This window comes from Albirhodobacter sp. R86504, assembly GCF_042466415.1.
In the GTDB taxonomy this organism is placed as follows: domain Bacteria; phylum Pseudomonadota; class Alphaproteobacteria; order Rhodobacterales; family Rhodobacteraceae; genus Albirhodobacter.
This window is the reverse complement of sequence record NZ_JAXHCH010000002.1, coordinates 344771-401873: the sequence shown is the minus strand read 5'-3', so window position 1 is coordinate 401873 and position 57103 is coordinate 344771. Positions and strand designations below refer to the sequence as shown.

53 protein-coding genes, 2 tRNA genes and 5 pseudogenes (2 of these 60 cut by a window edge) are annotated in these 57103 nt (G+C 58.5%); 33 read left to right on the top strand and 27 right to left on the bottom strand.

Going from position 1 to position 57103, the window contains the following annotated elements:
• On the bottom strand, window positions 1-660 hold the 5' portion of the coding sequence (dctP, locus tag SJY32_RS04000) for a TRAP transporter substrate-binding protein DctP (protein WP_376871864.1). Its footprint begins 348 nt before the window's first position; the window shows 660 of its 1008 coding nt (coding positions 1-660); the start codon lies at window positions 658-660; its stop codon lies beyond the left edge, outside the window.
• Between the two features lie 342 nt (window positions 661-1002).
• On the opposite strand from dctP, the gene SJY32_RS03995 reads away from it, so the two are divergent.
• Window positions 1003-2502: a phospholipase D-like domain-containing protein gene (locus SJY32_RS03995; RefSeq protein ID WP_376871862.1), complete on the top strand. Its 1500-nt coding sequence runs from the start codon at window positions 1003-1005 to the stop codon at window positions 2500-2502.
• Between the two features lie 159 nt (window positions 2503-2661).
• Here SJY32_RS03995 and SJY32_RS03990 read toward each other — a convergent pair.
• The 6 genes from SJY32_RS03990 to SJY32_RS03965 form a co-directional block, all read right to left on the bottom strand.
• Window positions 2662-2738 (bottom strand) — tRNA-Arg (locus SJY32_RS03990).
• 62 nt (window positions 2739-2800) lie between these two features.
• Entirely contained in the window at window positions 2801-3259 is a 459-nt protein-coding gene (locus SJY32_RS03985; protein ID WP_376871860.1) for a GNAT family N-acetyltransferase, read from the bottom strand.
• Between the two features lie 80 nt (window positions 3260-3339).
• Entirely contained in the window at window positions 3340-4380 is a 1041-nt protein-coding gene (locus SJY32_RS03980) for an ABC transporter ATP-binding protein (protein WP_376871858.1), read from the bottom strand.
• Window positions 4377-5162 (bottom strand): ABC transporter permease, encoded by a 786-nt coding sequence (locus tag SJY32_RS03975; RefSeq protein WP_376871856.1) that lies wholly within the window; start codon window positions 5160-5162, stop codon window positions 4377-4379. Before SJY32_RS03975 ends, SJY32_RS03980 begins: the two co-directional genes overlap by 4 nt.
• Window positions 5159-5995 carry an ABC transporter permease gene (locus SJY32_RS03970; protein ID WP_376871854.1) on the bottom strand — a complete coding sequence of 279 codons (837 nt, stop codon included), beginning with the start codon at window positions 5993-5995 and terminating at the stop codon, window positions 5159-5161. Before SJY32_RS03970 ends, SJY32_RS03975 begins: the two co-directional genes overlap by 4 nt.
• A gap of 91 nt (window positions 5996-6086) precedes the next feature.
• A complete protein-coding gene (locus SJY32_RS03965) occupies window positions 6087-7190 on the bottom strand; it encodes an ABC transporter substrate-binding protein (protein ID WP_376871852.1) in 1104 nt (367 codons plus the stop codon).
• A gap of 348 nt (window positions 7191-7538) precedes the next feature.
• On the opposite strand from SJY32_RS03965, the gene modA reads away from it, so the two are divergent.
• From modA to SJY32_RS03945, 4 genes are all read left to right on the top strand, one after another.
• On the top strand, window positions 7539-8360 hold the full coding sequence (gene modA, locus SJY32_RS03960) for a molybdate ABC transporter substrate-binding protein (RefSeq protein ID WP_376871849.1): 822 nt from the start codon (window positions 7539-7541) through the stop codon (window positions 8358-8360).
• Window positions 8357-9118, top strand: a complete 762-nt coding sequence (gene modB / locus SJY32_RS03955) for a molybdate ABC transporter permease subunit (RefSeq protein ID WP_376871847.1) — start codon at window positions 8357-8359, stop codon at window positions 9116-9118. Before modA ends, modB begins: the two co-directional genes overlap by 4 nt.
• A complete protein-coding gene (gene modC / locus SJY32_RS03950) occupies window positions 9111-10190 on the top strand; it encodes a molybdenum ABC transporter ATP-binding protein (protein ID WP_376871844.1) in 1080 nt (359 codons plus the stop codon). Before modB ends, modC begins: the two co-directional genes overlap by 8 nt.
• A gap of 338 nt (window positions 10191-10528) precedes the next feature.
• The gene (locus SJY32_RS03945) at window positions 10529-10846 is read left to right on the top strand and encodes an antibiotic biosynthesis monooxygenase family protein (protein ID WP_376871842.1); all 318 of its coding nucleotides are present in this window, start codon (window positions 10529-10531) and stop codon (window positions 10844-10846) included.
• Between the two features lie 27 nt (window positions 10847-10873).
• On the opposite strand, the gene uvrB is transcribed toward SJY32_RS03945, so the two are convergent.
• Window positions 10874-13060: an excinuclease ABC subunit UvrB gene (uvrB, locus tag SJY32_RS03940; protein WP_376871839.1), complete on the bottom strand. Its 2187-nt coding sequence runs from the start codon at window positions 13058-13060 to the stop codon at window positions 10874-10876.
• Window positions 13061-13533: 473 nt separating this feature from the next.
• Between uvrB and SJY32_RS03935 the strand changes: the two genes are divergently transcribed.
• Window positions 13534-13845, top strand: coding sequence for an ETC complex I subunit (locus tag SJY32_RS03935; RefSeq protein WP_376871837.1), 312 nt, complete (start codon window positions 13534-13536; stop codon window positions 13843-13845).
• 237 nt (window positions 13846-14082) lie between these two features.
• Window positions 14083-14418: an AAA family ATPase gene (locus SJY32_RS03930; RefSeq protein ID WP_376871835.1), complete on the top strand. Its 336-nt coding sequence runs from the start codon at window positions 14083-14085 to the stop codon at window positions 14416-14418.
• Here SJY32_RS03930 and SJY32_RS03925 read toward each other — a convergent pair.
• A pseudogene (locus tag SJY32_RS03925) lies at window positions 14375-15461 on the bottom strand (DDE-type integrase/transposase/recombinase). The gene SJY32_RS03930 and the pseudogene SJY32_RS03925 sit on opposite strands and share 44 nt — an antisense overlap.
• Before the next feature lie 192 nt (window positions 15462-15653).
• Here SJY32_RS03925 and SJY32_RS03920 point away from each other — a divergent pair.
• Window positions 15654-16807, top strand: a protein-coding gene (locus SJY32_RS03920) for an IS3 family transposase (RefSeq protein WP_376870199.1) whose coding sequence is annotated in 2 segments (ribosomal slippage) — window positions 15654-15921 and window positions 15921-16807 — 1155 coding nt in all. Because the reading frame shifts where the segments join, the coding sequence is not laid out codon by codon here.
• 478 nt (window positions 16808-17285) lie between these two features.
• Here the strand turns inward: SJY32_RS03920 and SJY32_RS03915 are convergent.
• Window positions 17286-17669: a hypothetical protein gene (locus SJY32_RS03915; protein WP_376871832.1), complete on the bottom strand. Its 384-nt coding sequence runs from the start codon at window positions 17667-17669 to the stop codon at window positions 17286-17288.
• Between the two features lie 105 nt (window positions 17670-17774).
• On the opposite strand from SJY32_RS03915, the pseudogene SJY32_RS03910 reads away from it, so the two are divergent.
• The 7 genes and pseudogenes from SJY32_RS03910 (at window position 17775) to SJY32_RS03880 (ending at window position 24225) form a co-directional block, all read left to right on the top strand.
• A pseudogene (locus SJY32_RS03910) lies at window positions 17775-18607 on the top strand (IS5 family transposase).
• A gap of 143 nt (window positions 18608-18750) precedes the next feature.
• Window positions 18751-19055, top strand: a pseudogene (locus tag SJY32_RS03905) (transposase); the annotation flags it as partial.
• Window positions 19048-19785: an IS3 family transposase gene (locus SJY32_RS03900; protein WP_376877559.1), complete on the top strand. Its 738-nt coding sequence runs from the start codon at window positions 19048-19050 to the stop codon at window positions 19783-19785. The pseudogene SJY32_RS03905 and the gene SJY32_RS03900, both read left to right, overlap by 8 nt.
• 559 nt (window positions 19786-20344) lie before the next feature.
• Complete coding sequence (locus SJY32_RS03895; protein ID WP_376871830.1) at window positions 20345-21427, top strand: PotD/PotF family extracellular solute-binding protein; 1083 nt, start codon at window positions 20345-20347, stop codon at window positions 21425-21427.
• A 60-nt stretch (window positions 21428-21487) separates the two neighbouring features.
• Window positions 21488-22306 (top strand): ABC transporter permease, encoded by an 819-nt coding sequence (locus SJY32_RS03890; protein ID WP_376871828.1) that lies wholly within the window; start codon window positions 21488-21490, stop codon window positions 22304-22306.
• Between the two features lies 1 nt (window position 22307).
• Window positions 22308-23150, top strand: coding sequence for an ABC transporter permease (locus tag SJY32_RS03885; protein WP_376871826.1), 843 nt, complete (start codon window positions 22308-22310; stop codon window positions 23148-23150).
• Between the two features lie 13 nt (window positions 23151-23163).
• Window positions 23164-24225: an ABC transporter ATP-binding protein gene (locus SJY32_RS03880; RefSeq protein ID WP_376871823.1), complete on the top strand. Its 1062-nt coding sequence runs from the start codon at window positions 23164-23166 to the stop codon at window positions 24223-24225.
• 134 nt (window positions 24226-24359) lie between these two features.
• Here the strand turns inward: SJY32_RS03880 and speB are convergent, their stop codons facing one another.
• A complete protein-coding gene (gene speB, locus SJY32_RS03875; RefSeq protein WP_376871821.1) occupies window positions 24360-25418 on the bottom strand; it encodes an agmatinase in 1059 nt (352 codons plus the stop codon).
• A gap of 118 nt (window positions 25419-25536) precedes the next feature.
• Between speB and SJY32_RS03870 the strand changes: the two genes are divergently transcribed.
• Window positions 25537-26466, top strand: coding sequence for a LysR family transcriptional regulator (locus tag SJY32_RS03870; RefSeq protein ID WP_376871818.1), 930 nt, complete (start codon window positions 25537-25539; stop codon window positions 26464-26466).
• A 53-nt stretch (window positions 26467-26519) separates the two neighbouring features.
• On the opposite strand, the pseudogene SJY32_RS03865 reads toward SJY32_RS03870, so the two are convergent.
• The 4 genes and pseudogenes from SJY32_RS03865 to SJY32_RS03850 all read right to left on the bottom strand — a co-directional run bounded on the left by SJY32_RS03865 (window position 26520) and on the right by SJY32_RS03850 (window position 31114).
• Window positions 26520-27542 (bottom strand): annotated as a pseudogene (locus SJY32_RS03865) (ATP-binding cassette domain-containing protein).
• A gap of 12 nt (window positions 27543-27554) precedes the next feature.
• Window positions 27555-28595, bottom strand: a complete 1041-nt coding sequence (locus tag SJY32_RS03860) for an ABC transporter permease (protein WP_376871816.1) — start codon at window positions 28593-28595, stop codon at window positions 27555-27557.
• Between the two features lie 117 nt (window positions 28596-28712).
• Entirely contained in the window at window positions 28713-29588 is an 876-nt protein-coding gene (locus SJY32_RS03855; protein ID WP_376871813.1) for an ABC transporter substrate-binding protein, read from the bottom strand.
• Between the two features lie 269 nt (window positions 29589-29857).
• Window positions 29858-31114 (bottom strand): annotated as a pseudogene (locus SJY32_RS03850) (M24 family metallopeptidase).
• 99 nt (window positions 31115-31213) lie between these two features.
• Here SJY32_RS03850 and SJY32_RS03845 point away from each other — a divergent pair.
• Window positions 31214-32125, top strand: coding sequence for a LysR family transcriptional regulator (locus SJY32_RS03845; protein ID WP_376871810.1), 912 nt, complete (start codon window positions 31214-31216; stop codon window positions 32123-32125).
• A 263-nt stretch (window positions 32126-32388) separates the two neighbouring features.
• On the opposite strand, the gene SJY32_RS03840 is transcribed toward SJY32_RS03845, so the two are convergent.
• The 5 genes from SJY32_RS03840 to ychF form a co-directional block, all read right to left on the bottom strand.
• A complete protein-coding gene (locus SJY32_RS03840) occupies window positions 32389-32730 on the bottom strand; it encodes an integrase core domain-containing protein (protein WP_376871808.1) in 342 nt (113 codons plus the stop codon).
• 1669 nt (window positions 32731-34399) lie between these two features.
• On the bottom strand, window positions 34400-35422 hold the full coding sequence (locus SJY32_RS03835) for an AAA family ATPase (RefSeq protein ID WP_376871805.1): 1023 nt from the start codon (window positions 35420-35422) through the stop codon (window positions 34400-34402).
• A 23-nt stretch (window positions 35423-35445) separates the two neighbouring features.
• Window positions 35446-37194 (bottom strand): helicase-related protein, encoded by a 1749-nt coding sequence (locus SJY32_RS03830; protein WP_376871802.1) that lies wholly within the window; start codon window positions 37192-37194, stop codon window positions 35446-35448.
• A 407-nt stretch (window positions 37195-37601) separates the two neighbouring features.
• Window positions 37602-37691 (bottom strand) — tRNA-Ser (locus SJY32_RS03825).
• Between the two features lie 335 nt (window positions 37692-38026).
• Entirely contained in the window at window positions 38027-39124 is a 1098-nt protein-coding gene (ychF, locus tag SJY32_RS03820; protein WP_376871800.1) for a redox-regulated ATPase YchF, read from the bottom strand.
• 165 nt (window positions 39125-39289) lie between these two features.
• Between ychF and trpA the strand changes: the two genes are divergently transcribed.
• From trpA to SJY32_RS03795, 5 genes are all read left to right on the top strand, one after another.
• Window positions 39290-40081, top strand: a complete 792-nt coding sequence (trpA, locus tag SJY32_RS03815) for a tryptophan synthase subunit alpha (protein ID WP_376871797.1) — start codon at window positions 39290-39292, stop codon at window positions 40079-40081.
• 168 nt (window positions 40082-40249) lie between these two features.
• Window positions 40250-41413 carry an L-lactate dehydrogenase gene (locus SJY32_RS03810; RefSeq protein ID WP_376871795.1) on the top strand — a complete coding sequence of 388 codons (1164 nt, stop codon included), beginning with the start codon at window positions 40250-40252 and terminating at the stop codon, window positions 41411-41413.
• Between the two features lie 161 nt (window positions 41414-41574).
• Window positions 41575-42192, top strand: coding sequence for a 50S ribosomal protein L25/general stress protein Ctc (locus tag SJY32_RS03805; protein WP_376871792.1), 618 nt, complete (start codon window positions 41575-41577; stop codon window positions 42190-42192).
• 157 nt (window positions 42193-42349) lie between these two features.
• Window positions 42350-43099 (top strand): aminoacyl-tRNA hydrolase, encoded by a 750-nt coding sequence (gene pth, locus SJY32_RS03800; RefSeq protein WP_376871790.1) that lies wholly within the window; start codon window positions 42350-42352, stop codon window positions 43097-43099.
• An 83-nt stretch (window positions 43100-43182) separates the two neighbouring features.
• Complete coding sequence (locus tag SJY32_RS03795; protein ID WP_376871788.1) at window positions 43183-43563, top strand: DUF2237 family protein; 381 nt, start codon at window positions 43183-43185, stop codon at window positions 43561-43563.
• 32 nt (window positions 43564-43595) lie between these two features.
• Here SJY32_RS03795 and irrA read toward each other — a convergent pair whose 3' ends face one another.
• A complete protein-coding gene (gene irrA, locus SJY32_RS03790) occupies window positions 43596-44042 on the bottom strand; it encodes an iron response transcriptional regulator IrrA (protein ID WP_376871787.1) in 447 nt (148 codons plus the stop codon).
• Window positions 44043-44195: 153 nt separating this feature from the next.
• Between irrA and fabA the strand changes: the two genes are divergently transcribed.
• The 4 genes from fabA to SJY32_RS03770 all read left to right on the top strand — a co-directional run bounded on the left by fabA (window position 44196) and on the right by SJY32_RS03770 (window position 47797).
• Window positions 44196-44705 carry a bifunctional 3-hydroxydecanoyl-ACP dehydratase/trans-2-decenoyl-ACP isomerase gene (gene fabA, locus SJY32_RS03785; RefSeq protein WP_376871786.1) on the top strand — a complete coding sequence of 170 codons (510 nt, stop codon included), beginning with the start codon at window positions 44196-44198 and terminating at the stop codon, window positions 44703-44705.
• A gap of 71 nt (window positions 44706-44776) precedes the next feature.
• Window positions 44777-46006: a beta-ketoacyl-ACP synthase I gene (gene fabB, locus SJY32_RS03780; protein ID WP_376871785.1), complete on the top strand. Its 1230-nt coding sequence runs from the start codon at window positions 44777-44779 to the stop codon at window positions 46004-46006.
• Window positions 46007-46014: 8 nt separating this feature from the next.
• Entirely contained in the window at window positions 46015-46803 is a 789-nt protein-coding gene (locus SJY32_RS03775) for an enoyl-ACP reductase (RefSeq protein WP_376871784.1), read from the top strand.
• A 148-nt stretch (window positions 46804-46951) separates the two neighbouring features.
• Window positions 46952-47797: an alpha/beta fold hydrolase gene (locus tag SJY32_RS03770; RefSeq protein ID WP_376871782.1), complete on the top strand. Its 846-nt coding sequence runs from the start codon at window positions 46952-46954 to the stop codon at window positions 47795-47797.
• 7 nt (window positions 47798-47804) lie between these two features.
• On the opposite strand, the gene SJY32_RS03765 is transcribed toward SJY32_RS03770, so the two are convergent.
• Both SJY32_RS03765 and SJY32_RS03760 read right to left on the bottom strand, forming a co-directional pair.
• Window positions 47805-48281, bottom strand: coding sequence for a dihydrofolate reductase (locus SJY32_RS03765; RefSeq protein ID WP_376871780.1), 477 nt, complete (start codon window positions 48279-48281; stop codon window positions 47805-47807).
• A 2-nt stretch (window positions 48282-48283) separates the two neighbouring features.
• Complete coding sequence (locus SJY32_RS03760) at window positions 48284-49117, bottom strand: thymidylate synthase (protein WP_376871778.1); 834 nt, start codon at window positions 49115-49117, stop codon at window positions 48284-48286.
• A 259-nt stretch (window positions 49118-49376) separates the two neighbouring features.
• Between SJY32_RS03760 and SJY32_RS03755 the strand changes: the two genes are divergently transcribed.
• The 3 genes from SJY32_RS03755 (at window position 49377) to SJY32_RS03745 (ending at window position 52247) form a co-directional block, all read left to right on the top strand.
• Window positions 49377-50318, top strand: a complete 942-nt coding sequence (locus tag SJY32_RS03755; RefSeq protein ID WP_376871775.1) for a thymidylate synthase — start codon at window positions 49377-49379, stop codon at window positions 50316-50318.
• 31 nt (window positions 50319-50349) lie between these two features.
• Window positions 50350-51759, top strand: coding sequence for a surface lipoprotein assembly modifier (locus tag SJY32_RS03750; RefSeq protein WP_376871773.1), 1410 nt, complete (start codon window positions 50350-50352; stop codon window positions 51757-51759).
• A gap of 65 nt (window positions 51760-51824) precedes the next feature.
• Entirely contained in the window at window positions 51825-52247 is a 423-nt protein-coding gene (locus SJY32_RS03745; RefSeq protein WP_376871771.1) for a VOC family protein, read from the top strand.
• 130 nt (window positions 52248-52377) lie between these two features.
• Here SJY32_RS03745 and SJY32_RS03740 read toward each other — a convergent pair whose 3' ends face one another.
• Window positions 52378-52875: a MarR family winged helix-turn-helix transcriptional regulator gene (locus SJY32_RS03740; protein WP_376871769.1), complete on the bottom strand. Its 498-nt coding sequence runs from the start codon at window positions 52873-52875 to the stop codon at window positions 52378-52380.
• A gap of 186 nt (window positions 52876-53061) precedes the next feature.
• Here SJY32_RS03740 and SJY32_RS03735 point away from each other — a divergent pair, with 186 nt between their 5' ends.
• Entirely contained in the window at window positions 53062-53349 is a 288-nt protein-coding gene (locus SJY32_RS03735) for a putative quinol monooxygenase (protein ID WP_376871767.1), read from the top strand.
• Window positions 53350-53397: 48 nt separating this feature from the next.
• Here SJY32_RS03735 and SJY32_RS03730 read toward each other — a convergent pair whose 3' ends face one another.
• Window positions 53398-53721: a succinate dehydrogenase assembly factor 2 gene (locus SJY32_RS03730; RefSeq protein WP_376871765.1), complete on the bottom strand. Its 324-nt coding sequence runs from the start codon at window positions 53719-53721 to the stop codon at window positions 53398-53400.
• The gene (locus SJY32_RS03725) at window positions 53722-54105 is read right to left on the bottom strand and encodes a multiprotein-bridging factor 1 family protein (protein WP_376871763.1); all 384 of its coding nucleotides are present in this window, start codon (window positions 54103-54105) and stop codon (window positions 53722-53724) included.
• A 91-nt stretch (window positions 54106-54196) separates the two neighbouring features.
• Between SJY32_RS03725 and SJY32_RS03720 the strand changes: the two genes are divergently transcribed.
• Together SJY32_RS03720 and SJY32_RS03715 are read left to right on the top strand one after the other, a co-directional pair.
• Window positions 54197-55399, top strand: coding sequence for a pyridoxal phosphate-dependent aminotransferase (locus SJY32_RS03720; protein WP_376871760.1), 1203 nt, complete (start codon window positions 54197-54199; stop codon window positions 55397-55399).
• Window positions 55400-55423: 24 nt separating this feature from the next.
• Window positions 55424-55834: a hypothetical protein gene (locus tag SJY32_RS03715; RefSeq protein WP_376871757.1), complete on the top strand. Its 411-nt coding sequence runs from the start codon at window positions 55424-55426 to the stop codon at window positions 55832-55834.
• A 49-nt stretch (window positions 55835-55883) separates the two neighbouring features.
• Here the strand turns inward: SJY32_RS03715 and SJY32_RS03710 are convergent, their stop codons facing one another.
• The gene (locus tag SJY32_RS03710) at window positions 55884-56633 is read right to left on the bottom strand and encodes a glutathione S-transferase family protein (RefSeq protein ID WP_376871755.1); all 750 of its coding nucleotides are present in this window, start codon (window positions 56631-56633) and stop codon (window positions 55884-55886) included.
• A 196-nt stretch (window positions 56634-56829) separates the two neighbouring features.
• On the opposite strand from SJY32_RS03710, the gene SJY32_RS03705 reads away from it, so the two are divergent.
• Window positions 56830-57103, top strand: partial view of an MATE family efflux transporter gene (locus SJY32_RS03705; RefSeq protein ID WP_376871752.1) — the start only. It continues 1241 nt past the right edge of the window; only the first 274 of its 1515 coding nucleotides appear in the window; it begins with the start codon at window positions 56830-56832; its stop codon lies off the right edge, out of view.

Below are 57103 nucleotides of genomic sequence, written 5' to 3'. Positions count from 1 at the left end.
CACGAAGGACGATGATGAGGTATTAAGGCCCTGCAACACGTTTTGCTGCATCGCGTTATAAGCTTCCGAGGACGGCATCGAGGCGATGGACGCGCCCGCGGCCTGCATCATCTCCTCAAAGCCCTTGCCCGCTGCGCGCACCGTCATGCCCGACACATCTTCGGGGCGCCGGATGCACTCACCTGTGCTCGCGAAACCGCCCGCCAAATAGCCATGAACCAGCGTTTTCACATCATCGCCATTCAGGATCTCCTCGATCCCCTCCATGAACGGCGAGGCTGAAAGACGCGCCGCATGGGCGTGGCTTTTTACGAGTCCCGGCATCAGCGTCAGGTTGAATTCAGGATGCTGACCCCCAGCATAGGACAGCGGCAGAACCGTCATGTCCAACTGGCCGCGGGTCAGCGGGGTATATTGCTCTGTCGCTTTGAACAAAGATCCTGACGGGAAAATCTTGATCGTCAGGTCGACATCCGCCGCGGCGACGTCATCGGCCACCATCTGCGCGATTTTGTGGCGCAGATCGCCCGGGGCGAATTGATGCGACAGCCGCAATTCCGTGGCCGACGCCGCCTGCGCGCAAAGCGCAATGCCCGCCGTCGCGAGCGCGGTGGTGAACATGCGTGTTTTCGTGAAGGTCATATTTTTCGTCAAAGTCATCGAAGTCTCCTCCCAAAGTCCTCAAGTGATCTGTGAGCAGTCTGACCGAGGGGCAATACTGTGTCAATTATATTGTATGCAAGAACTTAAAGTTTGCACTCACACGAGAATCGTATTGCCGAGATACATAATATCGTGCGGATCTTTCTCAGCGTCACCGCGTTGGGCTTTGCGATACACAGCCCAAGATGCCACAGTGCGGCGAACCGCGCCTAAAAACGGTCGTCCCGAAACGGAATGTCCGGACCTAGCTTTTGAGAAAATCGGGCCAAGACATCAAATCTTCGAAAGACTGACATGCTCCACAGCTATGATGGTGGAAACCGAGCAAGGACTGACCCGATGGAATTTGACGAAGGCCGGACGTGTTGGCGCGTGGAACGTGCGACTTCCCTTAGCCTGATCATAGACGGAAAAGAGTATTTTCGTGCGCTGCGCGAGGCTTTGATCCAAGCACGTCACCGCGTCTTGATGATCGGCTGGGATTTCGATTTCGGAATAGAGATGTTGCCGGGCGAGAGCGATGATGACGGCAATGCGCCCGACGGGCTCCCCAATCGCATCGGAGCGTTTTTGGATGAGCTGGTGTCGCGTTGCCCCCAGCTCGATATCTATTTGCTGCAATGGAGCGGCGGCGTCGTCTTGGCGCCGGGGCAGACCGCGCCTGCCCTTCAAGTCAAATTCCTATCGCCATCGCAGGTGCATCTGGCCTTCGACGGACGGCATCCGGTTGGGGCCTGCCATCACCAGAAAATCGTTGTCGTGGATAGTATTGCGGCGTTCTGTGGCGGAATTGATGTGACGGACGGGCGGTGGGATGACCGCGACCACCGCAGCAACAATCCGCTGCGCGCAGCCAAAGACGGCTCGATCGCGCAACCGTGGCATGATGCAACGGCGGTGCTTGCGGGCCCTGCCGCCTTGGCGTTGAGCGAGCTTGCACATGCGCGGTGGGACCGCGCGAATGACGAAACCCTCGCGCCCCTGCCCCGCACCGATGACACGCTTTGGCCCGCATCGATTACGCCGCAGTTTCGCGACATCCCTGTGGCCATCGCACGCACCGAGCCGCCGCAACCCGACAGCGGCGCGATTTGCGAGATTGAGGCGCTGTATCTCGACGCAATCGCATCGGCGCGCGAGTATATCTATTTCGAGTCGCAATATTTCTGCGCCGATACGCTCACTGCGGCCCTGAAGTCACGGCTCGCCGAGGAGGACGGCCCCGAGATCATCGTTATCAACCCTTTGAAATCGCAAAACAGGCTCGAAGATATTGCGATGAACGTCCCGCGCGACAAGATGATCCGCGCGTTGCAAGCGGCCGACAAGCACGGACGGTTTGCGATTTTTTCCCCCACGAATGACGCGGGCGAAGACATTTACGTGCATGCGAAAATCGTGATTTCGGATGGGAAGTTTTTGCGGGTGGGCTCCAGCAATATTGACCGCAGGTCGATGGGGTTTGATACCGAATGCGATATCGCGGTGCTGGCATCGGATCAGGCCGAGCAAGACGCGATTACCGCGCAGCTTCATGCGCTCCTCGCCGAACATCTGGGGATGCACCAACAGGAAATCGCGCAGGCACGGGCAAAACACGGCAGCCTCCTCAAAGCAATCGCCGCGCTTCAGGAGGGGACGCCCCCCACCAATCAACGCGGATTGCGGCCGCTCCGCCCGCGACGCCGCGCACCCGTGCTGGAATGGCTCGCCCACACCCGGATCTTTGACCCGCGCTATCAACGCAGCGCTGCATCGCGCATCGGGATCAGCAGTCGGCACATCCTCCTCGCCGCTGGTGCCCTCATCGCGCTTTTAATCGCTTACCTCATCACGTGATGGCTGATCCAGCTGTTCGATCCCCGTCAGGAGCGCGCGGGGTCACAAGTGACGCGACAGCCCCCGAAGCCGCACCGATGAGCCCGCGCGCATCAGTGTCCCGACGCCGGACTTGATGCTCGGCGGGCGCTTTCTGGGAGTCGGTAGATGTGGGTGTAGTGGCGATCCCGGGAGGACTCGAACCCCCGACCAGCCGCTTAGAAGGCGGCTGCTCTATCCAGCTGAGCTACGGGACCACTCTGCGCGACCGTTTTGCGCGAATGAGGGCGAAAGGGCAAGAGGGACGATGCGCAAAAGCTTAGAGGGCGCGTGTCATAAACACCGAGTTGGGATCAAGCCGGTAGTCGCCGAAAGGCGGACATTCCTCAAACCCCTCCGAGAGATAAAGGCCGCGCGCCGCAATGAAGCTCGGTTGGACGCCGGTCTCTAGCGAGAGACGTTCGATGCCCTCGAATCGCGCTTGCGCAATCAAGTCGCGCAGAAATTGGCGCGCAAGCCCCCTGCCCCGTGCCTCTTGCAGGACATGCATCGATTTGATCTCCGCATGAGCCGCGCTCAGCAGTTTCCACGCGCCCATCGCCAAAGGCTTCCCCGACTCGCGCAACACAAAGAAAGCGATATCGGGTCGTTTCAACCCGCTCGCCGGGATCATATGCACGGATTCGGGCGGAGTATCGCAGTTCATCGCCTCCGTATGGCGTTCATGCAACAGCGCGAGATCGGGCTGGGTCGGGTCTTCGCGTTCAAGCGTCATCATCTCATTACGTCTTTCTTGCCGCCCGACATCGGGCAGTTCTCGGGGCCGATAGTCGGAGGCGTCAGCGGCGGCGTCAAGCCTCAGTCGGACAGCACAAGCAGATCCTGGGCGTTCAAGCGCAGATCCACCTCCGCGCCGATATGCGGCGGTGCGGCGCTCGGGCTGTTGAAGGTATCAAAGGCCAGGGTCTCGCCCCCCGCCAAAGCCGTGATCCGGATGACGGAGCCGAGAAAATCAACGCCCGTAATCAAAGCAGGCATCACCAGATCCCCTTGCGTCAGCGAGATCGCCTCGGGGCGCGCGGCAAGCGTCACGGGCCCGGCGGGGAGCGGTCGGCCCAGTGTAATATCCTGCCCCGCCAACCGGATACCGCCCGTCGCCGTATCCACGACCTTGCCTGTCAACGTGTTCAGCGTACCCACGAACTGCGCCACGAAGCGCGTGGCGGGTTGGTTGTAAATCTCGAACGGGGTGCCGACCTGATCCGCAACGCCGCCATGCATCACCACGATCCGATCCGACATTGACAGGGCTTCTTCTTGGTCATGCGTGACGAAAATCGTCGTAATCCCAAGACGTTTCTGGATCTCGCGGATCTCATTGCGCAACGACACGCGAATCTTTGCGTCAAGCGCCGAGAGTGGCTCGTCGAGCAAAAGCACCTGCGGGCGCGGCGCGAGGGCCCGCGCCAAGGCGACACGCTGCTGCTGCCCACCCGAGAGTTGATAAGGATAACGCCCGCCCAAATCGGGCAGGCCGATCAGATCCAGCATCTCTTGCACGCGGGCAAGGCGCTCAACCTTCGGCGTGCCTTTAACCTTCAACCCGAACGCAACATTCTCCGCCACCGTCAAATTCGGGAACAGCGCATAGGATTGGAAGACCATCCCGATATTGCGCTGATTAGGTTTGAAACCCGTGACATCAGCGTTATCGATCGTGATACCGCCAGAGGTCGGCGTTTCGAACCCCGCGACCATTCGCAGCACGGTCGTTTTCCCGCATCCCGAAGGCCCGAGCAACGACACAAACTCGCCGCGCTCGACGGTGAGCGAGAAATCCTTAACCACACGGTTGGTTCCAAAGGTTTTCTCGAGGTTTTGAAGGGTGAGAAACGTCATTTAACCGCCGGTCTGTTATGTTTGGTGAAGCGGGTGACAAGCTGGATCAGCCCCATGCACCCCCATGTTATAGCGAAGGAAATTACCGCCAAAGCGGCCGGCTCATAGGCTTTATTCGCCCCGATCAATTGCAGGTAGGGGCCGAAGGCCGGACGATTGAGAAGCGCCGCGAGAACGAATTCACCGATCACGATCGCGAAGGTCACAAACGCCCCCGAAAGAACCGCAATGAGAACGTTTGGCATGATGACCCGCGCGAGAATGGTCACCCATCCAGCCCCCAAGGATTGCGCCGCCTCCGTCAATGTTGCGACATCAATCGTGCGCAAGCCGGTATCAACGGCGCGGTACATATAGGGCAACGACAAGGTCGTATAACCGAACATCAACAGAAGATTTGTGCCCAGCGCCGAACCCGTCATCGGAAGGAACGAAGATGTGTTGTAGATACGGATATAGCCGAACACGATCACGATCGGCGGAATGACCAAGGGCATCAGCGTGACGAATTCGATGAAGGGGCGCAGCTTCGGCATCCGCAGGCGCACCCAATAGGCCGTCGGCACCACAAGCAGCATCCCGAACGCGATCGTAAATAGCGCCATTACGACAGAGAACCCGAAGGTTTGCTGGAATTGCGGATCGTTGAGAACCGCACGATACGCATCGAGACTATACTCGCCGCGTCGCATTTTGAGCGAAAATTCCAGCGTCCCCAGCAAAGGCAACAGGAAGTAAAGCGCCCCCAGAGAAAAGGCGACCCATGACCAGAACCGGCTCATTGCATCCACCTCTCGGCCCGCATGCGCAGCCAGATATAAATCGCATTGGCGATGCCGGTGATCACAATCATCCCGAAGGCCAACGCGTAGCCGAGGTGCGGATCGCCCAAGACATCTCCGCGAATTTGCGCGAACAACACAATCGGCACGATAGAAAGTGACGAGCCCGTCAGCGCGTAGGCCGTCGCCACCGCGCCAAAGGCGTTCGCGAACAACAGGGCGAACGTCCCCATCAGCGAGGGCATCAAGATCGGCAAAGCCACCAGCCGCCAGTATTGGGGGCCGGTCGCGCCCAGAACCGATGCCGCCTCGCGCCACTCACGCCGCAGCCCATCCAGCGCAGGCGTGATAATCAGAACCATCAGCGGAATTTGGAAAAACAGATAGGTGAGCGTCAGCCCCCAGAACGACAGAAGGTTAAAGCCCATCGCATAGATATTGATCCCGAACCACGATTTCAGCAAAACCGTCACAAGGCCAAGACGCCCCAGCGTCGCGAGAAACGCAAACGCCAGCGGCACCCCGGCAAAGTTGGAGGCCACGCCGGAAAACGTCATCAGCGGGCCACGGATCCATGCAGGCAAACCACCCAACGTAACGGAGGCCGCGATCCCGAACCCGATCAAACAGCCAAACAACGCCGAAGCCAGCGAGACTTTGATCGAGATCCAGTAAGAGGCCATGATCGACGGGGTAAACAGGCCTTTGAGATTGGCGAGTGTCATCGCGCCATCAGGCGTACGAAAAGCCCCCAGCACGATGTTCATCGTGGGGAGAATGAGAAACAGCAGCGTGAAGATCAGGAAAGGAAGGACCCCGAGCCAGACGCTCATGTTAAATCGACGGGATGTGGTGTGTGCCATATGGGGAATGAGCCCGCCCCGATCTGCATGAACCCTGCAAATCGGGGCGGGCCGTTATCGCTTATTGCACGTTCGCGCCGACGACAGCATCCCAGCCGCCCGTCACCGCGTCTTTATTCGCCGCTTGCTCGTCGAGCGACGGGAACACGGCCTTCTCATAGGCTGCGGCCGGCGGCAGCGCGTCGATCAAATCTTGCGGCACCTTGCCCGCCTTAACCATCGCGTTGAAGCGCGCAGGGTGGCAATACCCCTTCAGCCAGAGGTTCTGCCCCTCGTCAGAATAGATATACTCCATCCACAGCTTTGCCGCGTTTGGATGCGGCGCATAGGCCGAGATGCCCTGAACGTAGACGCCCGCAACAACACCGTTTTCAGGCACAACAACCTCAAGCGGTGGATTGCCGTTCAAGCTGTCCTTCGCCGCAAGTGCGTTGTAATCCCAGTTGATGACAATCGGGGTCGAGCCCTGCGCCAAAGTGCCAGGCTTGCCGATGACAGGCACAAAATTGCCCGTTTTGTTCATCTCGGCGAAATATTCCAAACCCTTTTGACCGGAGTCAGCACCAGGCGCGCCGCCCGCTGCCACACCGGCCGCCAAAACGGCCAGGATTGCTTGGTTCGAGGCGCGCGGATCACCCGCAAGCGCGACCATGCCGTTATATTCAGGCTTCAACAAATCCGCCCAATCGGCAGGCGTATTGTCGACCATATCCTTGTTCACCATGAACGACAGAACGCCGTAATAATCGCCGTACCAATAGCCTTCCGCGTCTTTGACTGCGTCGGGAATCTCATCCCAAGCCGCAACCTTGTATGGCTGCAAGAGGCCTTCCTCTTTCGCTGCAGGGCCGAAAGACAAGCCAACGTCGATGACGTCAGGCGCCTGCGGGCCGGTGTTGTCTTTGTTCGCGCGGATCGCTTCCAACTCGTCGGCCGAGCCTGCGTCAGGGTTGAGTTCGTTGACGGTGATCTCGGGGTATTTCGCTTTAAACCCTGCGATCACATCGCCATAGCCACACCACGAATGTGGCAAAGCGATGGTGGTCAACATGCCTTCGGCTTTCGCAGCGGCCTCAAGAGCCGCCATATCTTGCGCCTGAAGCATCGCGGTCGATGCCATCAAAGCAACCATCGCGCCAGACAGCGCTTTACCTTTAAACGTCATGGGTCTCTCCCCGTTAAAGTCCGATGTTTCGGTTATCTCAAACCGCTCAAAACGGCTGCGATAGACCTAGGCTCGGGATGTGACAGTCTTAAGACGGTTCTGATGCCGGTGTCACAAATCGCACCCACTCATCGCAGGTTTGCCGCCTTTTGAGATTCTCGCAAGAAAACTGTTACAAAATCGTCATATTTTTTAATCTGGAATAAATCTGTTCTCACTCCGCGTATCTCAGGCGGCAAGATCGACACCTCCTGATCGCGAACAGGGTTTATTCGGGCCGTCTTGCGCTATATCGCTTTGCGGGGCGGCATCGGGATCACGCCTGCGGCCGCAAGAGGGAGAAACCTGATGAAAGCCTTCACACATCGCACCGCGAGACGGGCGCAGCATCTTGTGACCGCCCTCGTCGTGTCTGCCGCGCTTCACGCACAGGCCGCGCGCGCCGATGGGGTTACGGCTTCCCAAACCGCGATCGTTGCCGTGGCGACGAATTTCAAACCCGTCGCAGATCAATTGGTAACCGCCTTTGAGGCCCATTCGGAGCATCGCATCACCCTCGCTGCGGGCTCCACCGGCAAGCTCGCCGCACAGATCTCATCGGGCGCGCCCTTCGACCTGTTTTTGTCCGCCGATGTGACGACGCCCTCACATCTGATCGAAACCGGTGATGCCGTCGCGGGATCGCAGGCGAGCTATGCTGTGGGCGCACTTTTGATGTGGGCGGGCGGCGCACCGATTACAGATCCGGTGACATCCCTTGAAGCCGCGCGCCATATCGCCATCGCGAACCCTGCCCTTGCGCCCTATGGTTTGGCCGCGCGCGAGACGCTCGCCAAGCTTCACCCGAGTTCGGCGGGCACCGTTTGGGACGCGAAAATTGTGACCGGCGAGAATATTGGCCAAGCCTACGCTTTGGTGGCGACGAAAGCCGCCGATCTCGGCTTTATCGCGGCCTCCGCCCTGCCGGATGCGGGTGCGCCCGAGGTCTGGCCCGTGCCTGCCCCGTATCACGCGCCCATCCGGCAAGATCTCGTTTTGCTTGAACACGGCGCACAAAACGAGGCCGCCAAAGCGTTCGCTACGTGGCTCGCGACACCGCAGGCAGGCGCGATCATTCAAGCGTCCGGCTACGCGTTGCCGGACGCGGCAGCCGACCAATCCGCACCATGAATGCGGCGTTGTTCTCCTCGCAAGCCTTGGCAGATGCCTTGGGTCCGCTCGCGCTCTCGGTGCAACTCGGGCTCGTGACGACGGCGGTCTTGCTTGTCCTTGCGACACCGCTGGCTTGGTGGCTATCACAAACGCGGTCGCGGCTACGTCCGTTCATCGAGACGCTCACGGCGTTACCGCTCGTATTGCCGCCCACCGTTTTGGGGTTTTACCTGTTAATCCTCTTCGCGCCTGACGCCCCTTTGGGCGGCGTTTTCAATGCGCTGACCGGATCAACCCTGACCTTTTCCTTCGCGGGGCTGGTCTTTGCCTCATGCCTTTATTCGCTTCCCTTCGCCGTGCAACCCGCGCAAGCCGCCTTCGAGGCGCTCGGCCAAGCCCCGTTTGAGGCCGCCGCAAGCCTCGGCGCCCGCCCTAGCGCGCGCTTCTTTACCGTCGCCTTACCGCTCGCGGCCCGTGGCTTGCTGACGGGCGGCGTCCTGACTTTCGCGCATACTTTGGGCGAGTTTGGCGTGGTTTTGATGGTGGGGGGCAATATCGAGGGGCGCACCAAGGTGATTTCCATCGCAATTTACGAGCATGTTGAGACGATCCAGCTCGCAAGCGCGCATCTGCTGTCGGCCCTCATGCTTGCGCTGTCTTTTGCCACGCTGATGGCCGTCTATGTGTTACGACGACCGCCGCACCGAGGGCGCAGGTCGCGCGCGGCATCCGCGCAGTCGGTGGCGCTTGAGGAAGAAGGTCCGCGCGATGCTTGATCTTGACCTCACCCTCAACGGGACCAACGCACCCCTCTTGAAAATCCGGACGCAAATCGATGCCACGGGCGTCTGTGCCCTCTTCGGGCCCTCGGGCGCGGGGAAATCGACGCTGCTGCGTGTCATCGCAGGATTGGAACGCGGGGCCCTTGGCCGCGTGACATGGGGCGGCCAAGTCTGGCAAGATGCTAACCGCTTCACCCCGCCTGAAGCGCGCCGGATAGGCTATGTTTTCCAAGAGCCGCGCCTTTTCGCCCATCTGAGCGTTTTGGGGAACCTGCGCTTCGCGCAGCGTCACGCCCGGAACCGTTTGCCCGCCGCCGGATTGCCACAGGCGCCGATGGACGCATTGGAGATGATGGGCGTCGCCCATCTCGCGAAACGCCGCCCTCATGCGTTGTCGGGGGGCGAAGCCGCGCGCGTGTCGCTCGCTCGGGCGATGATGTCAGCGCCTGAGCTGATGCTGATGGACGAGCCCCTTGCTGCGCTGGACCAGCCCCGCCGCGATCTGATCTTGCCGCTGATTGAGGACATCGCAAAGGCCCTGCCCGTGATCTACGTCAGCCATGCCCTCACGGAGGTCACGCGGCTGGCGCGCAGGATCGTGGTGCTCGATGGCGGGTTGGTGAAGGCGCAGGGCGATCTGGCCACCGTGCTGACCGATGCCACCGCCGCGCCCTATCTCGGCCCACGTGGCACCGGCGCGGTGTTGGATGCCCGCCTGCAGACCCATCATGCGGACGGTGTCAGCGAGTTTCAAACGCCCGCGGGAGCGATCATCGTCCCAAGCCAGTCGCAAACCCAGCCGGTGGGCCGGACGGTGCGTTTGCGGATCCCGGCGGCAGATGTCATGATCGCGCGGCACAAACCCGAAGCCATTTCCGCGCTCAACGTCCTGCCCGCGAAAATCATTGCGCTTGATATGTTGGAGGGCGCGGCGCTTGTCACGATGCAATGCCGCGAGGCGATCATCACCGCCCGCCTGACGCAGCGTTCGGTCAATCTGCTCGACCTGCGCGCGGGGGAAGATGTCTTCGCCATTATCAAATCAGTCGCGATTAGCGCGGGTTAGCCGCCATCTGGGGTATGTTTTCCACCGTAAGGCACCACGCCCTCACGCCCGCGGCTTGAGGAGCAAAACCCATCCCGCATAGGCGCCGACCGCCACAAATCCCGCAGCCCATGCCGTATTTCCAAGGGCAAGTTCAACAAAACCCCACACAATAGGAAACGCGACCGCAAGCAGCCTGCGCCAGCGTTTGGCGAAAAACGGGTGGTTAGGATCAATCATCATGTGACGACAGTAAATCGCGCCTGTGCGCGGCGCAAGCTGATCGGCGGGAGCCCGCAGCTAACAGGTGATTTTCTGTCACCGCTGTGCCATTCTACCCCGAGGGAGAGGAGAAACGCATGACCGATATCTCAAGTGACTTCCACGGACAGACCGTTATTTGCACCTTCGAAATGAGCCCCGCCACCGCACAAGACCTGATGGACGCGCTGCAAGACGCCTACGCCAATTGCATTCGCCATCAACCGGGCTTCATCGGCGCGGGCTTGCATATGAATGATGCCCAAACACGGATCGCGAATTATTCCAAATGGCAGCGGCGCGAGGATTACCAAGCCATGCTGCGCAACCCCGAAATGATCAAACGCAACCGTCACATCGGCACGCTTTGTCGCGGGTTCGAACCGGTAATGTACGAGGTTGCGGGGGTTTACTGACCCCCCGCACCACCCCTAATCCGGCGGTTAGGCCCCGCCCTTTTTGCTGCGCTTGTTGCCGCCGCGTTGCCCTGCGCGACCTGCGGTGGAGCGCCCCCGCGCGTTGACGGCGGCCTCGGCGGCGGCGTCAACGGCGGATTGCCGCGCGAGCGGATCGTCAGAGACCGCGAGTTCCACCGCCTCCAAACGCTTGACCTCGTCGCGCAGGCGGGCAGCTTCCTCGAATTCCAAATTCTCCGCCGCTTTGCGCATCTGCAGGCGCATGGCATCGAGATGCGCCGCGAGGTTGGACCCCATCATCGGCTCGACCTTCGCCGTCACGCGGTTCATATCGACATCGCCTTTGTAGAGCCCCGCGAGCACGTCCTCCACGTTCTTGCGCACCGTCATTGGCGTGATGCCATGCGCCACATTATAGGCCTCTTGCTTGGCGCGCCGACGATTGGTCTCGCCCATCGCGCGCTCCATCGATCCGGTGATCCGATCGGCATACATAATGACGCGGCCGTCCGCGTTGCGCGCAGCACGGCCGATGGTTTGCACCAAGGACGTCTCCGACCGCAGGAAGCCTTCCTTATCGGCATCCAAAATCGCCACGAGACCACATTCGGGAATATCCAACCCTTCGCGCAGCAAGTTGATCCCGACCAGGACATCAAACGTCCCGAGCCGCAAATCTCGCAGAATTTCAATGCGTTCAATCGTATCGATATCCGAATGCATATAGCGGATACGGATGCCCTGTTCGTGGAAATACTCCGTCAGATCCTCGGCCATCCGCTTGGTCAATGTGGTGACAAGCACCCGAAGCCCCTTGGCGGTGACAACGCGGATCTCGTCCAGCAAGTCATCGACCTGCATCTCGACAGGCCTGATTTCGATGACAGGATCAAGGAGGCCCGTTGGACGGATCACCTGTTCGGTAAAGACGCCCCCCGTCTGCTGCAGCTCCCATGGGGCGGGGGTTGCGGAGACGAACACGGTCTGAGGCCGCATCGCGTCCCATTCCTCGAACTTCAGGGGGCGGTTATCCATGCAGGACGGCAGGCGGAATCCGTGCTCCGCCAGCGTCGATTTGCGCCTAAAGTCACCCTTGTACATGCCGCCGATTTGCGGCACGGAAACGTGGGATTCGTCAGCAAAAACAATGGCATTGTCAGGAATGAACTCGAACAAGGTGGGGGGCGGCTCGCCCGGTGCGCGCCCCGTCAGATAGCGCGAATAGTTCTCGATCCCGTTGCAAACGCCGGTCGCCTCCAACATCTCGAGATCGAAATTCGTGCGCTGCTCAATCCGCTGCGCCTCGAGGAGCTTCCCCTCGTCGTTGAAGCGCTTCAACGTGTGGTGCAGCTCTGTGCGGATCCCTTTGATCGCCTGCTGCATCGTCGGGCGCGGCGTCACGTAATGCGAGTTCGCATAGATCCGGATTTTCTCGAAACTATCGGTTTTCTGCCCCGTCAGCGGATCAAATTCCGTGATTGCCTCAAGCTCTTCTCCGAAGAACGAAAAGCGCCAAGCGCGATCATCAAGGTGGGCGGGCCAGACCTCGACGCTATCGCCGCGCACCCGGAACGACCCACGCACGAGGTTGGTATCGAGCCGCTTGAATTGCTGCGCGACGAGTTCTTTGAGGAAATCACGTTGATCAATCAGCATCCCCAAATGCATGTCTTGCGTCATCGCCGAATAGGTCTCAACCGACCCGATCCCGTAGATGCACGACACCGAGGCGACGATAATCACGTCGTCACGCTCCAAAAGCGCCCGGGTGGCGGAGTGGCGCATCCGGTCGATCTGCTCGTTGATCTGCGATTCTTTCTCGATATAGGTGTCAGACCGCGCGACATAGGCTTCGGGCTGGTAATAATCGTAGTAGGATACGAAATACTCAACCGCGTTCTCGGGGAAGAACCCTTTGAATTCTCCGTATAATTGCGCGGCGAGGGTCTTATTCGGCGCAAGGATAATCGCGGGGCGCTGGGTCTCCTCGATGATTTTCGCCATCGTGAAGGTTTTACCGGTGCCGGTCGCGCCCAAAAGAACCTGATCGTGCTCGCCTGATAGAACACCCGCCGACAATTCACGAATCGCGGTCGGTTGGTCGCCAGCGGGCTCGAATTCAGTCGCCAGAACGAAGCGCTTGCCCCCCTCAAGCTTGGGGCGGGTCAGCACATCGGGGCGCTCGGACGGGGCATTGGTATTGTTATGGGGCATGGGTTCCGCATCATTTGACCACCCCTAAGATGATCTGTTTTTGTTCGCATGCAAGGGGTTAGCGAGATTGTTAACAGAAACTTAAAACAATATTCCAATTTTATATTTATATTCAGTGAGTTGCTGAATATTTTCTATTGCTAATATTTTCAAATGTTCCTATAAAGTTCATGCAAGTAGCAAATAGATTGCCGACCGAAGCACCACCCCCACCCCCTCGCTCCCCAGCATCGGTCGGCAATCACCCTCCTGTCCGTAAATATCTCCAAATCAGCCGTGGCGCTCGGCGATAGCCTGATCCGTTTGAGGAGGAAGCCTCCGTTTTTTCGGGATCTGGGACTAAACATCGCGCCTTCAACCACGCGAGAACCCTTGCACTTTTTGCCGTATGTGAGGATAAGAGTGCGAGCGCGAAGACGCGTAAAACATGATTTCGGCAGGAAATGCCGACCCATTCTGCCCGAGGTGATTTAATGCGCGCACGCATCTACCAACCCGCCCGCAACGCAATGCAATCGGGCACGGCGAAAACCCACGTTTGGATGCTAGATTTCGTCCCCGATCAAGCGCGCGAAATCGATCCGCTGATGGGGTGGACGGGATCAAGCGACACGCAGAGCCAAGTGCGCTTGAAATTCGACTCGCGCGAGGCAGCCGAGGCCTATGCCAAGGAAAAAGGCATCCCCTACACAGTCACCGAACCTCATAAACGCAAGCCCAACGTTCGTGCGCGCGGTTACGGCGAAAACTTCGCAACAGACCGCCGCGGCGTCTGGACGCACTGAGTTTGTGTAAATCGGGGCAAAGTTGTCTCGGAATCGGGGCAAGGATCCCGCGAAGAGTATTGCAAGTATATAGATAGGGCGCCCAGTGGGCGCCCTATCTATATGTTGAACCTCAAGAAAACGCGGGGAGTTGTGAGACAACCCATCGACAGGTATTCAGCTTTATAATCATCAGAGCCGTCGGGGACCGAAAAAGGTTGGGAGGCTGAGCTGTCCGAAATACCCGTCAAGACGGTATTGGCAACCAAAGTTGCTAATCCGCTCATGATTGTGGACGAAGTCGATAAGGCTGGAACCGCCTCCAGCACACGCGCCATATCGAGCAGCCTGACGACGTCGCTTCTGCAGATGCTGGCGCCAAGCACGGCACAGCATTTTGAATGCCCATATCATAGGATCCCGTTCAACATGTCACGGGTGAACGGGATCATGACAGCCAATGATGCGGACCGGATCCCGCCACCATTGCGTGACCGTTCGCGCCTGTTCATCTTGCCGAAACTCTCAGGCCCAGACGCCACAGCACATTTTAGGTGTTTAGTCCCAGCATTTGGTGGATCGGTTTTAGGATGAATCGATCTGGTTCCGAGGTCCAGATCTTGCGGATGTATTCATAGGGCGTGAGCCCGTTGAGGGTCTTGAGTCTGCGGGCGAAGTTGTAGGCTGCCATGCAGTCGGTGAGGTGCATGTGCAACTGGTCGTGGCTTTAGTAGTGGAAGCGCTTGACGGTCGCCTCCTTGATCGTCCGGTTCCGTTGGCTGGCAGGCGATTCTTTGGAAACGCCGAGAAGCATCCGCTCGACCCGCTGCCCGGCAGGCGATTGCTGGCAATCGTTGAGAGGGGGGCCATTGGTCCACGGATGGTTTGGCTTGGTCAGGCGGTGCTCGATCCCATTTGCCTCGCAGATCATGTCGAAGCGTATCTGGCGCGAATACGCTGTGTTCCTGTTCCGGGGTTGCTCGGCGAACTGGATGCCGTTGTCGGTCAGGATCGTGTGGATGCGGTAGGGAACCTGCTTGAGCAGGTGCTCTAGAAATTCCCAGGCTGTCTTGCGATTGGCTTTTTCGACTAGTTGGGTGACCGCGAATTTGCTGGCTCGATCAATGCCCACAAAGAGATAGAGCTTTTCCTCCTCAGTCTGAAACTCGGCGATGTCCCCTCTCATGCATGTAAACATGCACTGCCGGGCAGTGGATGTGAAAGAAGCCGATGGGGTAACGTTTGAACTTCGGGCGCTTTGGCTTTTCCCCCTCGATATCCGGCAAGCGCGAGATGCCGTGCCAATGAAGGCAGCGATGCAGTGCCGACCGTGTCTCCCTCTCATCGTTTGCTGCGCAAACGATGAGAGGGCAATGGATGCGGAATCGATGGCTGGAGGGCATAGAGGCAATCATCCAGCAGCAACAGCGTATGCCGCCGGAACGCGACGATCATTGCTTCCTCCGCTTCCGTAAGAACGGTCGAACGCGGCTCTTTAGGCCCAGTTTTAAAGTCTTCGACCGTCGCACGCTTGCGATCATTCGGGCCATCCCTCGAACCAATGGCGGACCGGCCCTCATTATTGTAGCTCTGACCGCGTGCGTGGCCGTGGCGCTCCCGTGACGAACTTGTCCCACATGGCTGCCTTCCATTCCATAAAAAGGATCGCACCATCAAACCTTGGGATAAAACACAAACTTTGTCGCAACTCCAGCCTTTCATTTCCGCCAGATCCGCGTCACGAATGACTGAGCTACCCCCTAAAATTAGGACACTGACGTAAGCTGCGATTTGTTGTCTGTTGATCTTCAACACGAAGGAGATCGACGATGTCGAAACGGAAGCAACATCATCCAGAATTCAAAGCCAAGGTAGCGTTGGAAGCGCTGAAGGGCGAAGAGACGGTCAGCGAGCTGGCCAGTCGGTTCGGCGTGCATCCCACGATGATCCATCAATGGAAACGTGCTCTGCTTGAAGGTGCGTCTGGCGTATTTGAGCGTGGCGGCCGGAAGGCACCGGAAGTCGATGAAGAGCAGGTCAAAGACCTGCACGCCAAGATTGGGGAGTTGGCCGTCGCCAACGATTTTTTGGCAAGAAAGCTCAAACCCTGGACCGACAAATGAGGTGCAAGATGGTTGAGCCCAATCTGCCTGGGCTGTCTGTTGGGAAGCAATGCGCGTTGCTGTCGATCTCTCGATCCTCGTTCTATTATGAGCCGAAAGGCGAAAGTGAAATGAACCTCGACCTGATGCGGCTGATTGATAAGCAGTTCCTGGAAACCCCGTTTTACGGCGTGCGCCAGATGACTTGGCACCTGCGAAATGAGGATCACGTCGTAAACGAGAAACGGATCAGACGCATTATGCGGCTGATGGGCCTCATGCCCATCTATCAGAAGCCGAACACCAGCAAGGCGGCAAAGGGGCACAAGATTTATCCTTACCTGCTGCGTGGGTTGCGGGTAAATCGGCCCAACCAAGTCTGGTGCGCCGACATTACCTATCTGCCAATGCGGCGCGGATTCTTGTATCTTGTGGCAATCATGGACTGGCACACACGCAAGGTGCTGGCTTGGCGCATCTCAAACACGCTGGAGGCAGAGTTTTGCGTCGATGCGTTGAACGAAGCGATCCACAAGTTCGGCCCGCCTGAGATTATGAATACCGACCAAGGCTCACAGTTCACATCGTTTGCATGGACAGACCGACTGAGCCGCTCAAATGTCCGCATTTCAATGGATGGCAAGGGCCGCTTCCTTGACAACATCTTCGTCGAACGACTGTGGCGGTCCCTGAAGTATGAATGCGTCTACCCGCATGCTTGGGAAACCGGATCGGAGGCGAAAGCAGGCATCAGAAAATGGATCGAGTTCTACAATCACAAGCGACCGCATTCCTCGCTTGGCGGCAGGCCACCTGCCGTGGTCTATTGGCAGAGAATTAAAACAACCAACCCCGATCAGCAGGTGCAAAGAGTAGCTTAATTTACGCCAGATCCTGTCCAACAAATGGGGAGTAGCTCACTTTACACGCCTCCCAAACTTCAGAAAAGCCGGGCCAACGCGGCGATGGCGCCAATGTGCGCGCTTCTGACGAGGCGCGATGGCCTCAAGCTCCAGGTCGGATTCGTCGTATAGCCGCGCCCGCTCGAACAAATGTTCTGACATTGTAAGTACTCCAGTCGGCTACATTTCATTGCCGACAGGTTTCGTAACTTCTCGCGGAATGTCATGTTTTCAACCCATCCAACTTTTGTAAACAGCATCTCGAGATGGCCAACGCGACCGATCGGGTGAGCAAAATAAGCTCTTTAGCGCATAAGTAATTCGTCCGCCTCAGGGCAGCGCTTTGCGAGTGAAGCTAAGTCAACGACCTTTGGCTGAAGCCCGACCAACTCGAAAATTTCCGACAGACAGCGACAGAAGTCCCCGACTGGACCACTCGCTTTATCGTGGCCGACTGTCATGGGTTTATAGGTATAATACTCATGACAGTCGGCCACGATAAAGCGGCTCGAAAATCCCTCGCGTTTCCTCTGGCTTGCACTTCGATTTGACGAGCAAGAAATTCACGTACACCAACTATCAACGTAAGAGCGTTTTCAGAAGGTGTCACCTCCGACCAGCCGTCCTCGAAAAGCAGAGACTGAGGAAACGGCAAAGCCTTAAGGAGCTGTTCAACCCAATCAACGACTTGAGGCGGCAAGGAACTTTTCGAATCTTGCACAACTCGCAAAATCGTTGGTTCTGCTGCTTCGAGATTTCCAAGAATATCGTTGGCTTCTGACTTGCCTTGCCTGCCCGGTCCGAGATGTATGATCGGGCCATCCTGGTCATTATACAGCAAGGCCGCAGCCTTCTGATGTTCGGCACACATAAGGCTCAGGACCCATTAATCCACTTGAGGCTGTCAGGCCTGCATGATGCAAGCCGCTCGAACTGAGGGGTGATTATGAGCAATCTTTACTGGCTGAGCGAAGACCAGATGGTGCCGCTCCGGCCATATTTTCCGAAGAGCCATGGTGTGCACCGCGTTGATGATCCGTTGCGGGGCAGGCGATGCGTTGCATCGCCGAGAGGGGGCGCGTGCTCAGCGGTATTATCTTCATCAATCGCAATGGGTTGCGGTGGTGTGATGCACCCAAGGAGTATGGGCCTCCCAAGACTATTTACAATCGTTGGAAGCGGTGGTGCGACATGGGTGTGTTTGCGAGGATCATGACGGAACTGGCCGCAGAGGCACCTGACAATAAAACCATCTCGATCGACGCGACCTACCTCAAAGCGCACCGCACGGCCTCAAGCCTGCGGTTGAAAAAGGGGGGCGTGGACGTCTGATCGGGCGGACAAAAGGCGACATGAACACGAAGTTGCATGCCGTCACCGACACGGTTGGAGGGCCGATCCGGTTCTTCATGACCGCAGGCCAGGTCAGCGATTACACTGGGGCCAGAGCCCTCGTGAAGAGCCTGCCAACCGCCGATTGATTATTGGGTGACCGAGGGTATGATGCGGATTGGTTCCGTGAGGCCCTTGTAGATAAGGGGATAACGCCGTGTATACTAGGACGAAAGTCGCGCGACAAGCCCGTAAAATATGACAAGCGCCGCTACAAACGATGTAACCGCCTTCTCACACATGTAAACATGCGCTGCCAGGTAACAGATCGAGGTAATGTTCGGTCGCCTGAAAGGCTGGAAAAGGGTCTCCACCCGATACGATCGATGCCCAAAGGTATTTCTGTCTGCAATCGCCCTCGCAGCAACCATCTTGTTCTGGTTATAAATCAATGAGTCTGGAGCCTAAGTGGAAATCAACACACCGTTTTGGAAACGGCTCGCGAAACCGGACATTGACGAGATAATCCCCCCGAAAGTAAGGGGCTGCGGAAGTAGAATTTTCTCGGCAAGATGCATGAGGAGATTCAGATGAAGATGACCAGATATAGCGAACCCCAGATTCTTGCGATCCTGCGCCAAGCTGAGGGCGGTGTGCCGGTGGCTGAGCTTTGCCGCGAGCATGGGATGAGCAACGCGTCGTTCTATAAGTGGCGGGCAAAGTATGGCGGCATGGATGCGTCCATGGTCAGCCAGATGAAGGCCATGGAAGATGAGAACCGGCGGTTGAAGCGGATGTATGCGGACCTGAGCATGCAGGCGGATTTGCTGAAGGAAGCCCTGGGAAAAAAGTGACTGGGCCATCTCAACGCCGCGAGATGGCCGAGCATGCAGTGGCGCGACGTGGGGCAAGCATCGCAGTTGCGTGCCGAGAACGAAGAGATCGCCGATCTACTGACCGGTCTGACGGACGCCCGTAAGACTTGGGGGTTTGGGCTGTGTTTTCTGCATTTGCGCAATGTGAAGGGGCATCCATGGAACCACAAACGGGTTTATCGGATCTACTGCGAGCTGGAGTTGAACCTGCGGATCAAGCCCCGCAAGCGGTTAAAGCGGGACAAACCTGAAGCGCTGGCGGTGCCTGAAGCCCCGAACATGACCTGGTCGATGGACTTCATGGCTGACCGGCTGGGTGATGGCCGTGCCTTTCGGTTGCTGAACGTGCTGGACGACTTCAACCGCGAAGGGCTGGGCATCGAGGTGGACTTTTCCTTGCCTGCCGAGCGCGTGATCCGGAGCCTTGACCGGATCATCGAATGGCGTGGCAAGCCAGGCACCATTCGGGTGGACAATGGCCCCGAATACATCAGTGAAAAGCTGATGAAATGGGCGGAGAAACATGGAGTTACCATCCGGCACATCCAACCAGGCCAGCCGCAACAGAACGCCTACATCGAGCGCTACAACCGAACGGTTCGGCATGAATGGCTCGACCAATACATCATCGAAAGCATCGAGGAGGCACAAGATCACGCCACGCAATGGCTATGGACTTACAATAACGACCGCCCGAATATGGGCATCGGCGGCATCACACCCGCCCAGAAACTGAAAATGGCCGCGTAAATTCTACGAACTCACCCCGTTAAAAATGGGGGGATTACCACCAACGTGCAGCCAACGGTAGAAAACTCCGCAGAGTGTGAGTCCGGCCATCACCTGATTTTGCGTTGCAGCGAACATCCGGCTAGGCGGGTCGTGCCGCATAATCGTCGAGGGTCGTGGAACGTCCGCTAGGCTCCAGAGGGTTGATTTACGTGTCGGATGAGCCAGCTTTCCATTTGGCGCGAAGCCCTTTGCAACATGATATTCTCATGAAAAGGCGGCGAAAGTCTTGATGCCAGCGGATCAAGTTGGATTGGACAGGTGCGTCAAAGCCTCGCAGGATTCAACACGCACCCTTTCTGAGCCACTGCCTCCGGAAGGAATGATGAGATTATGGGCGTACCGCACAAAAATTCAACACGTAGCAAATAAATCGAACAATCCGGCGTTGGTTGCATTTATATGAAACATCGTTTGGTTTTATCGAGATTTAAGGTCAGCCTTAAACAACCATGATGGGCGACATCTTTTGCGCTGCCAGCCCCCGCATTGGCGGTCACCCATTTCTAAAGGACGCAACATGCAAACCAAACTTTCCCGTCGGCAACTTCTTGCAACAAGCGCTGGACTGGCGGCAACCTTGGCGATGCCCTCCATCGTGCGCGCGCAACCCCTTGCGGGGAAGGAAATTCGCCTTTTGACATGGTCGGATAACACCGGTCTGGCCGTTCTGGATCATATCGCGAAACCCTTTGAGGAAAAAACCGGCGCGCGCGTGATCGCGGATCGCACCGGATCGACGTCGGAAATGGTGGCCAAGCTGCGCGCGGCGGGTGATCGCCCCCAATATGACGTGATCACCCTTGCCGGTGTGGGCGGGGTTGAGCTGGCCGGCGACGGGCTGCTCGCCAAGCCAGACCTCAACATGTTGCCCAATCTGGAGCAGGTCGATCCGCGGTTCCGGACCGGGGCCGATGGTCACGGGATCGGCTATCTGCTTTGGACCGGCGGGCTGATCTACAACAAAAAGACCTTCGCAGAGCCGCCCAAATCCTACGCCGAAATGTGGGAGGCCGCGCATAAGAACCGCCTGTTTTTGCCGCCGGCGACGTGGACCGATGCGCTCGATACGATCTTTGCGACGGGGAAATTGATCGGCGGCGATGGCACGAATGCTGACGCAGCCTTTGCCAAACTGGCCGAGCTGCGCGACAGCATCCTGACCTTCGGCGAAAACCCCGCGCAATTGTCGGAATTGTTCCGCTCGGATGCGCTGGATATTGGCGGCGTCTATGCCCCCGCTTTCTACGCCAAAGAGCTGATGGATCCTGCGAATTCCAACATGGGGGCCACCTATGATGTCGAGGAAGGGTTCTTTGCCGATCTGATGTATACGATCACCCCGAAATCCAAACCGGGCGATGATGAAACGGTCCACGCCTTCATCAACTACACGCTCGACGCGGAGGTTCAGGGCATCATGGCGGAGGCGGTTCTGAATGGCCCGATCAACCAAAATGCCGTGATGTCGGACGCGGCCAAGGCCAGCCCGTTCATCATCAAGCCAGAGCAAATGGGCGAGAAAGCGATCGTTCATGATAAAGCCTTCATCGCCGATGTGCGAGAAGACTGGATCAATCGCTACACCCAGACCTTGTCGTAACGATTAGCACGAGCAGGACCCCCAAACATGAGCATACGGCAATCCCGTGTCAGAGCCCTGGTGTTTTCTCTGCCAGCCTTCCTCGCGATCGTGCCGTTTTTGGGGGCCTGCTTTTTTATCTTCCGGTTCTCCCTCTCGGGCGAAAAGGGCGGCATCGACGGATGGTCGTTGCAGCCTTACCTCGATTTGATGACGCCTTTCTTTGGGCGCTCGGTCTGGTTGACCCTGAAACTGGCCTTCATCGCGACGGTCTTTGCCATGCTGTTCGCGGTGCCTTTGGCATTTTTGCTGACATCCCTGCGCAGCCCGATTGCGCGGCGCGCTTTGACCGTCACGATCTTGCTGCCCTTGATCCTGAATTTGCTGGTGCAGGCCTATGGCTGGATTTTGCTTTTGGGGCCAAGCGGCGTTTTGAATTCAACCCTGCGCAGCCTTGGCATGATTGATCGCCCGATTTTTCTGTTGTTTAACAAGACCGGCGTCTTGCTTGGCCTGATCCAGACATCGCTACCTCTGGCCGTGTTCCCGATTGTCAGCTCGGTGCGCGGCCTGTCCGTTGAGCATCTGGAAGCGGCCAGCTCGCTCGGCGCATCGCAGTGGCGGACGTTCTTTGACGTGACGGTTCCGCTGCTGCGCCCTGGGCTATTTGGCGCGGCGTCGATTGTGTTCGCCTTCAACGCCAGCGCCTTTGCGATCCCGCTTTTGCTGGGCGGGCGCCGCGTGCAAATGATGGGCGTCGCGATCCGGGATATGATTTCCCCTATGTTCAACTGGTCGGGCGCCGCCGCCGCCGGCATGATCTTGATCGTTCTCACCCTGATCGTCTTGGTTTTCTCCTCTTGGCTGGTTCGGATCACCTCCGAAAAAGGACGGCACTGACATGCGCGTCGGGCTTTTACCCTCAGAGGGCGGCGGCACGTACCGGTTTGCCGTCATCGCCTTGGCGATTATCGGGATTTTGATCTCGTCCCTGCCGGTGATCATCGTGACGATCATGTCGTTTTCGGCCGCCGACAATACCGGATTCCCGCCAGAGTCCCTCTCGTTGCGCTGGTACGGCGAGGTGATTGCGCTGTTCACCAACGCGGACGCCTCAAGCGCGCAATCGGTTGTGGATTCCACACTGACCAGCCTGTTGGTGGCGGTGATTGTGATGGGGATTTCGACCTTTGTGTGTATCCCCTTGGCCTATGCCCTCGCCCGCGGGGATCGTCGCCTTCGCGGCGGAATGGAATTGCTGTTCACACTGCCGCTGGTGTTTCCGCTCGTCATTCTTGGCATCGCCTTTTTGTTGATCGCGGAAAGCCTGCGGGTGGATATCGGCATCTGGCGCATTGTGATCCCGCATGTCGCGCTGGTTTTGCCGTTCGTTTTGCGCAACTGCCTTGGCGCGATGAGCGGGATCAGCATCGAGCTTGAAGAAGCCGCGATCTCATTGGGCGCCTCGCCCCTGCGGGCGATTTGGGATGTCGTCATTCCCTTGATGAAAGCCGGTATTCTTGCCGGGCTGATCTTCGCCCTGATCATCAGCTTCAACGAATTCACGATCACCTTCTTCATGTACACGATCGACGTCAGCACCTTGCCGATCTGGATGTATAGCCGCACGGCCTCGTCGCTGGATCCCTCCACGCTGGCGCTCTCCGTGTTTATTATTTTCGCCGATGTGGTTTTGATCGTGCTTGTCGACAAGCTGATCGCCGGTCGCGCGAGCCTCTTTTGAAAGGGCGAAGACCTTGAGCACGCATAATACCCACCTTCACATTGAGGGTGTCTCGAAGAATTTCGGCGATGTGAAGGCCCTGTCCGATATCGATTTGAAGATCGAACGCGGGTCGTTTGTGTGCCTGTTGGGCCCGTCCGGCTGCGGCAAGACCACGCTGCTGCGGATCATCGCGGGGTTTGAGAGCGCCAGCACCGGCCGGCTTTTGCTCGACGGCAGTGATATCGCGCAGACCCCGCCCCACAAACGCGGGTTCGGCATGGTGTTCCAATCGCTCGCCTTGTTTCCGCATATGAGCGTGGCGCGCAACATCGCGTATGGGCTGAAACTGCGCGGGGTCAGCGGCAAAGCGCAACGCGACCGCGTCGAGGAATTGCTGAACGTGATCCAATTGCCGTCAATTGCCGATCGGGCGGTCTCCGAGCTGTCCGGCGGACAACGGCAGCGGGTGGCGATTGCCCGCGCTTTGGCGATCCAACCCAAACTGTTTCTGCTCGATGAGCCGCTGTCCGCATTGGATGCCAAGCTGCGCGATAATATGCAGATCGAACTGCGTCAATTGCAGCAGAAATTCGGTGTGACCACGATTTTGGTGACCCATGACCAGCACGAAGCGATGATGTTGGCCGATGAATTGGTTGTCCTCAAAGACGGCGCGGTGCGGCAGGCGGCCGCCCCTTCCACGGTTTATCAGCACCCCGCCGATAGCTTTGTGGCGGATTTTCTGGGGGCGGCGAACCTGCTTGATGTGGGGACGTATCGAGGCGGCGAAATTCAATTGCTGGGCGCTGCCGTCGCCATTGCGACGCATCATCCCGTTGGGACCAAGCTTCAAGCCGCCGTGCGGGCCGAGCATATCAAGCTGTTGCCAATGTCTGCGGCGGGGAGCGCGCCGATTGGAACGATTGCGTTCATGCGCGATCTTGGGCCGATGAATGAGGTGATCGTGGATGTGAATGGCGCGCGGCTGCGGGTGCGTGGCCCCCATGCGGAGTGTCAGGGCCTTGAGGTCGGCGCACAGGTCGCGGTGATGATTGATCTGGCACAAATGTCGCTTTTTAAGGCCGCGGAGTGACGCGGGCCCAATCGGCGATCAAAGCGGATTTGGGCGATGGCCAAGCTTTAGCTAGGTTCTACCATCCCGCGAGAGCATCGACCAAGCCCAGCACCGCCGCTCGGGGCTGACCGCCCATCACGGCGGATCGTCGGTCACCCTTTGGGCGGCTTCCGAAACGGTGAAAACTGCATCAGGCTCAGAATTTCAAACAGCATCTGCGCCCCGTTCTGCGCGGTATTTGTGGTTGGATCATATGCGGGGGCCACCTCGACCACATCACCGCCGACAAGATTGGCCCCTTTCATGCCGCGAATGAGCGCCATCGCTTCGCGGGTTGTCAGCCCGCCAACCTCTGGCGTGCCCGTCCCCGGCGCGAAGGCCGGATCGAGGCTGTCGATATCGAAGGAGAAATATGTAGGCCCGTCCCCGATCACGCGGCGCGCCTGCCGGATGATGTCGGGGATACCGGCTTCGGTGACGCTCGCCGCCTCGATCACGGTCATTCCGGACATCTCCGAGAACTCCCAAATATATTTCGCCGCACCGCGGATGCCGATCTGGATGGTCCGTTCAGGATCCAACACCCCGTCCAGAACCGCATTGCGGAACGGGCCGCCGTGATGGAATTTTTCGCCCTCATAAGACCCGCCCGTATCGCAATGCGCATCAATATGGATCATGCCGACCGGCCCATTGGCGCCGACCGCCCGCAGGATCGGGTGGCTGATCGAATGATCACCGCCAACGGCCATCGGGATGACGCCCTGCGCCACGATGCCCGCCACAAATTTCTCAATGTCGGCATGGCTTTGCGCAAGGTCAAACCGGCTTTTGAACGGCACGTCGCCAATGTCGGCAACCGCCATTTCATGGATCGGCGCGCAATCGAGCGCGTCATTATAGGGCCCAACCCGTTCAATTGAGCGCAGCGCCCGCGGGCCAAAGCGTGATCCATTGCGATTGGTGACACCCAGATCCATCGGCACGCCGAAAAGTGCGACATCCAGATCCGATATGCTCTCCCCGGACGCCCAATCGCGATGCGGTGCATCCAGCAATGTCGGCATCCCGGAGTAGGGCGCGGGCCTGCGGCCGCCCTCGGAAAAGATCTTATCCGCGATCCTTTGAAAGTTCGGATTTTGCAGCTCGCCGCCGGTGGCATCGGCAAATGTGTTCCGCAACGCAGCAAGTTTATCTTCAGACCAAGCCATAAGTCGCCCCCTTCAGTTTCAAACCATCCTACCGCGCAATTCATGCGTGATTAAATTTGAACTTTCGGAAGCTTTGTTGCATATTTATGAGACCAGATTGACGCGAGGATCCGCACCATTGGCACGCCGCAAAAAGGCCTTTTCGGGCAAGGTAAACGATGTCGATCTGCGGTTGATGCGGGTGTTCAAGGCCGTTATCGAATGTGGCGGCCTATCCGCGGCCCAGACCGAGCTGGGTGTCGGACGATCCACGATTTCGCGTCAAATCTCCGATCTTGAGACGCGATTGGGCCTGCGGTTATGCCACCGCGGAAGAAGCGGTTTTTACCTGACCCAGCAGGGCCGACAAGCCATTGAGTATATCGATAAATTCCTGATCTCGACGGAGGATTTCGCCTCCGGAATCGCAAGTATCAGCAATCAGATGGTTGGGAATCTCGAAATCGGGATGATCGATTTCACAATGTCGGATATCAAGAACCCGCTTATTTCCGCGATGCAGAAATTTCAGGAAATCGCGCCGGACGTGTCGATCAACCTGATGACCGGCTCGCCCAACGAAGTGGAACGGGGCATTATTGACGGCAAATTGCACATCGGAATTATCCCCGATTATCAACGCCATCCCAGCTTGGACTACCTCACACTTTACGATGAGGATGTCGGGCTGTTTTGTGGGGGGCAGCATCCGTTGGCCAAGGCGATCGCGCAGAGCGTCCCCTTGACGCCGGAGGTGATTTACAAACACAAGCTGGTTCACAGGGCGTATTTCGAGAGTGAGCCGCTCCGGCAGCGCAAGCAGAAATTTCCCGTGGGCAGCACCGTGTATCAGACCGAGGCGGTGCTCGCGCTTGTGCGCAGCGGTGTGTATCTGGGCTACTTCCCGCGACATTGTCAGGATTTGATGCGCGGTGAGTTCTTTGAGCTCTTGCCCGATGTGTTCGGATATTCCACGCCAATTTGTGCGCTTTGGCGGGCGGATCGCAAACACTCGCTTATCTTGCAAGATTTTCTTCACTTACTCAGCCAAGAACGCCCTGCCCCGTAATCGCCCGTTCAAATCCTCTCACGCGATCAGAGGGGGCAGGCTCCGCCTTGCGCTCACCGCACGGGCACAAGCGCTTTCACAACTTCCGCCATCGTCAATGAGCCAACGGCCTCGCCGTTGCGGATCACGGTGAAGGCGACATTGGTATCCCCTTGCGCCACCGCGATCAGATCTTCCAGCGTCGCATTCGCATCCACTTCGCGGCTCGGCCCGTCAATCCGCCGCCCGCCCGTCATCATCGTGCGGGCACGCAAAACGCGTGCGCGGTTGATATCGGAAATGAAGTTGATGATATAAGGGTCGCTCGGATGCAGCAGGATATGTTGCGGCTCGCCCTGCTGCACCACCTCGCCGTCTTTCAGCATCACCAGATGATCCGCGAGTTTCAACGCCTCATCGAGATCATGGGTGATAAACATAATCGTCTTGTGCAATTCGTGCTGCAATTCCAACAACAGATCCTGCATATCGGTCCGGATCAACGGGTCGAGCGCCGAAAACGCCTCATCCATCAGCATGATATCGGAATTCGACGTGAGCGCGCGGGCGATCCCGACACGTTGCTGCATGCCGCCCGACAGTTGATGCGGATATTGCGCGCCCTGCCCCGCCAGCCCGACACGGTCCAGCCAGCGCGTCGCCTCACGTTCCCATTCCGACCGAGGCCGCCCCGCCACGATCAAAGGTGTCGCCGCGTTTTCCAAAACGGTGCGATGCGGCAATAGCGCGAATTTCTGAAACACCATGGACATGTTCTTGCGCCGCAGGCCCCGCAGCTGCTCGGCGGAATAAGACATGACATTTTCGCCATCCACCATCACCTCGCCCGCGGTGGGATCAATCAAGCGGTTGAGATGCCGGATCAGCGTCGATTTTCCGGAGCCGGACAGCCCCATAATCACCGTGATTTCGCCCGCGTTCATATCGACATCGATATCGCGCAAGCCAAGAACGTGCCGATGCTTTGCGAGCAACTCGGTCTTGCCCATCCCCGCTTTGACATGGGCAAGCGCCTCCTCCGGCTAACAGCCGAAAATTTTATACAAATTGCGGATCGAAATCTTGGGGTCTGCCATGACGCGCTCCATTCAGTGTTTCTGGGCCGCGTTGACACGCGCCAACGCAGCCTTGGTGCAACGATCCAGGATGACCGCCAACAGCACAATCCCGAGCCCCGAAAGCAACCCGACCCCCAGTTCCAAATTGCGGATGCCGCGTAATACGAGCACGCCAAGGCCAGGCGCGGACACGAGGCTGGCGATCACCACCATCGCCAGCGACATCATGATCGTCTGGTTCACCCCCGCCATGATATTGGGCAGCGCCAGCGGGATTTGCACGGAGAACAGCTTTTGCCGCTTGGTCATGCCGAACGCATCGGCGGCCTCGATCACCTCGCGGTCCACCAAACGGATGCCAAGGTTGGTCAGGCGCACCACCGGCACGATGGCGTAAAGGATGATCGCGATGCCGTATAGCTTTGGCTCGGTGACCGAAAAAAGGAAGATCAGCGGGATCAGATAGACGAAGGGCGGCAGCGTTTGCAGCATATCGAGCACGGGCGTCAGCGCGTTTTGGCACCGATCAGACCGCGCCATCGCAATGCCGATCGGCACCCCCAACAGCACGCAAATCACCGTACACACCATGATAATGGCCAGCGTTTGCATCGTGTAGCTATAATAATCAATGAAGGCGAGCGCCACAAATGCCCCCGCGACGAACCCGCCCAGCATCCAAGACCGGCTGACCTTGAGCGCGATAAGCGCCAGCAGCGGGATCATAATCCACCAAGGTGTGTGCTCAAACAGCCAAAGCGCCCCTTCGAGCGCCCAGCTTAGCGGTTGCGTGATCGGATCAAGCACCATCGACAGAGCGCCTTTGATGTCCAAAAACCCATGCTCAAGCCCTTGGCTGACCGCACGCGATTGCGGAAACGCCGGGCAGGCATCATTCAAGACATCCATTGAGGGAAACGGCGTGTCCCAAAGCGTCGTCTCCGGCGCGCCGCCATTGGCCTTCGCCATCAAATCCGCCATCGACGGCGGGGCCGCCACGCCGCCGCTTGCACCGCTATCGCACCAATCGCGCAGGCCAAGCGCGTTAAATACCCATTCGAAATTCGCCATCGCAAGGCTCCCTATTTTGATCTCGGAGCCTCTGATGGGCGCCTTAATGAGAGGGCGCGCGGACCTCTGCGCGCTGTGGGGGAGGCTGCTCCGGTGATCCGGAACAGCCAGCGGAGATTATTGCAAAACCGCCGAGAGTTTATCGCGCGCGTCCGCACTCAGCCAATCGGCCCACACGTCTTTATAGGTTGTCAGGAAATGGACCGCGCCTTCCTCTCCGGTCGCGGAATTCTCCGTCATCCAGCTTAGAACCGCATTCATGGTTTCGGTCTGGAAGGTCATTTTGGTCAAAAACTGTGTCAAATCGGGGTGTTTGGTGGAAAATTCGGTGGTCACCGCCGTCATCACGGGGGATGGCGGCAAAGAGGTGCGCCCCACGTTTGACGCCCCCGGATCGCGCGCCGCGGCAAACGCCTCGGCGTCATAGGGCCCCATATCCACCTGCACCAGATCATAGCGCCCGATCACCGCAGTCGGCGCCCAATAATAGCCGAACCACGGCGCTTCATTCTCAAACGCAGAGGCAATCGACGTGGCCAGAGTTTCGCCCGAGCCGTGGTTGAAAATCTCAATCCCTGCCTTTTCCACACCGAAGGCGGGCAAAAGATTATCGTTGAACACGCGGCAGCCCCAGCCCTCGGGGCAATTGTGGAACCGCCCGCCGACCCAATCGGGATGCGCCAGAATACCGTCAATCGTCGCCAATTCAGGATGCGCCTCCACCAGATAGCGCGGCACCCACCACGCATCGACGCCGCCCGGCGAAATCACGGGGCCAAGCTCTTGGAGTTTGCCCTCGGCTTTGAGGCGTTCATAGGCCGTGCCGGTCCCGTTGGTCCACAGCTCCGTCACGATATCGGGCTTGCCATTCTCGGCCACAGAGGTCACCGCGGGCACTGTATCGGAGGGCACAACAACCACATCGCAGCCATAGCCCTGTTTCAAGATAAAGCTGGCCACATTCGTCACAACCGAGGCCGAAGCCCAGTTCATTTCGGTGATAGTGACCTCCCGCAGGTTCCCGCGTCCTGTGCAAAGGCGGGCATAGCCAGAAGAGCGGAGGTAGCTGTTGCGGCGGCAGCGATGAAAAGCCGGTTCATAGACATAGAAATCTCCTTATCTTGGGGTGAAGCAGGATCTTGGGGTGAAACAGGGGGAAGCGTGGTGGAAATCCGTAAGGCATTAACGGGGCCATAGCGGGGCCTTGACGGGCCAAACGCGCCCAGCGCGAGAGGGCGCGCCGGGCTTTCTTTTGGGTGGGGTCAGGCCATCAAATCATCCTCAAACGGGAATTGCGACAACAGCTCGATGCCGGTCTGGGTGATCAAAACCTGCTGTTCCAGCTTGACGCCCTCGCGCCCCCCCTCCTCGCCGATGTAGCTTTCGACGCAGATCGTCATGCCCGCCTCTATCACCCCGTCATATCCCGCATTCGGGAAATCGCAGCGGTGATAGAGATACGGGTATTCCCCCGTCATCCCGCAGCCATGCGAGGACAGGTACTAGCGGTTGGCGTAATATTTTTCCGGAATATCCCACGCGCGGTCGGCGTAGTCGCGAAAACTCATTCCAGCCTTCAAAATTCCCATGTTGTGATGCACCTGCTCTAACGCGGTTTTATACAAGGTGCGTTGCACGTCGCTGGGCTTGCCCGGGCCGGAATGGAACGTCCGCGAAAAATCGCTGTAATATCCGTGGCATCCAACCACATCCGTGCCCAGCGCAACCAATTCATTCTCGCCAATCAGATGATGCGCGGTCTCTTGGAACCACGGATTGGTGCGCTCGCCCGCCGATAACAGGCGCGTCTCGCAATAATCGCCGTTCTGCTCGATCACCGATTTATGCAGCACCGACCACAGCTCGTTTTCCGTCATCCCCGGCCGCAACGCATCGCGCAGCTTGCCAACGCCGATCTCCTTGGCGCGCAGGGACGCCCGCACGCATTTCATCTCCTCCTCCGATTTGATCGCCCGCGCCATCTCAACCGGTTCTTGGGCATCGACAATCTTGAACCCTTCGCCCTGCATCGCAATCGCAGCGCCCGCGTTCATCCGCTCCATCCCGATCGTGACCCCACGCCCGACCAATTCGGCGATCAGATCGCCCATCTCGCGGGCCCATTCAATCTCGCGCTGCGCAATCAACGGGCCGGCGGCAACAAAGCTCGCGGTTTTGGACGCGCGCACCTCATCCACCGTCTCATATCCCTCGCCCAGATGCAGACAGCCGGTGAACTCAAACAAGATTGAGCGGGTCTCGGTGAGCAGCAAATACCGTGACGGCCCGTTACGCATTGAAAATACTTGCATATTTCGCGTGCCCGTCGCGTAGCGAATATTGATCGGGTCCGACAGGATCACCGCAGCAATACCGCGCTTGGCCATCTCACTGCGCACGCGGCCCAGACGATACAGCCGCACCGCGCGTAAATCGATGCCTTCGCTTTCGGGGGAACGGTCCAGCAGGGCAATGCCTGACAGATCACTACGTTCGGCATGCCAGTCAAAATTCGCCATGAGGTCGCTCCAAAAGCACAAGTTTGCAATTTCAGAATAGATACGCTTTAACCGTTCTGCCAAATTCCTAATTCTCGCAAATTTGACCAAGCTGAGGTTATGAAAAGCTATCGCCATTCGCTGCCCCCGCTTGACGGGTTGATCTTTTTCGAGGCTGCCGCCCGCCATATGAGCTTTTCCGCCACCGCAGCGGAGCTTTTGGTGACGCAAACCGCCGTCAGCAAACGCATTCAACAGCTGGAGGCCCATTTGGGCGTGGCGCTGTTTCAACGCAGCGGGCGCGTGCTCGCGCTGACCGATGAAGGGCGAAAACTGTCGCAACAGACGGCAATTTTGCTGGATTTTGCCGAATCCGCGCTGGCCAGCATCACCGCACGGCCCGAAACGCCGGTGCGGATTGCGGCCAATAGTGCGGTGTCGATGTTCTGGCTCTCGCCGCTGTTGCGGCAGTTTGGACTGTCGGATCAGGCCTGCCCGGTCGAATTGGTAATCTCGGACATGCCCGCCGCGTTGCACAATTCCAACAATGACATTGCGATTCTCCACGGCACGGGAAATTGGGCGGGACGGACTGCTGTTCCGCTGTTTCCGGATGTTTTGGTGCCGGTGATATCGCCGCAATTGGCGACGCAAATGGGGATAAGCTGCGGGCAGTCGCTCTCGCTTATTCCGCCCGACGCGCGGCCCCCGCTGCTCAATTTTCCAAGGGTGACGCCGGAATGGACCAATTGGGATAACTGGGACACGACACAGGCGATGAAGGGCTGGCAGCAGGTGAATTGCGGCACTTATGCGCGCTCGGTCGGGGCGGCGCTGGAGGGTCAGGGGATCGCCCTCGCTAACCCGTTTATCCTCGCCGCAGAGCTGAAAGCGGCGCAGTTGATGCAGCTCTCCCCGATCGCGCAATCGACGCGCCACGCCTATTATATCACGCACACCAGCACGCGGCCGTTGACGGCGGACGCGATCGGATTGTTGGGGCTTTTATCAAGCACAAACGAAAGATCGTAGGCTCAAAACCCCTTGATTTTCGAAGCGATAACAAGGCCGTTGCGGCGAGAAAGACATGGCTTCATGCCCTTGTTTTCCGAGCCTTAACAAAACCAGTCGGCTTTATTACCCCGGTCCGTTGCCCGACAGTCGGAACGCAGTTCTGATGAGAAGGAGCCGGCAACCATTGTTCCGATGGAAGGCTGCTAGGTGTTCAGGTCCAGCATCTGGTGGATCTGATTTAGGATGAATCTGTCTGGCTCAGATGTCGAGATATTGCGGATTTATTCACAGGGCGTGAGGCCGCCAAGGGTTTCGAGCCGGCGGGCGAAATTGTAGGCTGCCACGAATTCCGCCAGGTGGGTGCGGAGCTGGTAGAGATCATCGGAATTGAAACGCTTGACCGTTGCGTCTTTGATGATGCGGTTTATGCGCTCCACTTGGCCGCCCCTCGGGAAAACAGTCCCCCGGCCTGTTTTCTGTTCCTCGTGGCTCCACGGATAGTTTGGCTTCGCAAGGCGATGTTCGATACCGTTGGCCTCACAGACTATGTCGAAGCGCATTGGCCATGAATATGCGGTGTTGCGATTGTGCGGTTGCTCAGCGAACTGGATGCCCCTCGCCATCGGGCTTGAACCGATGGCGCCCTCAGGCTCGATCGGTCAAAATGGTGTGGACGTGATAGGGCATGGCTTCGAGCATGTGCTGTGGGAACTCCTAAGCGGTCTTCCTGCCTGCCTTCTCGACGAGATGGGTCACGGCAAACTTGCTTGTTCCCGTCTCAATGATGCTGCACATAGCCTGCCGGGCGGCGGGTCACTGCCCACAAAGAGATAAAGCTTGCCCTTCGCCGTCTGAAACTCGGTGATGTCTATGTGGCAGAAACCGATAGGATAGCGCTTAAACTTCTGACGCTTTGGCTTTTCACCTGCCACATCAGGCAGCCGAGAGATGCCATGTCGCTGGAGGCAGCGATGCAGCGCCGAACGCCTCAGGTGCGGGATCGTTGGTTAAAGAGCATAAAGACAATTGTCCAGCGGCAACAAGGTGTGCCGTCTGCATGCGACGATGGTGGCCTCCTCAGCCTCGGTCAAGACCGTTGACCGAGGCTGAGGAGGCCCAGTCTTCAAGTCCTCGACAGTCTGGTGTTTACGCCACTTCGCCACTTTTTTGGGATTGATGCCAAGCTCCCTGCTCAGTTGCCCGAGGGAAGCTTGCGATCATTCGGGACATCCCTCGAACCAATGGCGGGCTGGCCCTCATTATTGCAGCTCTGACGGCGTGCGCCCCTCTCGGTGAATGCGCGCATTCACCTGCCGGTCAAAGGGATCCTGGCGCTCCCATGACGAACTTGTCCCATAATGCGTCCTTCCATTCCTGCGAAAGGATCACATCATCAAACCGTGGGATCAAACACCTAGCGACAGAATGCCCCTACTGCGGTGACCCACTAATTGGGATATGATTTACCCATTATTATGGAGATTAGCCGATGGCTGGAAAGCGAGAGAAACCAGAAGATATTGGTGACGCCGCCCCGCCCCACAACCTTCAGCCACGGCTTCGACATATAGCTCAACAGCATTGACCCCAGCCCGCTTAAAGAGGCGACGCCTTCTAACCGCATCGCGCGGCAACCAGCCGCTGCCGACAGCGCCACCCATGAAGCGAAGCAATCACATCACACCTCCCTACCTGATTTCGCATTGTACTCCTCACACAGCGTTTGAGCGCGCTCAAATTTTGGGGTGCCGCGATCAAGCCTATGGCTGTGATAGTCAAGCATCAGGCGCATATCGTCGTATTGCCAGCGGTCTACCACGTCGAACTCCTCAAAAATCTCTGCCTTGCGGGTGGCGCTTACGTTTCCGTAATGCTTCCACGTAATCCCCTCATTCTCATGGCCAAAATTGAGCGACCATGCTTTTCGTTGCTCGACTGTCCGGCAAAGCCTATCGCCGAGTTGCGCGAGGCAGTGGCGCGCGGAATGGGGGGGGGTAGCGTGTCGGCCTCCCTTCGCTTGCGGTACGGAACACCGCGTCGACAGCTGATGCGCTCTTTAAGGGAACGATTTTGAGACGGGGCGTTTCACCATTTGTGGCCAGTTGTGCCAAATCACCAATATCCGGAAAAACGGCTTCGTCCTCGGCAAGACCAAAGCCTCGCATTTCTTGCACCCAAGCCGAAAATATCTCTTGGAACGCCTCGGTTTGCGGGAACCATTCTACGATAAAGCTCTTGCCGTTCTTCGCCCGCAGGGTTTCCCCATCGTGATGCATCTGCTTTTTTTCGAGGTTAACATGACGCAATCGCAGGGAAATCAATGCCTGCTCGCGAAAGCCTGAGGCAAAAGCGGCCGCAAAAATGGCGCGGTCTCGGCGCTCTTTGAGAGTGCCGTGAGGAAGGCCCAAAAGCATCTCCTTTGCCTCGCTCAGGCTGTAGGCGCGCGGTCTTTCGCAGGATCGCACGTCTGAGAAAGCCACCGATGATCGAGCTTTCACCTGTCCCCAGGTCGCCGAGCACCGCCGCGATTTTGGCCCAATCTTCGAAGAAGTATTCCGCTAGGAGCGGGATGACCTTGTGGCGCATGACCTCGTCGACATCTGCTCGCGAACGGCAGACGGTGAAGTAGGCGTGACCGATTTGATGCTCCCGGTCGTAAAGGTACTCGATGCGCTCGTTGATCGTGGTGAGCAGTCGCGGCAGGTCGATCCCGCATTTCTGACCAGCGTCTTCCAGGATGGATGCGTCAGGCATCATTTCACGGAAGGTGAACCGCCGCCGGAGTGCAGTGTCGAGAAGCGTGATCGACCGGTCGGCGGTGTTCATCGTGCCGAGGATATGCAGGTTGGACGGCACCCCAAATTCGTCCCCGGAATATGGCAAGCGGACCCGCACCGCGTTCGGCTGGTTGAGCCGCTTGTCGGCCTCAAGAAGGGTGATCAGTTCGCCGAAGACCTTCGAGATGTTCGCCCGGTTGATCTCGTCGATAATCAGAACGAACTGATCGGGATCGTCACCCCCATCGTTTCTCTGACTATTCATGTAGCGCTCGAGCGCCGGAATATTGAGTTCACTGTCGTAGAGCAGATAAATCGACTGCTGCATGAAACCGCGGCTGTAGATCTCGCTGACCGGTACCCCGTCACGATCCACCCAAAGCCATCGAACCGCTCGCCGGTGGGCGTACCCCCCTTCCGGCCGTGGCTTGAACTCGTAGTCGCCGACGAACTCCCCAATCGCGCGGAACCGCTGGTTTCCCTTCGACACGACCACGATGTCGGATTGCCGGACCCAGTTCCGGAATCGGAAGGGCATCTGGACCCATCCGGATCTTGCATCTATGTCGCCGGCGTCCCGATGCTTCTTGCAGGTCTCGAAGATCGCCTCACGGCTGGCGAACTTCTCATCGCCCCAGTCGATGTCGTCGAAGCCGAGGAGTGTGTACGGCCGTTACGCTGCTGGAACCGCAGCAGAGACCATGGCAGATCAAAATGGATAAGGCGGTGACACTGGAAGTGCAGGTTGAGTCCTTCTGACGCCATGTCCGAGGCGATCATTATTCGGATCGGGGACTTTTCTTGCCCGAAAGCGTCGATCACTTCCTGGGTACGGACGTCCGCTTCGACGCTTCCACCGTCGACGCGAGCCACTTGACTCTCAGATAGGCCAAGATCCTCCTGCAGGCGCTCTGCTAGCCACGAAACGGTGGCGATGCGTTCCGAGAAAATAACGATCCGATCCCGCGGCGCCTTTCCTGTCCATCGCAGATCCTGCAGCATCTGCAGAAGGTCCTGATACTTTCGAAAAACTCCCGTATTAATCGCCGCGACTTGATCGGCGAGGCTTTGGAGCCAATTCCTGTCCTCTGCGCTCCCCCGGGCGGTCCCATTGTCGATCCCTCGGATGCGCCGATCGAGTGTTTCAAGACACGCGGCTGGGCTCGAGAAAATCGCCTTGGCGAGCGTGGTCCGGAAGAGGTCGATGGCGCGCCCACGGGTCGACTGCTCATCGAGGTCGAGATGCAACTCAGCGATTGCATGATAGGCTATTTCCTCTTCGGCGCTGAGCGGGAAGTTTCTTCGTATCAACTCCCGCTTCGGCACCTGCTGTCCGATATCAGCGGCTACGTTTTTATCGGACCGAAATCGTCTGACCACCAGATCTTCGATGTCAGAGCGGCGCAACTTTGTCGGGTCCGGAACGCGCGTAGGGTCCAGCATCTCTATAAGGCTAGCGAAACTCTCTTGCGACCCGTCATGGGGCGTTGCGGTCAACAAAAGCAGAGAGTCAGTCCGCCGGGAGAGAAGCTGCGCCAACTCCGCTCGTTGAGAGTTCGCCCCCGCAGCGGCTTTCCGAACCGCTGCGTTATGCGCCTCGTCGATGATGATCAGGTCCCAATACGAATGCTTGATCGCGTCTCGAATTTGGCCGTCCCGCTTCAAAGTGTCAATCGATACGATGGACCGATCAAACTGGTCGAAAACATTGAAATGGGCGGGGATCCGGTTCCGTATACGCCGGATCGCAGCGCTGTCCAATCGAGACAGTGGGATCGAAAACCGAGTCCAGAACTCCTTCTGAAACTGAGTGAGCATCGCCCGAGTTGTAACGACCAAAATCCGGTCAGCCCTCCCCCGTAGCGCCAATTCAGAAGTGATCAGCCCAGCTTCAAGGGTTTTCCCAAGGCCGACGTCATCGGCGATTAGTAACCGCACCCGATCTTGGGCCAGCGCCCGTTTCACGGGCAGATGTTGAAAGGAAAGATCATCTATCGCGGCGCGACCAAGAGTGAGCGGCTGACGGGTGGTGGTTGGCGTATTCCGGAAGGCGGCCTCCAGATGCAACTTGGTGTCGATCAAACCAGAGTACGCGTCTGGGACAAGCGCGATTGAGGCAGGATCGAGAATGCGGGCACCCTTTTCCAATTCCCACACGAAACGGGCTTCTTTGTCTCGAACTATGCCTGACAAGCCGCGACAATGAATTTCGCGATAACCACGTTTGAGTGCTGAGGTGCGCAGTACTTTCCATTTAGCTGAACGCAAAGCGATCACAGCACCGGGCTGAGGAATAGACGTCATGTTCATACCAGCCAGCTCACCAACATTCTAAAAAATCAAACATTATAATAGCTTATCGTTGACACATTCGAAAACTGCCTTCGCGAAAAAAATCGAGCTAAATCTGAATTGCAGGCAGTGCCCACGCCTTGACACCTAACTGCAAAATTCAATTCGACCGGAGTACGATTAATGCGACGGTGCTGAAATCGAAACCTAGGACAGACACTATCGTAAACACGATGAACTACAATAAGTTATCAACCTGTTCATCATAAGGCGCGAGTCATCAGGTTCAGAGAAAATTGAGCCCAAGAGAACACATTTCCTTCAGTTGGCGCTGGGCTAGGTCAATAGGCCACGTCAAATAACGTCCAAATACTCTGGGAAAATCCAAACAAATGTGGATCAAGAGAGCCTGCTTGAATGGTAAATGGCGGAGCCGAAGGGATTCGAACCCTCGAGACCCTTCCGGGCCTGCACCCTTAGCAGGGGTGTGCCTTCGACCACTCGGCCACAGCTCCGTTGACCCGTTTAGCGATGGTCGCGGGGGGGGGCAAGCGGAAAAATCCTCAAAAATCGGGGGAATGACGGATTCTCGTTTTTGACTTTTGATTTGCAAGGAGTGCGCGCCGATGCCGGGGTGGCGGAGGGGCTTGCGCGACGCTCTCTTGCTGCGTCAGGCCAAAGCCTTGCGTACCAAAGACACGATCTGCGCGCATCCCGAGCGACGCGGGGCCTAAGCCCGAAGCGCTCCCTCGTCTTAATGGCGCGCCTGAACGCGCAACGCCCGCAGCTGGGGTTGCTGCGGGCGTTTTAGGGATTTCAAAAGGTTAGAGACCTGTCGCGCGGGGGGCGATCAAGCGTTGAACAAGAAATGCAACACATCGCCATCTTTGACGAGATAGGTTTTGCCCTCAACGCGGAACTTGCCCGCCTCCTTGGCACCCGCCTCGCCTTTTCCGGCAACGTAATCGTCATATGCAATGGTTTCGGCCCGGATGAAGCCACGCTCAAAATCGCCGTGGATGACGCCCGCCGCGCCCGGCGCGAGGGTACCTGCCGTGATCGTCCAGGCGCGCGCCTCTTTCGGGCCGACGGTGAAGTAGGTTTGCAATCCGAGCAATTCGTAGCCAGCGCGGATCAAACGATCCAAGCCCGCCTCCTCCAAGCCCATTTCGCCCAAGAACATCTCTGCTTCCTCGGCGTCGAGCTGCGAGATTTCTTCTTCGATTTTGGCGGAAATAACCACCATACCCGCGCCCTGCCGCGCCGCCATTTCCGCCACAGCGGCGGATTTGGAATTGCCCTTGGCCGCGTTTTCTTCCTCGACGTTGCACACGAACAAAACCGGCTTCGAAGTCAAAAGCTGCAACATATCCCATTGCTTGCGCTCATCGGCGGCAATGGTGACAGTGCGCGCGGGCTTGCCATCTTCCAAAGCGGCCAAGGCGCGTTTGAGCAGCGCCTCCTGCTCTGCCGCCTCTTTATCCCCGCCACGGATCTTGCGCGTCAGGTTCGCCATCCGCTTTTCGATCAATTCCATATCCGCGATCATGAGTTCGGTCTCGATCGTCTCCGCATCTGCGACCGGATCAACCTGCCCCTCAACATGGGTGACATCATCATCCTCAAAACACCGAAGCACATGCGCGATCGCATCCGTCTCGCGGATATTGGCGAGGAACTGGTTGCCCAAGCCCTCCCCTTTCGACGCACCCTTTACGAGGCCTGCGATATCGACGAACGTCATCCGCGTCGGAATAATCGTTTTGGATCCAGCGATTTGCGCCAACACGTCGAGCCGCGCATCGGGCACTGCGACCTCACCGACATTCGGCTCGATCGTGCAGAAAGGGAAATTGGCCGCCTGCGCGGCGGCGGTTTTGGTCAGCGCATTAAACAGCGTCGATTTGCCGACATTCGGCAGGCCGACGATCCCCATTTTAAAGCCCATGATATATCCCTCTCGAATTTGCTTGGCGCCTCATACGCGCAAGGCGGCCTTCTGGCAAGCTGGCGCCACTCGAACAGCCGCATTTGCGCGGCCGGTGGCCCTATCTGCCTTGATTTTCCCGTCCCCGTGTCGCACACCGCTCATAAGACATTTAAAGGAATTGCCATGACACGGATCGACGCCAAATTCGCAGCTCTCAAATCCGAGGGCAAAAAGGCTTTTGTTGCCTACATCATGGCGGGCGATCCCGATCTCGCGACATCGCTGGACGTGATGAAAGGGATGCCGGCGGCGGGCGTCGACATCATCGAACTGGGCCTGCCCTTTACCGACCCGATGGCAGATGGTGAAACCATCCAGCTGGCCGGCCAGCGCGCATTGGATGGCGGCCAGACCCTGAAAAAGACGCTCGAAATGGCGACAGAGTTCCGCAAGGGCGATGACACGACACCGATCGTGATGATGGGCTACTACAACCCTATCTACTCGCACGGCGTGGAGCGGTTTCTTGCGGACGCCAAAGCGGCGGGGATTGACGGGCTTATCGTCGTTGACCTGCCGCCCGAAGAAGATTCCGAGCTTTGCTTGCCTGCGCAAGCGGCGGGGATCAATTTTATCCGCCTCGCCACCCCGACCACGGATGACAAGCGCCTTCCAAAGGTTCTGCAAAACACCTCAGGCTTCGTGTATTACGTCTCGGTAACGGGCATCACGGGCGCGGCGGCGGCGCAGGCGAACGATGTGGCCCCGGAAGTGGCGCGCATTAAGGCGAAAACTGATTTGCCGGTGATCGTCGGTTTCGGGATCACCACCCCCGAGGCGGCCCAAACCATCGCCAGTGTTGCGGATGGCTGCGTTGTTGGCTCGGCGATTGTGAAACAGATAGGTGAGGGCAAATCGCCCGCAGACGTCCTCGAAACGGTTCGCGCCTTGGCGGCTGGCGCGCACAGGGCTTAACGCGCCCCATGCAAGCTCGTGGTCGAGGGGCAGATGACCTCTCGACCGCAACCGCCCCTGTCCTTGAGACATGGCAAGATCTTTGGGACGTGGCGAGCAACAAGACCGTTTGATTTTCCGCGTCGGGATTGGTAACATTTTATAACCAATCCTAGCGAGGGACTTCCAATGGCCGTGATCACCTCAATCGATGACCTCAAGCGCCTGCACAAAAAGCGCACGCCAAAGATGTTCTTTGACTACGCCGAAAGTGGTTCCTACACCGAACAAACCTTCCGCGATAATACGACCGACTTCGCCAAAATCCGCCTGCGCCAGAAGGTTGCGGTGGATATGTCGGGCCGCTCGACCGCGAGCAAAATGGCCGGACAGCCCGTCGCGATGCCCGTCGCCCTCGCCCCGATCGGACTTTGCGGGATGCAGCGCGCAGACGGCGAGATCAAAGCCGCCCGCGCGGCAGCACAATTCGGCGTGCCCTTCACCCTCTCGACCATGTCGATTTGCTCTATCGAGGATGTCGGCGCCCATTGCCCCGACCCGTTCTGGTTCCAGCTCTATGTGATGAACGACAACGATTTCGTCGACGCAATCATCGAGCGCGCGAAGGCGGCGAACTGCTCGGCGCTGGTCCTGACTCTGGATCTGCAAATTCTCGGCCAACGCCACAAAGATCTCAAAAACGGCCTCTCCGCCCCGCCCAAACTGACCCTCCCCGTTATGATGGATATGGCCACAAAGCTGCGCTGGGGGATGGAGATGCTCGGCACGCCGCGGCGCGGGTTTGGCAACATCATCGGCCACGCGAAGGGCGTTGGCGATACCGCGAGCCTGATGTCATGGACGGCGGAACAATTCGACCCCAAACTCGACTGGGCGAAAATTGGCCGCATCCGCGATCAATGGGGCGGGAAACTGATCCTGAAAGGCATCCTCGACCCCGAGGACGCGCGGATCGCAGCCGATTTCGGGGCCGATGCGATAGTCGTATCCAATCACGGCGGGCGACAACTTGACGGCGCGCTCTCCTCGATCCGGATGCTGCCCTCGATTAAGGCGGCGGTGGGCGACAAGATCGAGGTCTGGCTCGATAGCGGCATCCGTTCGGGGCAAGATGTACTCAAGGCGCTGGCGCTGGGGGCGAGCGGCACGATGATCGGCCGCGCCTATCTGCACGGGCTGGGGGCTATGGGCGAGGCGGGCGTGACGCAAGCATTGCAGATTTTGCAAAAGGAACTGGACGTCACCATGGCGCTGTGCGGCGAGCGCAACGTGCAAGATCTGGGGCGCAGTAACCTCATGGTGCCAAACGGCTTCTTTGATCATTACAACTAACCCCTGAGCAAAACGACACCGCACGCGCCACAAACACTGCTCCGCCAAGGCGCGGCATCCCCATTTTCGCTTGCGATTCTCGTCATTCCCCCCTAAAGGCGACGCTTCATGGACCTGCACCCTTGGAGGAGGTCCTCAATTTGACCAAATGGAGATTACCAATGGCAAAAGAGATCGAAACGATCGAAGCCGTTGTGCGCACGGGGACAGGCAAGGGGGCCGCTCGCGCAGCACGTCGTGAGGGCTTCGTGCCCGGCATCGTTTATGGCGATGGCAAAGAGCCGCTCGCGCTCAACTTCGACTACAACAAGCTGCTGACGCGTCTGCGTAAGGGCCGTTTCATGTCGACGCTCTTCAACCTCAAAGTTGAAGGCCAAGAAGATGTACGCGTGATCTGCCGCGGCGTTCAAAAGGACGTTGTTCGCGATCTGCCGACGCATATCGACTTCATGCGCACCCGTCGCGCATCACGCATCGCGCTGTTCATCCATGTTGACTTCGAAAACCACGAAGCAGCACCGGGCCTCAAGCGCGGCGGCGTTCTGACGGTTGTCCGTCAAGAAGTTGAACTGGAAGTTCTCGCAGGCGAGATCCCGGATCACATCACGGTCGACCTGACCGGCAAAGACATCGGCGATGTGATCCACATCTCCGACGTGACCTTGCCGAACGGCGCGCGCCCGACGATCGACCGCGACTTCGTGATCGCCAACATCGCAGCTCCTTCGGGCCTGCGTTCGGCTGACAACGACGACGCAGAAGAAGCCGAAGCAGAGTAATCTGCGCGCGACGTCTGTAACCGCAATGGTTTGCGCGGGGCCCTTCGGGGCCCCGTTTGCATTCCAGATGCGCGATACATCCCGCCGATAAGCATTTGACCCGCCCGCCCCATGCGCCCTATGAGTAGCGCGTTCTTGATACCGCAGGAGACCCCGGATGAAACTCTTTGTTGGCTTGGGAAATCCCGGCGCGAAATATGCAGGAAACCGCCACAACATCGGCTTCATGGCGTTGGATCTGATCGCGCGCGATCACGGGTTTGGCCCTTGGCGCGCGAAATTCCAAGGGCAAGTCTGCGAGGGAACCGTAGGCGGCGAGAAGATCATCCTTCTCAAACCCGAAACCTTCATGAACAATTCAGGCCAATCGGTGACCGAGGCCGCGAGGTTCTACAAACTCACCCCGAACGAGATCACCGTTTTCCACGACGAGCTAGACCTCGCACCGTTTAAGTGCCGCGTGAAAACCGGCGGCGGCCATGCGGGGCACAACGGGCTGCGCTCGATCCATCAACATATCGGCGAGGCGTACCACCGCGTTCGGCTCGGGGTTGGACATCCGGGCCATAAAGACCGTGTGGCGGGATATGTCTTGCAAGATTTTGCGAAGGCGGAGCAAACACCGCTCGATGAAATGCTGCGCGGCCTGTCGGAAGGCGCCCCCGCACTCGCGTCAAACGATAGCGCGAAATTCCTCAACGCGGTGAGCCTGCGCACAAACCCGCCGCGCCCCAGCACCGGAAAACGCCCGCCGGAAACGCCTGTCGTCGCCGCCGAGCTCGACCGCGCGCCCGTCAGTAGAAAGCTAAGCGCATCGCCACGCCCCGTGCAACCTGCCGCCCCGAACCCTGACACCCCCGATACGCGCAGCGCTTTCGAGAAATTGGCCGACAAGTTTAGGCGGTAGCATCGAGAGGGCCCTGCCCCCGCACCCATTGCACCGCGCCCCGAGACATGATCAGATCACCCAACGCGACCAGTGAGGCCATCATGCAAGCAGATCCTTCTCTCAATATCTTGGGCGGCCCCCTCGCGATCTGTGGCCGTGATCCGTTAACCGGATATTTCCGGGACGGATCCTGCAATACCTGTGCGCAAGATCAAGGATCTCACACGGTATGCGCCGTGATGGACGAAGAATTCCTCGCCGTATCGCGTTATCTTGGGAATGATCTCACAACGCCGCGGCCCGAATTCGGATTTGCCGGCCTAAAGGCAGGGGACACGTGGTGTCTTTGTGCTGGCCGGTTCTTGCAAGCCCATAGTGAGGGATGCGCGCCGCAGATCAAGGCCGCGGCCACGCATCAGCGCGCGCTTGAGATCGTGCCGATTGAAATCTTGCTCGCTCATGCGGTGGATGTCGCGGGCTAAAGGGCGTCTTTGGGCTCTGCCGCAGGGCGCAATCAGCGCGCCTTCGGGCGCACGCGGATGACCACATCGACCCGAGAAATCTCCGCCCCTTCGGGCGCTTGCGGCAAACGCGCGATTTCCAGATCTTCCGCAGGCGCATCCGTCAACTTGGCGGTGTCTTCCCAGAAGAAGTGAGGGTGATCATCCAGCCGCGTGTCGAAATAGCTGCGCGCGCCATCGACGGTAATCTCATGGATCAAGCCGGCATCGCAAAACGCTTTGAGGGTGTTGTAGACCGTCGCGAGAGAGACCGCCTCGCCCGCGTCTTGTGCGGCGCCGAACAATCCTTCCGCGGTGACATGACGATCCCGCCCGTCGCCCACGAGCAATGTCGCGAGCGAAAGCCTTTGACGCGTGGGGCGCAAACCACCCGCACCAAGCCATGCCCGCACCCGTGCGGCCACGATCCGCGCTTCGTCTGTTTGTGCTACATTTCCCAAAGGGACTTGCCTCGCATTGCCATCAACAGACCAACTATAAACATCTCCGGCAGGAGAATTCAATCCGCAGCGCGCACCGCCTTACCCCAGCGACACTTGCCACCCATCACGCGCGGGTGATAGAGGGTAACAAAGAGATTTGAGGAGACATAAATGTCCGGCTATCCGACACGCTTCGAGCGGGAAGACCTTCTGAAATGCGCCCGCGGCGAGCTGTTTGGCCCAGGCAATGCGCAATTGCCTGCACCGCCGATGCTCATGATGGACCGCATCACCGAGATTTCCGGCGATGGCGGCGCGCATGGCAAGGGTCACGTGATTGCAGAATTCGACATCACCCCCGATCTGTGGTTCTTCGACTGCCATTTCCCAGGCAACCCGATCATGCCAGGCTGCCTCGGGCTTGATGGCCTTTGGCAGTTGACGGGCTTCAACCTCGGTTGGCGGGGATGGCAGGGTCGCGGATATGCGCTGGGTGTCGGTGAGGTCAAGCTCACAGGCATGGTGCGCCCCGATCGTAAGATGCTGACCTATAAGATCGATTTCACCAAAGCGATCCAAACGCGCCGCCTGACCATGGGTGTTGCCGATGGGATCGTTGAGGCGGATGGCGAGGTCATCTACATCGTGAAAGATATGAAAGTGGCCCTCTCCGAGAGCTGATTGGCGCCTAAATTCGCCCCCAATTTCCGGCCCGCGCAGGACGCGAGGGCCTTTGCATAAAGGAGCCGCCTATGCGCCGCGTCGTCATTACCGGTCTCGGGATCATCTCACCCATCGGCAACAATGCCGAAGAAGTCACAGCCTCGCTCAAAGCGGGCAAATCCGGCATCGTTGCCGCGCCGACCTACGCCGAGCACGGCTTCCGCAGCCAGATCCACGGCATGCCACAAATCACGGTCGAAGATCACATCGATAAGCGCAACATGCGCTTCATGGGAAAAGGCGCCGCCTATAATTTCCTCGCTATGGAACAGGCGATCGCAGATTCCGGCCTTGAAGATAAAGACATCTCCAACGAGCGCACCGGCATCATCATGGGGTCCGGTGGCCCGTCGACGACCAACCTGTTCGAAGCGCATAAAATCGTTATCGAGAAAGGCGCGCCAAAGCGTATGGGGCCATTCATGGTCACCCGCGGCATGTCCTCGACGAACTCGGCCTGTCTCGCAACCCCGTTCAAAATCAAGGGCGTGAACTACTCGATCACCTCCGCCTGCTCGACCTCCGCGCATTGCATCGGCAACGCGGCCGAGTTGATCCAGATGGGCAAGCAAGACGTCGTCTTTGCGGGCGGCGGCGAGGAACTCGATTGGACCTTGTCGTGCCTGTTCGACGCGATGGGTGCCATGTCGTCCAAATACAACGACACGCCAGAACTCGCCTCGCGCGCGTTCGATGCGAACCGTGACGGTTTCGTCATCGCGGGCGGCGGCGGCGTATTGGTTCTCGAAGAACTCGATCACGCTCTCGCACGCGGCGCGAAAATCTACGCCGAGCTCACGGGCTACGGCGCGACCTCCGACGGCCATGACATGGTTGCCCCTTCGGGCGAGGGTGGCGAGCGCTCGATGCGTCTCGCGATCTCGACTTTGGACAAGGATCGCAAGGTTTCCTACATCAACGCGCATGGCACATCGACGCCTGCGGGCGATGTAACGGAAGTGGAAGCTGTGCGCCGGATCTTTGGCGAAGGCAGCGTCCCGCCGATCTCCTCGACCAAATCCCTCACGGGGCATAGCTTGGGCGCGACGGGTGTTCATGAGGCCGTTTACTCGCTCCTGATGATGCAATCGGGCTTCATCACCGCGTCGAAAAACGTGTTTGATCTCGACCCCGCCATCCGCCCTGAAGAGATCGCGACCACCCGCGTCGATAATGTTGACTTCGATAGCATCCTTTCCAACTCATTCGGGTTCGGTGGCACCAATGCCTCCCTCCTGATGAGCAAATATCACGGGTAATCAGACAAATGGCTGATCTTATGAAGGGCAAGCGGGGCCTTGTGATGGGCGTCGCGAATGAGCGATCCATCGCTTGGGGCATCGCGTCGGCTTTGGCGGCCGAGGGGGCTGAACTCGCGTTTTCCTATCAGGGCGACGCGTTTGGTAAACGGGTCGAACCGCTCGCCGCATCTGTGGGGTCCGATTTTCTGGTTGATGTCGACGTCACGAATCCGGCGTCGATGGATGCAGCCTTTGCCGCGCTGAAAGATCGTTGGGGCACGATTGATTTCGTGGTCCACGCGATTGCCTTCGCGGATAAGGCCGAGTTGGCGGGCCGGTTCAAGGATACCGCGCGCGAAAACTTCAAAGTCGCGCTCGACATTTCGTGCTATTCCTTCATCGACGTTGCCAATCGCGCCGCGGATTTGATGCCGGACGGCGGCTCGCTGATCACATTGACCTACGGCGGCTCCAACCGCGTAACGCCGTTTTACAACGTGATGGGCGTCGCGAAAGCGGCACTGGAGGCATCGGTGCGCTATCTCGCCAATGACCTCGGCCCGCAGGGCATTCGCGTCAACGCAGTCTCGCCGGGGCCGATGAAGACGCTAGCGGGCGCCGCAATTGGCGGTGCGCGCAAGACCTTCCGCCATACCGAAGCCAATGCGCCGATGCGTCAAAACGCAACGCTCGAGGCAGTCGGCGGCACGGCGGCGTGGCTGTGCTCGGACTATGGCAATTGCACCACTGGCGAGATCGTCACCGTCGATTGCGGCTATCATGTTTTGGGTATGCCGCAGTCCGAAAATATCTGACTCGAACGCTTACCGGCCCACCTTCCCGCCCCCTCCGCCACACGCGGTGGGGGCTTTTCACATCCCTTTGAACGCGTAAAGGCCCGCTTGCGCCGCTGTCCGCACCACGCCAAGATGGCGTAAGGGCGGCATCACTCAGGGATCACATATGGCACAGCCAAGCATTTTTACCGCTGACGACGGCGCGAGGATTGCCTATCGCGACTCTGGCGCAGGCGTGCCCGTGCTGGCCCTCTCCGGCCTCACGCGCACTGGCGCGGATTTCGATTACATCGCCCCCTACCTCGCCGGATACCGACTGATCCGCATGGATTATCGCGGGCGCGGCGGATCAGATTGGACCGGCGCTGACAGTTACACGGTTCCGCGCGAGGCGGCTGACGCCTTGCAATTGCTTGATCATTTGAGGATTGAGCAGGCCGCGATTTTGGGGACGTCGCGCGGCGGGCTGATCGGGATGTATCTCGCCGCGACAGCCAAGCCGCGGATGCTTGGCCTATGCCTCAACGACGTCGGGCCGGAGCTCGATTCCGCCGGCCTGCATAAAATCTTCGACTATCTCGGTCGCAACCCTGCCGCCAAGACCGCGCAAGAGCTTGCGGAGCGCCTGCCCAAGCTGATGAGCGGCTTTGCCAATGTGCCCCACAGCCGGTGGATGGAGGAGGTCGAGCGCCATTACACCGCAACGGACGCTGGTCTCAAAATCAATTATGATCCGAGCCTGCGCGAGAGTTTTCTTGCGGCGTTTCAAGGCGATGAGGTGCCAAGCGCATGGCCCTTGTTTGACGCCTGCGCCGGCCTGCCACTCGCGTTGATCCGCGGTGCAAATTCGGATTTATTGAGTGCCGAGACCGCCGGCAAAATGCGCACGCGGCGCCCCGACATGGGTTTTGCAGAAATTCCCGACCGTGCGCATATCCCGTTTCTTGACGAGCCGAACGCCGTCGCCTGCGTGCGTGCTTGGCTAGAGGCTTGCGCCGCGCGCAAGCCCTAGAGGCGGCTTACCCGCGCAAGTATTCGCACATGTGGCAGGCGGGATCTTGCGCGCGCAAGTCGCGTTGGTTGATCGCCGTCCATCCCTGCCCGTCGATCGACGGGAAGAACGTATCCGCGTCCTCAACACTGATCGCGACCTCGGAGATCAAAAGCCTGTGCGCAAGCGGCAGCATCTCGCGGTAAATCCGCGCGCCGCCGATGCCGTAAAGACGTTGATAGCCCTGATCATGGGCAATTTTGATCGCGGCCTCGATCGACGGGGCCACCGTTTCGGCCAGCGTGGGATCAGAAGACACCACGATATTCAGACGTTTTGGCAACGGCTTGACCGGCAAGCTTTCCCAAGTGTTGCGACCCATGATCAAGGCCCCGCCCAATGTCTCGCGTTGAAAGAACTTCAAATCTTCCGGCACATCCCAAGGGATCGTCCCTGAACGTCCGATAGCCCCGTTTTGCGCCCGTGCAACGATAAGTGTGATCATGGTTACACCGCCACCGGCGCGCGGATCGCGGGATCAGGATCATAGCCGATCACTTCGAAATCTTCATATTTGAACTCAAAAATCGAGGCGACATCGCGCTTGATCTTGATCTGCGGCAAGGGCTTGGGGCTGCGCGAGAGTTGCAAGTCGACCTGCTCCAAATGATTGGAATAGATATGTGCATCGCCCAAAGTATGCACGAAATCGCCCGGCTCGGTGCCCGTCACATGGGCGAGCATCAGCTGTAGCAAAGCATAGGAGGCGATGTTGAACGGCACCCCAAGGAACATATCGGCAGACCGTTGATACAGTTGCAAATGCAGCCGCCCGTTGAGCACGCGCACCTGCCACATCGTATGACACGGTGGCAAAGCCATGCGCGGCACATCCGCCGGATTCCACGCCGATACGATCAAACGGCGGCTGTCGGGGTTGGATTTGATCGTCTCGACAAGCTGCGCAATCTGGTCAATTCCTGTCCCGAAATAGAGCGGCTGGCCATCTTTATCCGCATCCGCAGGCACAAGCGCGGGGAAGGATCGCCACTGGTGCCCGTAAACCGGCCCCAAATCGCCGTTCTCGTCGGCCCATTCATCCCAAATGCTGACGCCATTCGCTTTCAGATAGCCGATGTTGGTATCGCCCGACAAAAACCACAAAAGCTCGTGTATGATCGATCGCAGGTGCAGCTTTTTGGTTGTGACCAACGGAAAGCCATCCTTCAACGGATAGCGCGATTGCAGACCGAAATACGAGAGGGTGCCGGTTCCAGTCCGATCCGCCGAAGGCTCGCCCTGTTCGAGCACAGTGCGTAGGGCCTCATGATACTGCTGCAATGTCCCGGTTCCTTCCCGTTTGCGCTCTCCGTATGGGATCGTTCATAGCCTCTTAGTGCTACAGTCTCAACGTGTTAGTGCTACAGTCTCAACGCGTATGATCACCCCTTCTGAGCTGCCATCGATCACGCACCAGCGCGATGCATCTTTCGATCCAAGCGGTGGCTTAACGGTCACACAGAAGTCACGACCGTTCACTATCCGTTGACTAAACCCCGCCGCATGGGCAGTCTTTCGCAAAAAGCCGAGGCGAGCAAATATGTTTAAGATTATCCCCCCATTGCTGTGTGTCATGACGTTTGCCGCTTGTAGCGGCGCTCCTGCGAGCTTTGTGCCCGATAGCGAGACGACGGATGAGGACACGACCGAAACCGTCACGGATGATGCCGTGCCCACGGATATCGCGAATGATCTTGAAGCGTATAGCTATCAAGACGGGACGTTGACGATCACTGGCCTTACGTTGGATTCAACACCTGAAACCGTGACTTACACCCGCACGGAATCCCTGGATGTTGAAGGGTTTGAGGCCTATTCAATTCAGGAAGATGCCCTTGACCGCATGTTTATCGGGTTAGCCGCCCAATCGTCGGACGGGGTTGTGTCGGCCGTGGTTGCCGGCGATGGTGGCCAGTTCAACAGGGTCTTCAACGGCGCGCTTTACACACGCAGCGGCGACTTCGACGCACCAGAAATCGGCACGGGGCCCGCAGCAGGTCAGGTATCCTACGCGGGGCGCTATGCAGGTCTTTGGAACGGTGGCGTCTCAGCGGGCGATACAACGAGCGTCTTGCTGCCCGTGCCGGTGCCGGAAGACGCCGACCTCTCGCTCTATCCAAATCAGGCCGCGCGGATCGAGGGCCAAGTCTTCCTCAACGCAAACTTCCAAAACGACTCCGTGAACGGCTCGATCTATGACCGCTCGATCGTGGATACCGGCCTCGCCCTGCCGACAATCGTTCTGGTCCCGACCGATATCGCAGAAGACGGCACTTTTGAAGGCGGTACGGAATGGGAAGACGAGACAGGCGTAGGGAGTTATGCCGGTGTCTTCGGGGGCGACAACGCGCAATGGGTCGCCGGCGGCATCTCGCTGACCAATGTCACGCCAGACATCGAAAACGAGCTCGAGCGCGGCGTGTTCATCTTGGAGCAATGCAACACCTCGACGGCCGCCGTCTGCGATAATGTGGCGCAGTAAGGCCGCCCGAAAGCCTGCGGTCAGTTGTTCCATGTTTCGACGGCTTCGACATCTGCTAACGGTCGCGGCCCTGCTCGCGCCCGCGCAGTTGGCGGCGCAGGTTGTGGATGTCTCGCAAGCCAGTCTCGCCCAACTCCAACGCGGCGCATCAGAAGCCTACGCGTCAGGCCAACGCGCCCAAGCGATGGCCCTGACGGAGGCCATTTTGGCGCGCGCGCCAGATGATGCGCTGGCCTTGTTTTTGCAAACAAAGCTCTGGTTTGAGGCACGCCCCACCCCGCTGTCGCAAGACGCTGCGCGCGTCACTGCGCGGCGAGCCTATGATGCGGCGCAGAGTAAGGTACAACGCTATGAGACCTCGGTTCTCGCAGCGAAAATCGCCGTTTCGCAGCAACGTTGGTTTGCCGCAAACGGCTGGACGCGTCTGTCGGCGTTAAACGCCCCAAACGCGCAGGCAAAAGCACAAGCCACTCAGGATCTTGCCACCGTGCAACAGATCAACCCGTGGCAGATCTCGGGCGGCTTTTCGATCCGTCCCTCGTCAAATGTGAACGGCGGATCAACCTCCGCCGAGAACCGCATTGAAGGGTTCACCGCCGTCGGCGTCCTCAGCACGGATGCGATGGCATTATCCGGTATTGAGGCCACGGCGAACCTCTCGGCCCATTACAGGATCGCAACGACCGAGACATCGCGCACCACCCTTGGCGCGTTGATCTGGACACGTCAGGTTGAACTCGACGGTGATCCGATGCGCGAGACGGTCGATCCGTCGACGGGCGGCACCCTGCGCGAACCGATAGAAAGTAGCGATTTCGCGGCCGTTTACCTGCGCCCCGAGATGAGCCACCTGCGAGAGACGAAGCTTGGCCGCGTGGAGGTTTCGGGCCATGTGTCGCGCTATTGGCAGGGCGGCGACGCGCTATGGACAGGCCGCGGGATATCGGGCCGCTTGGGATTTGGCCGCGACGTCAACTGGACGGTCTCCTCCAGTTTGGAGCATCGCCGTTACATCAACAGCCGCAAAGATACGCTATGGACCTTCGGCGTTGAGCGCGGCACGGAAATCTTTCAGGCAGGACACCTGCGCACGGGCGTGGTTTGGCTCACGCAGAATTCCACCTCTGCCAATACGCGCATGGAACGGTTGCGCGGGCGCGTCGGTTTCACGCCCAATTCACCGATTGCAGGTGTCTCACTCACCGCCGAAGTCTCTGCGCAACGATCTATCTACCGCGATTACAGTTTCCTCGGGATGCATCCCGACGGCGGTCGCCGTGACGACACAGTGGCGATGCGCGTCTCGATACGACGCGCCGACTGGTCCTTCGCGGGCGTGACGCCCGAATGGACGATCGAGACGAGCCGCACACGCAGCAACGTGAGCCGGTTTACCGGAGAGGAACTTGCCGCTGGCCTCGGTCTGCGAACAAAATTCTGACGGTTTGATCTCGGCGCGAGATAGCCTAAGTCTGATGCGATTGCGATCAATGCAAAGGGAAAGCAATGAAATATCTTCATACGATGGTACGCGTAAAAGATCTTGAGGCGTCGATGGCGTTCTTCCGTCTTTTGGGCTTGGAAGAAACGAAGCGGATGGACAATGAAAAGGGGCGGTTTTCCCTGATTTTCATGGCGCCCCCGAACCAACCCGATTGTCCAGTTGAGCTGACCTACAACTGGGATGGCGACGATGCCCTCCCCTCCGACAGCCGCCATTTCGGGCACCTCGCCTATGGGGTCGATAATATTTATGACACCTGCGCCCATCTCGCGGCAAATGGGGTGATCATCAACCGCCCTCCGCGGGACGGGCATATGGCGTTTGTCCGCTCGCCCGACAATATTTCGATTGAGCTTTTGCAAAACGGCGATGCTCTCGCTCCGCAGGAGCCTTGGGCGAGCATGGAAAACACAGGTCACTGGTAAGACCGCCGGTCACTGGTAAGCACTCGGCCCTCCGGTAAGACGTCGGGGGCTCTGGCAACACTTCGGGGCGCGGTTAAGACGACGCGCCCCAATCGGCGCGGGCGGCAATCAGGCCGCCCGTAGCGCCCGACTAGTAGATGTAGCGGATTTGGTCGGTCCAGTAGCGTTCCATCCGGCGAAGAACCTGATTGACCTCCTCCATGGCCGGCGCGCCAATGATTTTGCGGCTTTCCATGCCATCCGCGTGGCGTTGGAAGAGATCCGACACCTGATCGCGCAGGCATCGCCCCTTTTGCGTCAACCGGACGCGCACCGAACGTCGATCCAGTTCGCACCGCTGATGGCTCATATACCCCGTCTCAACGAGTTTTTTGAGGTTATAGCTGACGTTCGAGCCTTGGTAGTAGCCGCGCGTTTTAAGTTCGCCTGCCGTCACCTCGTGATGGCCGATATTGAACAGTAAAAGCGCCTGAACCGGATTGATTTCCAGAATATTCAGCCGTTCGAACTCATCCTTGATGACATCGAGCAACAACCGGTGCAATCGCTCCACAAGCGATAGGCTTTCGAGATATCCAGCCATCAGCCCCGGCATAGGGGCTTCCAAAACGGGTGTTTGAATCGTCATTTTATATCTCCGTCGTCCGCTTCCCACAGCGTTTATGGCGGAAAAATGCAAACACGGAGTTAAGCGCCTAAAACCGGACTAAAATTCCACCTAAATTGTCAGAACCTTGGTAGGATGGTGCGAAATCGGCGCAGTGCCCGCTTACGCGCGGCGCATGGGCGGCGGAGCCTCCGGAGGGAAATTTCCATGTCTTTGATCATCTTAGCACAAATCACCGCGGCCCAAGGCAAGGAAGATCTGCTGCGCGAGGCATTGCATCGCTTGATTGCCCCGACACGGCTTGAGGAGGGTTGTATGCAATATGACCTGCACAGTGATAATAATCGGCCCGGATCGTTCGTATTTTACGAAATTTGGGAGACGCGCGAACTCTGGCTCGCCCACCGCAAGGCTCCGCACATGGCCGAACACGCCCGCGCGACGCAGGGCGCGGTCGACAGTGTTATCATCACCGAGATGACGAAACTTCGATAACCCCGAGCGCAGCAAACGCAGACGCCTACCGCGCTTGCTACGCAGATCTCAGGCGGGTTTGGGCGTGTGCCGCGCGCGGGCGAAAGCCGAGATGACGGTGATCAGATCGAGATAAACCTCCGGCGTGGGGGCCGCGCCCGACACCCAAGGGTAGAGCTCTTGATCGTTTTCCGTCAAAAGCTGATCATAGAGATCAAGCTCGGCCGTGCTCATCTGCGCGAGGTGGGCTTCCGAGAAAGGACCCAAGATCAGATCCATCTCCTTGATCCCGCGACGCCAGCTACGCATTTGCATCCGCTTGAGCCGCGCTTCGCGTTGCTCGAACGGTGGTGCGATCACTTCAAGTGTCGGATCGACGTCTTTCTCAGTCATTTAGTCCTCCAGCCGGTCTTCCAGCGCAATCATTCGGGCGCTTACCGCTTCCAACGTGCGGCGCAGATCGCGCAATTCACGGCGCAGCGTGGCTTTTTCGCCATCCTCGGTGCCGCTGTTGCTCGGCCCGTCAACGCCCTCGCCCTCGCCCGACATCAACCACATAAGCGAGACATTTAGCATCCCCGCGAGCATCTGCAACCGGTTGCCGCGCGGCTCCGCGCCGTCATCTTCCCATGCCTGCAACGTCGTCAACCGCACACCCAGCCGCAACGCAAGATCCTCTTGGCTCAGCCCCGCGCCCTCGCGCGCCGCCGCCAAGCGATCCCCGAACGTTGCTGCTGCATCGCTAAACCACTGCTCAGGCTGTTCGGCATCCATCATCGTTCTCCTTATGGGTAAAGAAATAAACTTGATCGGTCTTGGCCGGAAGCCTAAGAGTTCGAGCCGGAAGATACAAACCGGAGTTGCTGAAATGGCGTTTTTGTCCGATACGCTCGCCCGCGTAAAACCTTCACCCACGATTGCGATGACCAATAAGGCGCAGGAGTTGAAGGCGGCAGGGCGCGATATCATCAGCCTCTCCGCCGGCGAGCCTGATTTCGACACCCCTGAAAACATCCGCAATGCCGCGATTGACGCGATCGAGGCGGGTAAAACGCGCTACACGGCTGTGGACGGGATCATTGAGCTAAAGCGCGCGATTTGCGCGAAGTTCAAAGCGGAAAACGGGCTAGAGTATACCACCGCGCAAGTTTCTGTCGGCACGGGCGGCAAGCAGATCTTGTTCAACGCGTTCATGGCCACCCTCAATCCGGGCGATGAGGTCGTGATCCCTACACCGTACTGGGTCAGCTATCCCGATATGGTCAAAATCGGCGGCGGCACGCCGGTGTTTGTCGAGGGCGAGAAATCGCGCGGCTACAAAATTTCTGCGGAGGCTTTGGAGGCAGCGATCACGCCAAAAACCAAGTGGTTCTTGTTCAACTCGCCTTCCAACCCATCCGGCGCAGGCTATTCCGCGGCGGAGCTTAAGGCACTGACGGATGTGTTGCTGCGTCACCCGCATGTCTGGGTGATGACGGATGACATGTATGAGCATCTCGCCTTCGGGGATTTCAAATTCGCGACCCCCGCTGAGGTCGAGCCAAAGCTTTATGAGCGCACGTTGACCTGCAATGGCGTGTCGAAGGCCTATGCGATGACAGGGTGGCGGATCGGATATGCTGCGGGCCCTGTTGAATTGATCGCCGCGATGCGCAAAATCCAATCGCAATCCACCTCGAACCCTTGCACAATCAGCCAGTGGGCCGCCCTTGAGGCGCTAACAGGCCCGAAAGAGTATCTCGGCGAGAGCCGCGCCGTGTTCCAACGCCGCCGTGATCTTGTTGTCGCGGGCCTGAACGATTGCGCGGGGATCGATTGCCCGACACCGGAGGGCGCGTTCTACGTCTACCCCTCGATCGAGGGGCTGATCGGCAAAACCACACCTGCGGGCACGCGGATCACGGATGACGAGGCCTTCGCCAATGCCCTCTTGGAAGAAGCAAATATTGCGGTTGTTTTCGGCGCGGCCTTCGGTCTTTCACCCAACTTCCGCATCAGCTACGCTACGAGTGACGTCGCGCTGACTGAGGCTTGCGCGCGGATCAAGGCGTTTTGTGCATCGCTGACATAACAACCCAAAACGGGGGGCGACAATATGGCGGGTGACCTGCCGGAGTATTATTTCCGAGTGCGCGAAAACGGCGCGAATGTGTTTCGCGTCGATAGCGAGAACCGCCAGCGGCGGATCGAAATGGATCAAATCGCGGTTGTGAACGTCAAAAACGGCGAGATCAAAGCGCAGGGCGACCATAAGCTGACGCCGGAAGAGCTGTCCGAGATCAAGCGCTGGATGGAAGCCCGCACCGCCCTGCTCGCGCGGCGCGATATCGACGACATCCACCGCGCGGTTGATTACCTCAATATCACGACCCAATGGATTCAATCCAAGGCAACGGACGAGCAACTCGACCAAGTAACGGACGATCTGTTGCTCGCCATGCATGATTTGCGCACCGTGCTTGTCCGCAAAAAAGCGGATCGTTTGCTCAAATCGCAAGAGGGTTAAACCGCCCCCACTGTTGCAACCCGCCGTCCTTAAAACGGCGCGCGCGGCTTTATGACGGCGGTGCGGCGGCGTCGTGCTGCGTGGAATTGGCGGTGGGCGAGGCATCCTCGTCACATGTCTCGGCCGCGATCTCCGCCGCGCGTTCAGCCATCATCATCTTGAACGCAGGCCGCGCATGGCATCGATCAAGCCAAGCGCGGATCGCGCCGAACCGTTCCATCAAAGGCGCGTCCAGCGCAGCATAGCGGATGATCTCCGCCATATTGATATCCGCCACCGTGAAGCGACCGCCAACCATCACGCCCTCGCGCACAAGATGGGCCTCCAAAACCGCCAAGGGGCGCAAAAGCTTTGCCCGCAGGTCCGCAAGCTCCGCCTGCCCCGCGTTCGATCCGGCGCGCCCGTGGCTATGAACCCACATGATATCAAGCGCGGCGCCCTCGATGACAGATGTGCCATAAAGCGCCCATTGCTCGATCAACGCCCGCTCGGTGTCATCGCGCGGGCCGATCTCCGCGCCCTCCCACGCCGCTTGCTGCGCGAGATAATTGTTGATCGCAAGGCTCTCGAACAAGATCAGCCCGTCATGTTCGAGAAGGGGCACCATCCCCGCAGGCGATAAGGCAAGAAACTCCGCCGACAACGTGTTGAGGGGCGCATCTTGTGCGCGCGGATCAAGCCCCTGCTCCTCAAGGCGATAGGCCTGCACAACCGCGATGCGCTCCACGTCCAGATCCAATTCGTTGATCAGCCAGATATTGCGCGATGCCCGCGATGTTGCAACTCCGTAAAGTTTCATTCTTCTCTCCCGCGACGGCGCTTGGCGCTCGGATGCCCGCGCCGATCCGTTGGCGCTTTGGGATAAACTGCCCCTCCCTCGCGCAAAAGGAAAGGGGCGGCAGATATTGGGGCGATGTGCGCTTTCGCATGCGCCCAACAAGGTCGGTGGTGCGATGCGGCTTGCCCGATCGGTGTGCGGCAGATACGTGAGAGGGATGACCCAGATTCAAACCCTCCCTCATCATCTCACGCGCACCTTAGTCCTAGGGTTGCCCTTGATCGGCAGCCACCTCGCGCAAATGAGCTTGCATGTCACCGATACAGTCATGCTTGGCTGGTACGGCGTTGCCGAGCTTGCGGCGGTGGTTTTGGGCGCATCCCTGTTCTTTTCGGTATTTATTCTGGGGTCGGGTTTTGGCATCGCGGTGATGGGCTCAATCTCGGCGGCGCTCGGACGCGGCGATGACACCGAAATGCGGCGTTCCGCGC

Excerpts from the sequence above, each read along its gene's own strand:
- SJY32_RS03995 (WP_376871862.1), top strand. The coding sequence starts at position 1,003 with ATGGAATTTGACGAAGGCCGGACGTGTTGGCGCGTGGAACGTGCGACT.
- SJY32_RS03985 (WP_376871860.1), bottom strand. The coding sequence starts at position 3,259 with ATGATGACGCTTGAACGCGAAGACCCGACCCAGCCCGATCTCGCGCTG.
- SJY32_RS03980 (WP_376871858.1), bottom strand. The coding sequence starts at position 4,380 with ATGACGTTTCTCACCCTTCAAAACCTCGAGAAAACCTTTGGAACCAAC.
- SJY32_RS03975 (WP_376871856.1), bottom strand. The coding sequence starts at position 5,162 with ATGAGCCGGTTCTGGTCATGGGTCGCCTTTTCTCTGGGGGCGCTTTAC.
- SJY32_RS03970 (WP_376871854.1), bottom strand. The coding sequence starts at position 5,995 with ATGAGCGTCTGGCTCGGGGTCCTTCCTTTCCTGATCTTCACGCTGCTG.
- SJY32_RS03965 (WP_376871852.1), bottom strand. The coding sequence starts at position 7,190 with ATGACGTTTAAAGGTAAAGCGCTGTCTGGCGCGATGGTTGCTTTGATG.
- modA (WP_376871849.1), top strand. The coding sequence starts at position 7,539 with ATGAAAGCCTTCACACATCGCACCGCGAGACGGGCGCAGCATCTTGTG.
- modB (WP_376871847.1), top strand. The coding sequence starts at position 8,357 with ATGAATGCGGCGTTGTTCTCCTCGCAAGCCTTGGCAGATGCCTTGGGT.
- modC (WP_376871844.1), top strand. The coding sequence starts at position 9,111 with ATGCTTGATCTTGACCTCACCCTCAACGGGACCAACGCACCCCTCTTG.
- SJY32_RS03945 (WP_376871842.1), top strand. The coding sequence starts at position 10,529 with ATGACCGATATCTCAAGTGACTTCCACGGACAGACCGTTATTTGCACC.
- uvrB (WP_376871839.1), bottom strand. The coding sequence starts at position 13,060 with ATGCCCCATAACAATACCAATGCCCCGTCCGAGCGCCCCGATGTGCTG.
- SJY32_RS03935 (WP_376871837.1), top strand. The coding sequence starts at position 13,534 with ATGCGCGCACGCATCTACCAACCCGCCCGCAACGCAATGCAATCGGGC.
- SJY32_RS03900 (WP_376877559.1), top strand. The coding sequence starts at position 19,048 with ATGCAGTGGCGCGACGTGGGGCAAGCATCGCAGTTGCGTGCCGAGAAC.
- SJY32_RS03895 (WP_376871830.1), top strand. The coding sequence starts at position 20,345 with ATGCAAACCAAACTTTCCCGTCGGCAACTTCTTGCAACAAGCGCTGGA.
- SJY32_RS03885 (WP_376871826.1), top strand. The coding sequence starts at position 22,308 with ATGCGCGTCGGGCTTTTACCCTCAGAGGGCGGCGGCACGTACCGGTTT.
- speB (WP_376871821.1), bottom strand. The coding sequence starts at position 25,418 with ATGGCTTGGTCTGAAGATAAACTTGCTGCGTTGCGGAACACATTTGCC.
- SJY32_RS03860 (WP_376871816.1), bottom strand. The coding sequence starts at position 28,595 with ATGGCGAATTTCGAATGGGTATTTAACGCGCTTGGCCTGCGCGATTGG.
- SJY32_RS03855 (WP_376871813.1), bottom strand. The coding sequence starts at position 29,588 with ATGAACTGGGCTTCGGCCTCGGTTGTGACGAATGTGGCCAGCTTTATC.
- SJY32_RS03845 (WP_376871810.1), top strand. The coding sequence starts at position 31,214 with ATGAAAAGCTATCGCCATTCGCTGCCCCCGCTTGACGGGTTGATCTTT.
- SJY32_RS03840 (WP_376871808.1), bottom strand. The coding sequence starts at position 32,730 with ATGGCGAGGGGCATCCAGTTCGCTGAGCAACCGCACAATCGCAACACC.
- SJY32_RS03835 (WP_376871805.1), bottom strand. The coding sequence starts at position 35,422 with ATGCCCTTCCGATTCCGGAACTGGGTCCGGCAATCCGACATCGTGGTC.
- SJY32_RS03830 (WP_376871802.1), bottom strand. The coding sequence starts at position 37,194 with ATGAACATGACGTCTATTCCTCAGCCCGGTGCTGTGATCGCTTTGCGT.
- ychF (WP_376871800.1), bottom strand. The coding sequence starts at position 39,124 with ATGGGCTTTAAAATGGGGATCGTCGGCCTGCCGAATGTCGGCAAATCG.
- trpA (WP_376871797.1), top strand. The coding sequence starts at position 39,290 with ATGACACGGATCGACGCCAAATTCGCAGCTCTCAAATCCGAGGGCAAA.
- SJY32_RS03810 (WP_376871795.1), top strand. The coding sequence starts at position 40,250 with ATGGCCGTGATCACCTCAATCGATGACCTCAAGCGCCTGCACAAAAAG.
- SJY32_RS03805 (WP_376871792.1), top strand. The coding sequence starts at position 41,575 with ATGGCAAAAGAGATCGAAACGATCGAAGCCGTTGTGCGCACGGGGACA.
- pth (WP_376871790.1), top strand. The coding sequence starts at position 42,350 with ATGAAACTCTTTGTTGGCTTGGGAAATCCCGGCGCGAAATATGCAGGA.
- SJY32_RS03795 (WP_376871788.1), top strand. The coding sequence starts at position 43,183 with ATGCAAGCAGATCCTTCTCTCAATATCTTGGGCGGCCCCCTCGCGATC.
- fabA (WP_376871786.1), top strand. The coding sequence starts at position 44,196 with ATGTCCGGCTATCCGACACGCTTCGAGCGGGAAGACCTTCTGAAATGC.
- fabB (WP_376871785.1), top strand. The coding sequence starts at position 44,777 with ATGCGCCGCGTCGTCATTACCGGTCTCGGGATCATCTCACCCATCGGC.
- SJY32_RS03775 (WP_376871784.1), top strand. The coding sequence starts at position 46,015 with ATGGCTGATCTTATGAAGGGCAAGCGGGGCCTTGTGATGGGCGTCGCG.
- SJY32_RS03770 (WP_376871782.1), top strand. The coding sequence starts at position 46,952 with ATGGCACAGCCAAGCATTTTTACCGCTGACGACGGCGCGAGGATTGCC.
- SJY32_RS03765 (WP_376871780.1), bottom strand. The coding sequence starts at position 48,281 with ATGATCACACTTATCGTTGCACGGGCGCAAAACGGGGCTATCGGACGT.
- SJY32_RS03755 (WP_376871775.1), top strand. The coding sequence starts at position 49,377 with ATGTTTAAGATTATCCCCCCATTGCTGTGTGTCATGACGTTTGCCGCT.
- SJY32_RS03750 (WP_376871773.1), top strand. The coding sequence starts at position 50,350 with ATGTTTCGACGGCTTCGACATCTGCTAACGGTCGCGGCCCTGCTCGCG.
- SJY32_RS03745 (WP_376871771.1), top strand. The coding sequence starts at position 51,825 with ATGAAATATCTTCATACGATGGTACGCGTAAAAGATCTTGAGGCGTCG.
- SJY32_RS03740 (WP_376871769.1), bottom strand. The coding sequence starts at position 52,875 with ATGACGATTCAAACACCCGTTTTGGAAGCCCCTATGCCGGGGCTGATG.
- SJY32_RS03735 (WP_376871767.1), top strand. The coding sequence starts at position 53,062 with ATGTCTTTGATCATCTTAGCACAAATCACCGCGGCCCAAGGCAAGGAA.
- SJY32_RS03730 (WP_376871765.1), bottom strand. The coding sequence starts at position 53,721 with ATGACTGAGAAAGACGTCGATCCGACACTTGAAGTGATCGCACCACCG.
- SJY32_RS03725 (WP_376871763.1), bottom strand. The coding sequence starts at position 54,105 with ATGATGGATGCCGAACAGCCTGAGCAGTGGTTTAGCGATGCAGCAGCA.
- SJY32_RS03720 (WP_376871760.1), top strand. The coding sequence starts at position 54,197 with ATGGCGTTTTTGTCCGATACGCTCGCCCGCGTAAAACCTTCACCCACG.
- SJY32_RS03715 (WP_376871757.1), top strand. The coding sequence starts at position 55,424 with ATGGCGGGTGACCTGCCGGAGTATTATTTCCGAGTGCGCGAAAACGGC.
- SJY32_RS03710 (WP_376871755.1), bottom strand. The coding sequence starts at position 56,633 with ATGAAACTTTACGGAGTTGCAACATCGCGGGCATCGCGCAATATCTGG.